This window comes from Campylobacter sp. BCW_6463, from assembly GCF_001762785.1.
Lineage (GTDB): Bacteria > Campylobacterota > Campylobacteria > Campylobacterales > Campylobacteraceae > Campylobacter_D > Campylobacter_D jejuni.
Genome location: NZ_MJXL01000056.1, coordinates 57,672 through 109,321 on the forward strand (window position 1 = coordinate 57,672; position 51,650 = coordinate 109,321).

Genomic DNA, 51,650 nt, shown 5'->3' on the forward strand with positions numbered 1-51,650 from the left:
AAGGAAATTTGGATATTTTTATCTTAGACTCTGCTAGCTCTGCAGTTTTAATGGAAAATGTACAATTTAGAGATGGAAGTTATCACTTGCCTTTAAGTGTAGCTCAAACAGGCACTTTAGTAGATACTCTAAGGGCTGAAGTTGCCGCGGTAGCAAATGGTCGTATCAAGCCTTTTATACTTTGCGTTGAACCGCAACTTAGAAAATTCATTGCTGATATTTGTTATAATTTTAGCATTAATATAGTAGTGTTAAGTTTTGCAGAAATTGCAGAAAATACAAATTTTAATACCGAGGGTATTATTAGGATAGAACTTTAAGGAATATAATGAAAATTTATCATCTTTCGCACACAGATCTTGATGGTTATGCTTGTCAATTTGTAGTAAATTTTTATTTTAAAAATGTGAAATTTTATAATTCTAATTATGGTAAAGAAATTAATGAAAATTTTAACTCTATTATAGGCGATATAGAAAAAGATGAAAATTTCGGAAAAGCTATTATTCTAATAACAGATTTAAATTTAAATTTAAATCAATGCGAAGAATTTGAAAAAATTTGTAAAGAGAAAAATATTAAAATTTTTCTTCTTGATCATCATCAGAGTGGTGAAGAATGCGCTCAAAAATATTCTTGGTATTTACTTGATTCTAAAAGATGTGCAACTAAAATCGTTTATGATTTTTTCTCTAAAATCTGCACCCCAGTTTTAAAACTTTCAAAATTTGTTGATGTAGTTAATGCTGTTGATATTTGGCTAAGCGAGGATGAAAATTTTGAACTTGGAAAGGTTTTTTTAGGCTTGATTGCCAATGCAAAAGAAATAAATCGCGTAATGTTTAAAGAATCGCAAATTGATTATATGTTTTTCTTGCTTGATAAGGCTTGGAAATTTATAGGAAAAGAAAATGCGAATATTTTACTCGATAATGCTACTCATTTTATAAAAAAGGATTATTTTGCCAGAAAAAATGATGATACTCTTTCTAATTTAATTTCTTATTTTGTAGTTGAAAAACTAAGTGAGCTAAAAGAAAATTTCAGTATAGAATATGAAGGCCATAAAGGCATCTTAACTTCAAATATAGGCAATACTTCTGTTATTGGAAATGATTTTTTAGTAAAAAATCCTGATTATGACTTTTTTATTGATGTTAGTTCTAGAAAAACCTTAAGTTTTCGTGCAAATGGAAAAATAGATGTAAGTTTAATGGCTAAAAATTTAGTAGGTGGTGGTGGACATAAAAATGCTAGTGGTGGACTTTTTGCGACATTTAAAGATGGAGCAAATTATAATCATATTAAGGCTCAAATTATTGATTTAATTAAAAGCAAAGAACTTAAAAAGGAAAACAATGAATCAAAACAATAATAAAACCTTAAAAAATGAACTAGAAGATTTACAATATGAGCTTAGCATAGTTTTAGAAGCTATGCTTTTATACGCTGGAGTTAAAAGAGAAAAATTAGAAAATGCAATAGAAGCTTATATCGATAATATAGATAATGTGCTCGAAAATTCGAACAAAGAAGGGGTTGATGAAATTTTAGAAGTCGTGGAATTTCTAAAAAATAAATACAAAGATTTTTTTCAATGAAAAAGTGTATTTTATTTTTTTTTAGTTTATATTCTTTAAGTTTTGCTAATATTTACGAAAAATTAAATGATTTTGCTTATGAAAAAAAACCGAACAAAGATTTTAAGATTCAAGAAGTTAAATTAGTACAATTTTCACAAGAAAATAAAGATTGCCTTGAGCTTTTAATAGAAGCTGGTCAAGTTAGAATTTTAAATAGCTATAACTCTTGTCAAAAATTATCTAAAGATAAAAGTTTTCAAAAATTTCTTAATGAAGATTTTTTAAAACTTTATAAAAATAATGGATACTTGATTAATGAAAATTTACAAAATTTGAAAAATACCATGCAGGATATTATGATATATTATAAACTCCGATATTCTTTTAGTAAAGATGTAAAAGATATGAGTAAAGATAAGAATTTGGATGTTTTAAATATAGATGAAAAAGATGGCGGTACTTTGCTTTATAAAATCAACAATCAAGCTTGCGTTGGAATAGAACTTACAAGACATGACTCAAGAATGGCTATGAAAATATACGGAATAGAAAATTTGGATAAAGAGTGCAAACTATTTATCCAATCGCCTTCTTTTAAAGATCTTTCTTACACAAAAAAAGATTTTAAGTGGTATTATTTAGAATAAATAAATGCTTTAATTTTTAAATAAAAATTTTTAAAAATCACACTTAAAGTAAAAGTATCTTGCCTTCCAAGATTTTGAAAAACGCAGTTATCTAAGTCTTTTTTTTCTTGAATGCTTAAATTTTTCATTAAACCAACCTTTAAAAATATTGCAAGCTTCAATTTTATCAAAAAAAACTTTATTTTTATTTTAAAGTTTTAATTATAAGGCAAATAAATATTGTTTTAAGAATTTGAAGTTTTTTATTGAAATATTATTAACTTTTATTGACTTTTTTGAAGCAAAGTTATATACTGAATTCGAATTAGACAAATTTAAGGAGGAAAAACGATGAATAAATTTTCTATAGTTTTAACTTTGTTGTTATGTGGAAGTTGTGCTTTAGCCTTAGATCCAAATTTGGAAAAAACTAAGAGTGCAACAGGTATTGATCTACCTACTGCCAAATGGAATTTACCTAAGGCTTTAAATGAAGATGGTACTATAGATGAAACTAAAATGCCAAAAAATTCAGAATATAGCAAAATGGTTATTTTGGGAAATAAAATTCTTAATGAAACAAGTAAATATGTAGGTCCACAGGCCAAAGATCCTAAAAAAAGATTTGCGGGAAATAATCTTTCTTGTTCAAGTTGCCATGCTAATGGTGGAAGTGTACAAAATCAATCAGGTTTTGTAGGAATTTGGGCAAGATTTCCACAATATAATGCCAGAGGAGATAAAGTAATTACCTTAGCAGATAGGATCAATGGCTGTTTTGAACGCTCTATGAATGGCAAAAGAATGCCTAGTGATGCGCCTGAAATGAAAGCCATGCTAACTTATATGCAATGGTTATCTCAAGGAGTTCCAGTAGGAGCTAAGATAGAAGGGCAGGGGCTTAAGAAGATAGATTTCATCTCGAGAGCAGCTGATCCTAAAAAAGGTAAGGCAATTTATATGGATAAATGTGCCGTTTGTCATCAAGAAAATGGATTAGGGCTTAAAAATGAGGATAGTGCAGGGGCGTATTATCTTTATCCACCACTTTGGGGCAATGATAGTTATAATACAGGAGCTGGAATGTATCGTCTTATCAAAGCTGCTTCTTATATTAAAGAAAATATGCCTCAAGGTGCGCCTGACTTAAGTCTTGAAGATGCTTATGATGTAGCAGCTTACATGAATTCACAAGCTCGCCCTATTAAAGCAAATAGAGATAAAGACTTTCCAGATAGAAAGGTTAAACCTTTAGATATGGATGTAGGACCTTATGATGATAGCTTTTCTACAACCCAACATCGCTATGGACCTTATACAAATATGATCAAAAAATAATTTTAAGGCAATTTTTATTGCCTTAAAAAATTTATTATTTCATATTGCTTAATTTTTTAACTAGATCTTCTAAATCTTGCATCGAATTGATTGCACTTGGGTTAATTTGATATTTTCCATTAACAACAAAAGCAGGGGTGCCATAGGTTTTAGCTATATCATTAGCTCTTTGAAACTCGCTTAAAATTTCTTTAGCTTTTGGGGTATTTAAAAAATTTAATACTTCATTTTTATTTACATTCATAGCCTTTAAACCTATGTCGTAAAATTCATCTAAATTCGAAAAATTTCTTTGCTTGTTTAAAAAATAAGAAACAAAATAAACATCAGCAAGTTTATGAGATAAACTATCAGAATAACTCGCGTCTTTACCATTTTGCTCATCTTTGTATTGAGCAAAGGCAAAAAGATCATTCATTTCTTTGGAAAAATCTCCATTCATTAAACTTACAGGATAGAGTTTAAAATGCAAATTTGGAAAAGCTTCTCTTAGTTTTTCAAGGGTTCCAAATTTATGATGATTATAACAATGTATACATTTATAAGAAAATGCTTCTATTACACTATTTTCGGAGTTGGGTAAATTTGGATTAAGAGTAATAAAACTATTATTTGCTAACGCAAAACTTGAGCAAAATACAAGCGCTAAAACAAATTTGCAAAAAAAATTACGCATACTATATCCTTGATTAAATAAAATTTTCAGAGATAATTTTATTTAAAAAAAATAAATAAGCCCAAATTTATTTTTGGGCTTATTGTTTTATTTTTTAGGATTGAATGCTTGATCAACGCTAAAAGGCATTGCTTGATAACCCGTGCCTGAACCGCTAAATTGAATTTGAACCGAAGGCTCCTTAGCACCCCAGTTAAATTCATCAATTTCAGGTTTTGGCTCTCCAAGACTTACACCTTTGCTAAGATCAAAAGCCATTCCAGCTGTTGCGCTATAAACCATAATAGAATCTTTATCTGGTTCATATTGAGTTAGAGAAGTTACAGGAGAAAACCATTCATTTCCACGATTTTTACCATATTCCCAAATTTGTTCCACAGTTTTATTTTGCTGATCGATTTTATAAATTACAGCACGAGAATATTTTTGACTTGCAAACGCAGGTTGTTCAGCTCCTCTTGCATCACCATTATCAAAAACACTTATATAAATATAACGCTTGTTTGATTTACTATCAATTCTCCAGCCTGTATGTTGCGTCCAAGTGAAATCAAATCCACCATTGTCATTTTCATAACCTGGGCATTTGCTATAATCATCATCACAAACAATTTTTTTGCCATTTTTATCTACAGGTTGCAATAAATATTTTTGAAATTCTTTATTCCACCCTTTATGTGCCCCTAAAATCCATTTTATTTTTTTTATCACGACCAATTTTAACAACAGCACTTTGATGGCGACTAGAAATAATAATACTATCATCACTTGGATCATAATCAACGCTATTTACATGAGCCCAATTCCTACCTATACCTGCACCTGCTATATCTCCAAATTTGTCGCTTTCATCCATTTTGGCAAGTTCTTCATCGCTTAAAGTTTTACCCGCTTTGCTTGCATCTATATTTAAACACACTGCACCTTGATCTAAAGCTTTGATAATAGTACTTCTATAAGGATCTAAAATCTCATACAATCTCCAATCATCAACAACATTACCATTCTCATCTACTTCTATAATAGTATCACGCACTGTGCGTACATGCTTACCATCTGGACGCAAAGTATTTGCTGAAGCTACTCTTAATAAATAATGCCCATTTTGCATATTGTCCATAGCATGAGAAAAATCTATATAGGTAGCAGGTAATTTGCGATTGAAAATTTCTCTTCCTAAGATATCGTATTTTACATATCTTTGACCAAATCCCCAAGTTAAAGCTCCATCTTTGTTTTGATGAAAACCCATCATAATTCCACGATTGTAAATATTATCCCAGTTCATTAGTTTATCGTTATCAAAATACCATCTGATTTCACCCTTAGTATCTATGATAAAGACATTTGAATTTTCATCCCATTCCATAGCACCACCTACAGGATTATTCCATACAGATTGTGAGCCTTTGCCAGATTGTTTTCCAGGAGCATTATTTACTAAATATAGCCTATCTGAAAATTTTGGATCCATTTTTAATACTTTCACATTTTCAAAAGGAGTTCCTCTTTGATCAGTACTTCCACTTGGTTCTATGCTAACCCCTGGAGTTGTAATTTTATAAATCTCATCAATGACTTTTTGACTTTTACCATTTGCAGTTTTAGTATAACTTACCTTTACTGTATTTAAATAAGAAGGATAAAGTCCAAAAATAGGAATTCCACCATAAGTCTTAGCCATTTTAGAATTCACATTATAAGAAATAGTTTGACCATTTGGTTTAGGAACAATGGTTACTTTTATATCACTTAAGACATAACCATTATCCATAATAATAGCGGTCAAAGGAGACAATCCATAAGGATTCATTTTAATCGCACCTATTTGTCCTTGAATTTGCCAATCTATTTTCGCTCCACTAGGACCACCCATGGCCATTAAAGCATTAGGTGCAAGTAGGGTAGAACCCGCCAAAAGTGCCATACAAAGAGTTTTGCTAAGTCTCATGATCAATCCTTTAAAATTATTTAAGCCATCCTAAGATAGCTTAATAAAATTTTAATAATACACAACAAAAATAATTTGTTGCGTATTTTAAGAGTATCTTTAAATGACTTGATTTAAATGATTTAAACTAGCTATATTTTGATTTGGATTTTTTGGTTCGCCTATAAATTTAAGCATCAAAACCAAAATAACAATCACCAATGCAAAAATTTTAGCATTAGGTTTATTTTTATCTAAAACATAGACTATAAACATTGCAAAAAGCACAATAAAACAACATAAAAATGCTATAAGACAGCAAATTGCCATATTCATAAACTTTAAACTAGGAATCAAATACCAACCATTGCTATAAAGCCCATTTTCAAAATTAGGTGGAGTTCCTATAAAAAATTTTTGAAAAGCATTAAGATGATTATAAGCATTTTCTGGAACTACAGGGGTATCCATCCCACATTCTCCTGTTGGCAAAAACCAACTAGGAGCCCACTCATGCAAAGGTAAATTAAATGGATAAATAGGAATTTCACGACATCCATCTACACCTGCAAAAGGATTTTCAGAATGAACCACTTCATGAATATGATTTAAAGTTATACAATGCTCCAAGCCAAGCCAAATTCCATAAAAAGCTAAGCCATAAGAAAAAATTTTTATAATATTATTTTTAGGGTTGATTAATGCAATCATACCACCTATAGCCATAACAAGCATATCAAATCTTATATACACACATTGTTCGCAAGGTTCCATAAAAAGATATTCTTGAAATAAAAAATGCGCTATACAAGTAAGCCCTATAGTAACTATAATCAAAATTAACCAAGGTTTGCGCGTATCTTGCCATTTGGAAAGTGAAAAATTTCTGCAATTATCTTTCATTTTTATACAACTCATTTTTGCTTGCTAAGTTCTTTAGTAATTTCAATCAAAGCCTCTGGAGAGTTAATTGCACTTGGAACGATTTGATATTTTCCATTAACAACAAAAGCAGGGGTGCCATAATTTTGCGAAATAGGATTGGCAATTTCATAACTTTTTAAAAGCTCTGCAGCCTCTGGAGTTTTTAAGAAATTTTCAAAATCAGCTTTACTTACATTCATTGCTTTTAAACCGACACTATAAAAAGCTTCAGGATTTTTACCATTTTCCCATCTTTGTTTTTTCTTAAAATATGCATTAAAATAAGCTTCAGCAACTTTATGAGTTAAGCTATTTTTATCCGTAGGATCAGCTTTATTTACACCATCTTTAAATGCCGCAAAAGCAAAAATTTCATTAGCTTGCTTTCCATAATCTCCCATAGAACTTACAGGATAAAATTTATAAGTTAAATTAGGTAATTTTTCTTTAACTTTACCCATGGTATTAAATTTGTGATGATCATAGCAATGAGTACAGCGATAAGAAAAAATTTCAATCAATGAATTATCAGCGTTAGCAATAGGATTTTTAAGAATTACATATTCTTTACCTTCACTTAATGCACTGGCACTTATACCTGCTAAAAAAGCACATACAACAATAGATCTTGCTAATTTTACTGGAAATTTCATTACCTTCTCCTTGAAATTTGGTTTTGATAAAACTTTTTATTAAGTTTTTATGTAATAACCATTATAAAACTATTAAAATAAAAATATTCTTAAAAATTTTATAACTAAGAATATTTACTTTAACTAAAAATCAAGAATAGGGGATTAAAAAATTTAATGCACAAGTTATCATTTTTATGTATATTTTGATAATAATATAAAATCATTTAATTTTTAAATATTCTTTATAGTTTTCAAGAAAAATAAAATATAATTTTAATTTACAAAATAAAATTATCAATTTTTTACATTATATTTTATGGATAAGTTTATTTCACTCAAAAGGTAAAATCATAAAAGTATGTAAAAATAGTAGCTTAATCTATATCAAAGTAGAATAATCTAGGTGTATATAAAAAAGTTTGAAAATTACAGTTTTCAATACAAAATTATAAATTTTACATATTTTTACCTTTTATCATATCTTTTTATGATTGATATAAGATTTATTTAAAAAAATATTTCAATCTTTTTGGCTTGCATATAAAAACAAACTTTTTCCTAAAAAAGCTTTTTTTTACTAAGTTAATACTAAAATACCTTTTCTAGTTAAAAAGCTAAAATTTTAGATTTAGGAAAAGTTTTTATGAAATACCCTTTAGATTGTGAAGAAAATTTTGAAAAATCATTCTTATTTTGGCTAGCAAAATATGTAAAATTTAAACTCAACTCGCTATCTAACAAAGAATTAAAAAATCCACAAGCTTTAGCAGAAGTTAATTTTGCTCTTGCAAAAGGTGTAAAAAACATTGAAGAACTTGACGCTCTAGCAAAAAAAGCAAGAAATGCTGGTTTAAGTGGAATTAATACTTATTTTAATCCTTTAAAAAAAGTATTTGAATATTTAAATTTTTACAAGCTTTACTCTTTAAAACAGATTGATGAAGAACTCATTGTAGAAGTTTTAGCAAGTATAACAGGTGCTTTATCAGATGCAAGTAAAAAAAATTACCGTATTGCTGTGATTAATTTTTTTGATTTTTTAGACAAGCAAAATGAAGAAGATGAAAAAGCGCATATTTTCAATATCAATCTTAAAAACTGGGCAGGTATAGCGGGTTCTAAAGGGGTAAAATTACCTGAATTTATGAGTGAAGAAGAACTTAAAAAATTTCTTGATGCTATTGAAAATGCAGATTTTAAAAACAATACCATACGCAATAAACTTATTATTAAAATCATCATTTTTACAGGCATACGGGTAAGCGAAGCTATCAATATCAAAATGGGTGATATTAGCGAAGAAAACGATCTTTATATCATAAGAATAAGAGCTAAAGGCAATAAATATCGTGTTGTAATGATAAAAAAAGAACTTATTTACGATTTGCTTAAAAATGTAAGTATTAATTATATGAGCAAAGACGCCCTGCTTTTTGTCAATAAAAAAGGCACTCCACTGACCCAATCTTATGTCAGTCGCATAGTAGAACAGCTTTTATTTCGTGCAGGAATTCGCAAACAAAAAAATGGTGCTCACATGTTGCGTCATACTTTTGCCACCCTACTTTATAAAAAGCAAAAAGATTTAATTTTAGTTCAAGAAGCTTTAGGACATGCGAGTTTAAATACTTCAAGAATTTATACTCATTTTGATAATGATAAATTAAAACTTGCCGCACAGGTTGCAAAGGAATTAAGTGACTCTTGAAAACTATGCTGTTTTTGGTGGATATTTTTACTATGATTTAAAACACACTTTAAAAGCCTTTAACCACAAAGAAAGTAAAAAGTGCTTTAAATTTATAGAAAAATATAAAAATGATTTTTATATTTTAATGCTTGCTGATTATGAGCTATATAGATATTTTCAAGATAAAAATTTCACAAGTAAAAAAGCTTATTTGTCTATATTTGCTTTTAAAAAAAGAAAAAAATTTCAAAAAGAAGATATTGATGAAGAAAAATTTATTCCTGAATTTATAAATTTTTTAGATCAAGATAATTACAAAGAAAATTTCATCAAGGTTAAAGAGGCAATCTCCAAAGGAAGAGTTTATCAAATCAACCTCACTCAAAATTTTAAATTTCATAGCAAAATGGATTCTTTTGAACTTTTTAAACTTTTGCTTTCTAGACAAAATACTGAATTTAAAGCTTTTATAAAAGATGAAACAAGAGAAATTTTGTCCTTCTCACCTGAACTTTTCTTCAAGACCAAAAAAAGAAAAATATTTACAAAACCTATGAAAGGCACAATTAAGCGTGATAAAGATCCTATAAAAGATGAAGAAAATAAAACCTTCTTGCAAAATGATACAAAAAATCTAAGTGAAAATGTTATGATTTGCGATCTTTTACGCAACGATCTTTCAAAAATCATCACAAAAAAAAGCTTAAAAACCAAACTTTTTGAAATTCAAAGTCATCCTACTTTACATCAAATGACTTCAAGCGTACAAGGAAAACTTAAAAAAAATATTTCTTTATATCAAATTTTTAAAGCTCTCTTTCCTTGCGGTTCTATTACAGGTGCTCCAAAGCTTGAAAGTATCAAATTTATTAAAGAATTAGAACAAAGAGAGCGTGGTATTTACTGCGGAACCATAGGTTTAATACACAAAAATAAAAATAAATTTAGCGTAGCCATACGCACCTTAGAAAAACAAGATGAAATTTATACTTATAGCACGGGTAGTGGCTTGGTTTGGGACTCAAATTTCAAAGATGAATTTGAAGAATTAAAACTTAAAAGCGCGATCTTAAATCCTTGTGATTTTCATCTTTTTGAAACCATGTATTTTAAAAATTCTCAAATTTTATTTTTAAAAGAACATTTATTAAGGCTTATAAATTCAGCTCTTAAATTTAATTTTAATACTCACAACATCTTTAAAGATTTTTATAATATTTTAAATCAAAAAAATTCTTATAAAGAATATCAAAATTTTACACTTTTTAAACTCGATGAAAAAATTTTCCATAAAAAACACTCTTTATTTTATAATTTTCCCCTACCCTTTAAAAATCCACACAAAGAAGGAATTTTAAAGCTTATTTTATACAAAGACGGAAGATACGAATTTCAACAAAGTGCCTTAAAACAAAATTCAAACGATATTTTGCTTTTAAGTGATGATAAAATTAACTCAAAAAGTGACAATCTCTATCACAAAAGCTCTTTGCGTACTTTTTATAATCAACACTCATACAAATGGCATCAAAACTTGTGTTATGACATAGCTTTTTTTAACGAAAAAGATGAACTTTGCGAAGGTTCAAGAACCAATCTCATCTTAGAAAAAAACTCTCAATTTTATACTCCACAAATTCAAAGCGGTATGTTAAATGGCGTATATAGAAATTTCTTAATCAATCTTGGTTTGATAAAAGAAAAAGCATTATTTAAACAAGATTTATTTGAAGCAGAAAATATTTATTGTATTAATTCCGTGCGTGGTTTAAAAAAGGTAAAATTACAATGAAGAAAATTTTATTTATAGATAATTATGATTCTTTTAGTTATACCATCATCTATCATCTTAAAGAACTTGGTTTTGAATGTAAAGTGATAAAAAATGATACCTTTAAAAAAGCTAAAGAATTAGAAAAATTTGATTTCACTCATCTTATCATCTCTCCTGGCCCTCATTCTCCCAAGGAATCTAAATTAAGCTTAAAAGCAATCAAATATTTTAAAAAAAATAAAAAAATTTTAGGTATATGTTTAGGACATCAGTGTATAGCTGAAGTTTTTGGCGGCAGGGTTTCTAAAATACAAAATCCCATGCATGGTAAAATTTCTAAACTTTATTTTAAAAAAGATCCTATTTTTAAGGGTATTAAAAAAGAAATTGAAATTTGCTTATATCATTCTTTGTATATTAGTTCTATGCCTAAAAAATGCAAAATTTTAGCTCATAATTCAGAAAATATTATTATGGCAATTAAACATAAAAAATATCCTATTTATGGATTGCAATTTCACCCCGAAGCGGTTTTAACTCAAAAAGGTAAAAAAATACTTAAAAACTTTATGAAGCTTTAGTCTTTTTTGCATTTAAAATATAAATATGAAAATCTAAAATAAAATATCCTTAAAATAATTATCATTAATATAAATTTATAAATAAAAAAACCGATAACAATATAAATTAATTTAAAAAGATTTAAGATGAAAATAGATACTTTGACAAAAAATTTTAGCAATTATCAAACACAAATAAACAAAGACAATGATTTGGTAAGTAATGTTCATAGTGACAATGTGGTTAAAATTCAAATTTCAGATGAAGCAAGAAGTTTAAGTCAAACAAATTCAAAAAATGAAAAAGAATATGAAATCAAAGTAAGTCAAGAAAAAATAGAAAACCACAAAGACCAAAATTCCATCCAAAGTAGCAAAGGTGGCGTAAATCCCGCATTAGAGGCTTTAATAGCAAAATTAGCTGAAATTTTAGCTAAAATTGCAGAACTTACTCAAAAAATGACAAACGCTAACGAACAAATGAAAACGACATTTCAAAAACAAATTGATGTGCTAAAATCTCAAGCAGATGTAATTCAAGCTCAAATTCAAGAACTCCAAAGCCAACAAGCTTGATTATATTTTTTCAAAAGTTTAAGAATGCTATAATGATGCATTTTTAAACTTTTTCAAGGAAAAATATGACTTATCTAGAAATCGAAGGCACAAATCATCTAAGCGGAAATGTTACAATAAGCGGAGCAAAAAATGCCGCCCTACCCTTGATCGTTTCAAGCATACTTGCCAAAAACGAAGTAAAAATCAACAATGTTCCTAATGTTGCTGATATAAAAACTCTTATATCTTTACTAGAAAATTTAGGAGCTAAGGTCAATTTTGAAAACAATAGTGCTTTATTAAACACAATCACTCTTAATCAAACTATAGCCAAATATGACATTGTGCGTAAAATGCGTGCTTCCATACTTACTCTAGGGCCTTTACTTGCTCGTTTTGGACATTGTGAAGTATCTTTACCTGGAGGATGCGCTATAGGACAAAGACCTATTGATTTACATCTTTTAGCCTTGGAAAAAATGGGGGCAAATATACAAATCAAACAAGGTTATGTCGTAGCTAGTGGAAATTTAAAAGGCAATGAAATTCTTTTTGATAAAATCACGGTTACAGGTAGCGAAAACATCATCATGGCAGCAGCTTTAGCTAAAGGTAAAACTAAACTCTTAAATGTTGCAAAAGAACCCGAAGTAGTTCAACTTTGCGAAGTTTTAAAAGACGCAGGACTTGAAATCAAAGGCATAGGTGCAGATGAGCTTGAAATTTATGGTAGTGATGGGGAACTTTTAGAATTTAAAGAATTTAGCGTTATACCTGATAGAATTGAAGCAGGAACTTATCTTTGTGCAGGGGCTATTACAAATTCTAAAATTACTTTAGATAAAGTTAACGCCACTCATCTTAGTGCAGTTTTAGCAAAACTTCATCAAATGGGTTTTGAAACTCTGATTGCAGAAGATGGTATCACCCTACTTCCTGCTAAAGAAATTAAACCTGTAGAAATCATGACAAGTGAATATCCAGGCTTTCCAACCGATATGCAAGCGCAGTTTATGGCATTAGCCTTAAAAGCTAATGGAACTAGTATTATCGATGAAAGACTATTTGAAAATCGTTTCATGCATGTAAGTGAACTTTTAAGAATGGGTGCGGATATTAAACTCAATGGTCATATTGCTACTATAGTAGGCGGAAAAGAACTTAACGCTGCTGATGTCATGGCTACAGATTTGCGTGCTTCCTCAGCCCTTATCTTAGCAGCTCTTGCAGCTAAAGGTACAAGCAAAGTCCATAGAATTTACCATCTTGATAGGGGGTATGAAAATTTAGAAGAAAAATTTAAAGGTTTAGGTGTAAAAATCACAAGGCTTGAAGAATGAAAAATATCTTTGAAACCTTAAAAGACTTAGAAAATCAAATTTCATGCTTAGATGAAAGTGAACTTATTAGCCTTGAAAAAGCAAAAGATAGAATTTTAGCTAAAGATTTATATGCTAGAAAAAATCTACCCAGTTTTGACAATGCTGCTCTTGATGGCTATGCTTTTAATTATGCTGATATCAATGAGGCTTTGGAAATTAAAGGAACTATTTTTGCAGGAGATAAAAATTTTTATACAGTTGCTAAAAATGAATGCTATAAAATCATGACAGGGGCTAAAATGCCCAAAAATGCTGATACTATCTTAATGCTAGAAGATGAGTATATAGAAGAAAATAAACTCATCATTAAAAAAGCTCCTAAACAATACAATGCCTATCGTTATAAAGGCGAAGAATTAAAAAAAGGTGAACTTTTACTTCAAAAAGGCACTAAACTTAATGATAAACATATCGCCCTACTTGCTTCTCAAGGGCTTTATAAAATAGAAGTCATAAGAAAAATTCGCATAGGTATTTTTTCAAGTGGAAATGAGCTAAAAGAACCTTGGCAAGAATGTGATGAAGAAAGTATTTATAATGCCAATGCTTTGCCTTTACTAACCATGCTTCAAAATGCTTCTTATTTAGGTATTATCAAAGATAATTTTAAAAGCACTAAAGAGGCTTTAAAAAATACAAATTTTGATCTTTTAATCACTTCAGGAGGTGCAAGCGTTGGCGAGGCTGATTTTATGGAAAAAGCTTTAGATGAATTAGGCTTTACTCCGCTTTTTAAAGGTTTAAAAGCACGCCCTGCAAGGCCTACTAAGCTTTATCAAAAGGGTAAAAATTTCGTATTGATTTTACCAGGAAATCCTATGGCAGCTTATCTTTCTTGTTTTATTTTTACTAAAAAAATCATTGATTTATTAAGTGGAAACCTAGATAATCCTTTAACATTTTACGCCAAAATGGGTATGGATTTAAAGCTTAAAAGTGGAAGAAATAATCTCATCTTAGGAAATTTAGAAAAAGATATTTTTACACCATTTAATGAAAATAAATTTGGATCTGGTATGATACTTCCACTTATTAAAAGTGAGTTTTTACTTATAAGCGAAGAAAATACAAGTGAATTAAAAAAAGGTGATGAAATCACGCTTTTAAAAATATAATGTTTGTGTTTTTCACAAACATTAGCTTAATTTATCCTCATCATCATGATCATGGATATATTGTTCATCATTTTCCAAGGTGTCAACAAAACGCCCTATCCTTTCCCAGCGAACATTTTTATCTTTATCCCAAGAGAAATATACAAACCAAGGTTTACCTACTATCAACTTATAAGGAACAGAACCCCAAAAACGACTATCATAAGAATAATCGCGATTATCACCCATCATGAAATACTCATTTTCAGGTACATCAAAAACATAAGCATTTCCGCCGCTAAAACCTATATGATTTCCAAGTTCTTTAATATAAGTTGGAGACATAGCAAAATCACCTATGCTAAGAAAGCGCAAGATATCACTTTCTATATCTTTTTTTGGATCATAATGAATGCCTTTTTGTTTATAAGGTTCTTTTACATAAATTTGCCCTCCAAGAGTAACAAGATCATTTGGATAATGTTCTTTCATAAAATCATCACCTTCATGCATTCTTACATAAAGTGTTTTATTTGCATAAACTATCCTATCTCCTCCTGTACCTACACAACGCTTTACAAAGTGTTCTTTTTCATTTCTAGGGTTTCTAAAAACAACTATATCTCCTCTTTGTGGCCCTTGTGCTTTTATCAAATGTCCATTTTTATTAAAATCTGGCAAAACAGGAATTTCCAACCAAGGAATATGAGGAGTTGGGATACCATAGCTAAATTTTTTAACAAATAAAAAATCCCCCACTAATAAGGTGTTTTTCATAGAACCAGAAGGAATAACAAAAGCTTGTATAAAGAAAAAAATCACCAAAAGAACAATAACTACAGTTCCAGTCCAAGACTGCGAAAATTTATATAATCTCTTTAAAAATTCCATAGATTTTTCCTAATTAAGTCTATTTTTAGCAGATTTAACTGTATTTTCTAAAAGCATGGCTATAGTCATAGGACCTACTCCACCTGGAACAGGAGTTATATAACTAGATTTTTTAGATACTTCTTCAAAATCTACATCTCCAACTATCTTTCCACTTTCAAGACGATTGATTCCAACATCAATAACAATCACTCCTTCTTTTACCATATCTGATCGAAGTAAATTCACACAACCTGCTGCTACTATAATCAAATCAGCCTGTCTAGTATAAAAGCTCAAATCTTTGGTTTTGATATGACAAACGCTTACTGTAGCTCCAGCATTTAAAAGCATAGTAGCCATAGGACGACCTACTATATTTGAAGCACCTATAATAACAGCGTCTTTTCCTTCTAAATCAATTTCATAAGCCCGTAAAAGCTTCATAACTCCAAGTGGAGTACAAGGCAAAAACCCAGTTTCTAAGCCTAAATTTAAATATCCTACATTAATAGGATGAAAACCATCAACATCTTTACTGCTTATAATGCTTTCAAGTATTAAATCTTTACAAATATGATCAGGCAAAGGAAGCTGAACCAAAATTCCATGAACACTATCATCGTGATTTAAGGTATTAATCAATGCCAAAAGTTCATTTTGCGTAGTATTTTCATTAAGATGATAAACTAAAGATTTAATTCCACATTCTTCGCAGGCTTTAGCCTTAGATTTTACATAAGTTTGACTTGCAGGATTATCTCCAACCAAGATAACAGCTAAACAGCTTTCAATCCCTTTGCTTTTTAAAAATTGATTTTTTTCTTTTAATTCTTCTTTAATTTTTGCGCTCAAAGCTTTACCATCAAGCAAAGTCATTATTTTCCTTCTATAAATTTAATCACTTTTTTAAAGTAAAAATTGTATCATATTAAAACTTCATTAACAAGGTGAAACTTTGAAAATTGTTTTAATGTTTTTTTTATTTAATATTAGTCTTTTTGGTGCTGATTTTATCACTCTTAAAGAATACTCTAAAATGCTTTATGAAAATCCAAGGGGTATTAGTTGTAAAGAATGTCATGGAGCAGATGGAAGCGAACAAATTTTAGGATATTATATGAAAAATGGTATTAAAACAGCTTATAAAGTTCCAAGTATACAAAATCTTAGTTTTGAGAATTTTAAAAATTCTCTTAATCAGAGTAAAGACGCAAAATCAATCATGCCAAATTACTCTTTAACAAATGATGAAATTGTAACTTTATATAATTACATCAAGCAATTTAGCAAGGAAGAAAAATGACAAACAAAAAAGCTTTTAAAGAAGCGTGTAAATTCATCGCAGGTGGTGTAAATTCTCCAGTTCGTGCTTTTGCAAATGTTCAAAGTGAGCCAAAATTTATTTCCCATGGAAAAGGTGCTTATATTTTCGATATAGATGGAAATTCTTATATAGACTATGTTCAAAGCTGGGGGCCTTTACTTTTTGGACATTGCGATAAAGATATACAAAAAGCTTGTCAAAAAGCACTTCATAAAGGTTCAAGTTTTGGAGCTCCGACTTTATTAGAAACTGAACTTGCCAAACTTGTTTTATCTGATTTTCCTCATTTAGAAAAAATCCGCTTTGTAAGTAGTGGAACAGAAGCAACCATGAGTGCTATTCGTCTTGCCCGTGGCTTTACTAAAAAAGATAAAATTTTAAAATTTGAAGGATGTTATCACGGGCATTCTGATTCATTATTGGTGAGTGCAGGAAGTGGTGCTGCTACTTTTAACTCTCCTAGCTCCTTGGGTGTTTTAGAAGATGTAGCTAAACACACTTTAGTAGCAAAATATAATGATATAAATAGCGTTAAAGAGCTTTTTGAAAAAAATAAAGATATTGCATGTGTTATCATTGAGCCTATTGCTGGAAATATGGGGTTAGTTCCAGCTAAACAAGATTTTTTAGAAGAACTTGCTAAGATCTGTAAAAACAATCAAACTCTGCTGATTTTTGATGAAGTAATGAGTGGATATAGAGCATCTTACCTTGGTTCCTATGGAATCAATCATATCCAAGCAGATATAATTACTTTTGGCAAAGTAATAGGAGGCGGTCTACCTGCAGCAGCATTTGCTTCTAGAGCTCAAATTATGGATATTTTAAGTCCTTTGGGTGGAGTCTATCAAGCAGGAACTTTAAGTGGAAATCCTTTGGCAATGGCTGCAGGTATAGCAAGTCTTACAAAAGCCAAAAAGAAAATCAAGCTTTATGACAAGCTTGGAAAATTAGCAAAAAAACTTACCCAAGGAATGAAAAAATTAGCAGATGAAAAAGGACTTCCGCTACAAGTTTGTCATGTAGGTTCTATGTTTGGATACTTTTTCACCAAAAATCCTGTATCAAACTACCAAGATGCATTAAAATCTGATCTAGCATTATTTTCAAAATTTCACAAAAATATGCTTGAAAATGGAGTTTATTTAGCGCCTTCTCAATTTGAAACAGGCTTTATATGTTCAAAAATGGATGATAAAATTATAGATACAACATTAGAGGCTGTTAGGGAAAGCTTTAAAAGAATATGAGCAATATTTTAAAAGAAGAAAAAAATCACTTAGAAAATTCCAACAGCAAAAGACAAAAAATCATTCGCAAAACTCTTGAAGCTGCGGATGGTTTAAGTCTTGGTATCTCTATGGTTATTGCTGTATTTATAGGTGTGGGAATAGGATATTTGCTTAAAAAATTTACTCCTTATCCTTGGCTTTTTTGGCTTGGAGTTTTTTGGGGGATCAGTGCTGCTATACTTAATGTTTATAAAGCTTATAAAGTTCAAGTAAAAAGCTATGAAGAATTTAAAGAAAGAGATGAGTTGATCAAAGAAAAAATTCAAAAAGAAAAGAACAAATAATGGAACATAAAAAAGCTCTATTTTGTATTTTTGCCATTATTCATTTATTTTTTTGGATCATATTTTTATCGTTAAATCATTTTAAATTAGACACATTTTTAAGCTATGAAATAGCTTTTTTTAGTGTTTTATTGATTATTTTTGCTTCTTATTTAAATTATAAAAAAGTCATTATAAAAAAATCAAAAAATTATGAAAAAGATTTTAATTTCATTTCATCGCTTTTTATCAAAAAAAAACAAAATTTATCAAAAATTATTCATTTTAAAGTTCTAAAAGACGATTTAAAGCCAAATATTAAAGAGAAAATCCATTTTTTTACTATGTTTTTTACTCTCTTTAAATTGATGGCTTATGTAATATTGGTTGCTGGATTTTTATTTTTACATCGCCAAGATAAATTAGATATCTTTGCTTATATTTGTGGAATTTCATCCTTGCTAGTTTGTGTGTTTATTTTTATTTTATATATAAAAAAGTATGAGTCCAAAAAAAATTATTAAATCAATGACAGCACTTTTTGCTGGTATGGCATTTTTATTTGCAGGTAATGCCTTGATAGTAAGCTCTATAGGTGTTATATTAAAAGAAAACGGAGAAAGTTCTTTAGCTGTTGGAGTAGTAAGTTCTTGTTTTTTTATAGGCGCTCTTGTTGGAACCATCAGTGCTCATAAAATTATTTCTCGTATAGGTCATATACGCTCTTTTGGGCTATTTGGGGCTATTTTTGGAATTTCAGCTATGCTTCATACAGTAAGCGAAAATCTTATTTTTTGGGCTGTTTTAAGATTTTTCATAGGAATTTGCTACTATGGTCTTTTAATGGTCATAGAATCATGGCTTAATGAAAAAAGCAAAAATGCCATTCGATCTAGAATTTTAGGTTTTTATGAAATTGTTTTTTATCTTGCATTTGGTATTGGAGTTTTAATCATAGCGTTAAATTTAAGCAAACATAGTGTATTTATCCTCAGTGCAACTTTAATTTTACTTTCATCTTTACCTTTAAATCTAATTAAAATCAAAGAACCTGTTTTGCCCGCATCAAGTCCTATTTCTATACCTAAAATTTTTGATATAGCTCCTTTAGCTATCGTCACAAGCTTTATAGCCGGAATGCTTATAAATGGCTTTTTTTCTATGGCATCTTTATTTATACTTTTGCAAGGTTTTGATACAAAAGCGGTTTCTTATTTTATATTTTGTGGGGTTTTAGGTGGTTTTATTGCACAAACCATCATAGGAACTATTTCAGATAAACTTGGTCGCAAATTTGCCATTATCACTTGCGCAAGCATAGGATTTATCACTATGCTTATATTTATCTTTTTTAAACTTCATTTGTATATGCAATATTTTTTAGGAATTACTCTTGGTATAGGAATATTTTGTTTATATGCTTTAGCACTTGCTAGAGCAAATGATGTTTTAGTAAGCAAAAATAAAGGCGTAGAGTTAGGTCGTGGAGTTCTTTTTTGCTATTCTTTGGGCTCTTTGTTTGGCCCTTTAATTTTAGGTTTTTTAATGCAATACTTTGAAATCAAAGGTTTTATATGGTTTTATATAGTTTCTTTAGCATTTTTAATTCTTTTTGCTATCAATAAACCAAATATTTTAAATAAAAAATTTAAGAAAAAGCCTGGAAATATGGTGATATTTGATGATTAATACTCAACTAGCAAGTCAAATTGCCAATACGCAAAAAAATGATTTAAAAGTAGATAACTCTACTTCAAAAGATAAAACAAATTTAAAGGACAATCCAAAAGAAGCACTTGCGCAAGCTTTAAAGCAAAATTTAGGTTTAAGCAAGGACGCTAGCAGTGAAGAAATACTAGCAAAATTTGTTCAAAATGAAACAGGCACCAAATTAAAAGAACTTGTTAATAAACTTTTAGATCAAATCAATGCTCAAAAAAACCCCGATTCCCCTGTGCTTAAACAAGGAAAAAATTTAAATTTAGCTCCTAATTTTGCTAATGAATTAAAAACTTTAAGCACAGAACTTGCAAAAAGCGATACTTTTACACAAGTTTTAGACAGATTAAATCAAATTTTAAAACCTGCCAGTGAAATAAAAAACAACAACTTAGCTCCTTTGTTTAAAAATTCAGGCGTATTTTTAGAAGCTAAATTAAAAGATGCCCTAAACGAAGAATTGCTGCCCAAAAGTTTTCACTCTCTTTTAAGTACAATCAAAGGTCTTAGTAGTGAAAAACTAAGTATTCAGATAGCCCAACTTGCAAATGCAAATTTAAACCCAAAAGAAACTTTAAAAGAATTAAAAAATATTATTAATTCTAGCAAAAATGAAAATAAGCAAATTTTAAATCAAAGTTCTTTTAAAGCACTTTTAAATTTAAGTTCTAAATTGGAAAATTTTAAAAATTATATAAGTAAAAATCCCAGTCATGCTCAAGAAAAAATCACCCCTATGGCTAATAAAATTTTAAAAGAATTAAATTCCATCAAAAATGATTTTTTCAAAGCTCTTAATAAGCCAGAAAATTTAATGATAAAAGATCCAAACATCCTTAAGCAAACTGCTACCGCCTTTGAAAAACTTGAAAATACTTTAAAAAATATACTAGGCAATCAAGCTTCTAAAATACAAGATAAAGAAAATATTTTAGAAAATCTTTTAAGTAACAAAGAAAATATCAAAGAAGAAAAACTTAATCATAACACAAAAAACCAAGATGAAGAAAAACATATAAAAGCATCAAAAGAAGAAAATCTCACAGATGATACCAAGCAAGATTCAAAATTAGATTCTGATATAAAAACCCACGAAGAAGATACCCAAGATACAAAAAATGATATTCAAAACAATGAAACAGAAAATAATCCAGACAATGATATAAAAAATTCTACTCCAAACCAAGAAAAAATTAAAGATGAAAAACAAGAAAAATCAAAAGAAAATATCAAAGAAAATCCAAAATTTTATGAAACAAAAACAGAAAACAAAACTTCAATCAATACAAATAATCCTAACACAAACAATATGCAAAATTTAAATAATTCTCAAAATATTCAATCTAACAATAACCAAACTATGCAAAATATTTTTAAAAATCAGGAATTTATAAAACAAAATATTGTAAAAAATTTAGCATTTAATGTAGAAAATTTAGATCTAGAACAAGTGCAAGATTTAAGTAAAAATTTAAGCAATCTTTCTCGTAGACTTAATGAAAGCTTAAAAGAACTTGAACCCTATACTCAAAATGCCAAGCTTAATCAAGCAGAACTTAAAAATCTCGAACACAAACTCAATCTTTCTATCAAAGATCTAGCGCAAATTAAACCAAAAACAGAACAAGATATAGCTGAATCTTTACATCATGATGTAAAATCAACACTTTTGCAAATTTCAAATTTAGCTAAAAATGAAGGCAATGAAGCTGTATACAATCAAGCTAATCGTCTTTTAGCGCAAATTGAAATCAATCAGCTTATGTCTTTAGCTAATGATTCTATCAATACTTATCTGCCTTTTTCTTGGGATGATTTAAATGATTCTAAAATTATGTTTAGACGCGGAAAAAAGGACAAATTTTTTGCTCAGATTAAACTCGAATTTGCAAAACTTGGGGATTTGGAAATTCTTATTTCTTTAAATAATGAAAAATATATAGATATTAATATTATGGCAGAAAATATTGAATTTAGAAAAACCATCTATGAAAATGCCCATGAGCTTAAAAGAAATATCAATAAAGCAGGACTTTTAAGTGCAAATTTCTTTGTAGGTGATATCATAAGAAGTAAATTTGATACTAGAAATATGAAAAATTTAGATCTTGAAATGGGTATGGATAAAAAAGTATGAGCAAAATCAAAAGATCGATTAAAAAAGCTGTAGCTCTAGGCTATCAAAAAGAAAAAAACTCTGCACCAAAAGTGCTTGCAAGTGGCAAAGGCGAAAGTGCTGCTAAAATTATTTCTTTAGCCAAGGAACACGGAGTTCCTATTAAAGAAGATGAAGATTTAATAGAAATTTTAAGCAAGCTTGACTTAGGTGATGAAATTCCACCTAATATGTATAAAGCTGTAGCTGAAGTTTTTGCCTTTATCTATCAAATGGCAAATAAAACTCCTAAAAACTAATCCGCTATTTTTTCTCCAAATTTAATACCCTGCCCTACTTTTAAATTAAAAGTTAAAAGTCCTTTTTGAGAGATTAAAACTATAGTAGAACCTAGCTCAAAATTTCCTAGTTCTCCGCCTTTTTTGAAATTTAAATTTTCATATTTTCTAGTAAAATTATGAGAAATTTTAGCATTGGTTTGTATGCTTGCATCAAAATTAAAACGCATTTTTCCTACATTTTGCGCTCCTACAAAAACAAGCCAAAAAATACCTTTTTCATTTTGACATTTTAAACTCACTCTTTCATTTTTTACATATAAATTACTAATGCGTTCTAAATGTTTTTCATTTACGCTATAAAGCACTCCACTTGTGTAAGTTGCACTTAAAATTTGCATATCACAAGGGCTGTGATAACGATGATAATCTTTTGGAGAAAGATAAATATTGACATAATCAAGCCCATTTTTAAGTTCATCTTTTTCAAAGCTATCTTTTAAAAGCTCCTCAACGCTATAAGCATGTCCTTTTATAGAAAAAGCAAAATGTTCTTCATTTGCTAAAAAAGTACTTCCACACTCTAAAATTTTACCATCACTTGGACTGATAAAACCTTCTTCAAGTTTCCTTGGAATTTGCAAAGTTCTTGTAAAAAGAGCATTTAAACTCTCGTATTCACAAGGATCTTTAAATTCACTCATATCGATATTAAAATACTTAACATAATTTTCATTAATAACTTTTTGTATCATTTTGGGAAATTTAATCCCCGCTACAAAACCAAAAAGCCTCGAACTTTCTTTTGAAAAACTCATTTTTTTCCTTTTAAATTTAAAATCACTATTTCACTCGGAGCAAAAACTCTAAGACTTGGCCCCCAAAATCCTGCTCCACTACTCACATAAAGCTTAGTTTTTTCTCCTAAATCATAAAGCCCATGAACAAAACCTTGCTGAAGTTTAACTAAAAACATAAAAGGGAAAATTTGCCCTCCATGCGTATGCCCACTTAAAACAAGGTCAAAATCACTTAAATCATAAAGCAAAGCTGTTTTGGGTTGATGTGTGAGTAAAATACTAGCTTTACTTGTATTTAAATCCACTTTTATTCTTGCTAAATCAGGAGCATATAAACCCTTATCAAGTCCGGCTAAATCTCCAAGTCCAGCAATATTTATAAAACCTAAATCTAAATTTTGATTGACTAAAATTTTCATATTAGTATGTTTTCTAAGTAAATCCAAAACTTTATTGATACCATGATAATACTCATGATTTCCCAAGGCATAAAAAGTTCCATAAGTGGAATTAAAATCATTAAGTTTTGAGATGTAATTTTTTAAATCTTTAGGATTAGTATCAATCAGATCTCCTACTATTACAACCATATCAGGACTTTGCAAATTCACTTTAGTGATGAGCTTATCTAAAAAATTTTCATGCAAATTTTTACCCAAATGTATATCAGTAAGCATGACAATTTTTAAATCTTGTTTAAGATTTGGTATTTCAACATCAACACTCTTTACTTCAGGTGTTTTTAGAGCATTATTTATACTTATATAAATTAAAAACACACTTAAAACTATAAGAGAAAGCTCAAAAATCAAACGCAAAATAAGATTATATTTTTTATCTCTTTTACCCATAAGAGCTAAAATCAATTTAATAAAATCCCAAGCTAAAGTCATAAAAAACAAACAATAAGTCGGCGCATAAAGCATGGCTAAAATTTCATACCAAGTATCACTTAAATATTCATCTCTACGAAATATTAAAAACACAGCTTGGGCTAAAAAAAGCACAATAAAAATAAAAGCAAAAATTTTATAAAAATACTTGAAAAGAGTAATTTTCTTGATTAATCTTTTATAAATATAAACATTTGCTAAGCCAAAAATCAATAATACAATGAAAGAAAAAATTAAAAATATCATAAAAGTATTATAACCAAGTAAAATTAAATATCCGTATAAATTTTTCTGTTATAATAAACTTTTAAATAATTTTAAAGGCTATAAAATGTACCGTTTTGCACCTTCTCCCACAGGTGATATGCACATAGGAAATTTACGCGCAGCAATTTTTAACTATATCTGTGCAAGACAAAAAAATATGGATTTTATCTTACGTATTGAAGATACTGATAAGGCTAGAAATATAGCAGGAAAAGAAGAAGAAATCAAAGAAATTTTAAATCTTTTTGGTATTTCATGGCAGCATTACTATATACAAAGTGAAAATTTAAAATTCCATCGCCAAATGGCTTTAAAACTTGTAAGTGAAAAAAAAGCTTTTGCTTGTTTTTGTACTGAAGAAGAACTTGAAGCAAAAAAAGAGCTAGCTAAAAAACAAGGTAAAGCTTATCGCTACGATGGCACTTGTGAAAAACTAGCCGATATCAATGTTTTAGAATGTGAAAAACCCTTTGTTATCCGTCTTAAAAAACCTACTCACACTATGAAATTTACAGATTTTATCAAAGGTGAATTAAGTTTTAAACCTGAAAACATAGACTCTTTTGTGATTATGAGAACGGATAAAACTCCAACTTATAATTTTGCTTGTGCGGTTGATGATATGCTTGAAAATGTTACTTGTATTATACGCGGAGAAGATCATGTTTCAAACACTCCAAAACAAGAACATATCCGCGCAAGTTTAGACTATAATAAAGCCATAACTTATGCGCACTTGCCTATCATTTTAAACGAAGAAGGTGTTAAAATGAGCAAAAGAGAAGCACATTCTTCTGTAAAATGGCTACTTGAAAGTGGAATTTTACCTAGTGCAATCGCAAATTATCTGATCATGCTAGGCAATAAAACTCCTTGTGAAATTTTTACCTTAGAAGAAGCTATAAAATGGTTTGATATTTCTAAAGTTTCAAAAGCTCCCGCAAGATTTGATCTTAAAAAACTCTTACAAATCAATCGTGAACATATCAAAATGATCAAAGATGATGAGCTTAATAAAATTTTAGATTTAAACAAAGATCTTGCACAACTTACTAAATTTTACACTCAAGAAGCAAGCACCATAAAAGAACTTAAAGAAAAAATGCGAGCTATTTTTAGCACAAAAGACTTTGGCGAGTTTGAAGTAGAATGTAAAATTTTAAAAGAACTCTTAAAAGATATTGAACTTTTTGAAAACTATGAAGATTTTAAAAATGAACTTTTAAGCAAAAGCGACTTAAAAGGTAAAAAATTTTTCATGCCTTTAAGGATAATTTTAACAGGAAATATTCACGGACCTGAGCTTAGCGATCTTTATCCTTATATTAAAAATTTTATTCACGAATTAGCAAGGATTTAACTATGGTTATAGACTCTTTTATTATTTCTATTTTTCAAGTACTACAAATTGTCATTAACATTTATACTTGGATTATTATCATCACAGCACTTTTAAGCTGGGTAAACCCTGATCCTTATAATCCCATAGTGCAAATTTTATATAAATTAAGTTATCCTGCTTACGCCTTAGTTAGAAAAATTCCAACACGCATTGGTAATATTGATCTTGCACCTTTGATTATAGTCTTAGCATTGCAGTTTCTTGGTATTTTTCTTGGGAATATCTTAAGGAGTATATTGTGATAAAAAAAATACTCATTTTTTTATTTATTTTTTCAAGTTTAAATGCTACACAATATAGCATAGAAAAACTCAAAAAAGAAGAAAATTCACTTGCTAAGGATTATTATATTTATAGGCTTTTAGAAAAAAATAAAATCAGTAAAAAAGATGCACAGGATTTAAATTCTCATATTTTTCGCTATATAGGAAAAATTAAATCCGAACTTGAAAAAATCATTCCTTTAAAGCCTTATATCAACCCAAAATATGCTAAATGCTATACCTATACAGCAAATACTATCTTAGATGCAAATTTAACTTGTCAAAGTGTGCGCTTAAATTCATTAGTTTTTATAGCAAGTTTAAATTCCAAAGACCGAACTACTTTAGCTCAAACCTTTAAAAATCAAAGACCTGATTTGACAAATTTATTGCTAGCTTTTAATACTTCTGATCCTATGAGCTATATAGCACAAAAAGAAGATATTAATGGTTTTTTTAAACTTTATAATTATTCTAAAAAATACGACTTAGATTTAAATACAAGTTTAGTCAATAAACTACCAAACCACATTGGTTTTAAAGATTTTGCACAAAATATTATTATTAAAAAAGAAAATCCAAAATTTAGACATTCTATGCTAGAAATAAATCCTGAAAATGTAAGTGAAGATTCTGCTTTCTATTTAGGAGTCAATGCCTTAACTTATGATAAAACAGAGCTTGCTTATGACTTTTTTAAAAAGGCGGCTCAAAGTTTTAAATCGCAAAGCAATAAAGACAATGCTATATTTTGGATATGGTTGATTAAAAACAATGAAGAAGATTTAAAAACTTTATCGCAAAGTTCTTCTTTAAATATTTATAGTCTTTACGCAAAAGAACTTACTAACACACCTTTTCCAAAGATAGAAAGCCTTAATCCAAGCAAGAAAAAAAATAATTTTAATATGCAAGATCCTTTTGCTTGGCAAAAAATAAACAAACAAATTCGCGATGCTAATGCAAGTCAACTAGATGTCTTGGCAAAAGAATTTGACACACAAGAAACCTTGCCTATTTATGCTTACATATTAGAACGCAAAAATAATTTTAAAAAACATTATTTTATAATGCCTTATTATGACAATATAAAAGACTATAATAAAACAAGACAAGCTTTAATTTTGGCTATTGCCAGACAAGAAAGTCGTTTTATTCCAACTGCTATTTCAGTTTCTTATGCTTTAGGCATGATGCAATTTATGCCATTTTTAGCCAATCACATAGGGGAAAAAGAATTAAAAATTCCAAATTTCGATCAAGATTTTATGTTTAAACCTGAAATAGCATATTACTTTGGAAACTATCATCTAAATTACCTTGAATCACGTTTAAAATCTCCACTTTTTGTCGCTTATGCTTATAATGGTGGTATAGGATTTACTAACCGTATGCTTGCAAGAAATGATATGTTTAAGACGGGCAAATTTGAGCCTTTCTTGTCTATGGAGCTAGTTCCTTATCAAGAAAGCCGAATTTACGGAAAAAAAGTTCTAGCTAATTATATTGTGTATCGACATCTTCTGAACGATAGTATAAAGATTTCGGATATTTTTGAAAATTTAATTCAAAACAAGGCAAATGATCTAAACAAATCTTAGCTACAAGCCTAGTCTCTTCCTTGACACTAGGAAGAGATACTTTAAAATAATCAGTATAGTTATTTTGTATTATATATTTTAAATACTCATCATCCAGTTTTTCAATATTGGCTTTTTTATTATTGATAAAAACTTCTAAATTTTGAATTTTTAATGTATTTGGAGTAAAAGACAAGGCCAATACATCATCTTTACTTATCTTGTCTAGAATTGGGTTTAAATAAGACATGGTTATAATGGCATTAATCTTATCTTGTGTGATTTTGTATTTTTGAGTAAACATTAAAGTTTGAGATTTTAAATTTGTATCCACAATCGCCTGATCTTTTAAAGAACAAGCTCCAAGCAAAAAAGTACCTAAAATTACACTATAAATTTTCATTCTTTTTCCATATTTTTTAGTATTATTGTAGCCTTTTAACCCTATTTTTTGGTTTAAAAAGATATAATTTTACAAAAAAAATTAAGAGTATATTTTATGAAACAACTTATCATAGCTTTTAGCGGGCCTTCAAATTCAGGAAAAACTACACTCATCACCAAAATAGCTGATAATTTTTTGCAACAAAATTTAAAAGTTTTAATCATTAAACATGATCCTGCCGATAAATCTCAATTTGATTTTAACGGTAAAGATAGTTTTAAATTTTTTCAAAGCGGAGCTGAAGTCATGGTTTTAAGCCCTACAAGAACAACTTTTTTTTCTCATGAAAATAGAGATATTTTAAAAGCTTTAAAATTAAGCCCTGATTTTGACATTTGTTTGGTTGAAGGATTGAAAACTCTTGATTTACCACGCATTAGCGTATTTTGCAAAGAAATTGATGAAAGTTATTTTACTTTTTCAAACGCCATTGCAAGCTATGAAAAAATTTCTCACCCTTATCTTACTTGGCTTGATTTAAACGATATACAAGCTATTTGTCAATATATACTTAAAAATGCTAAAAATTTACAAGGAGAATTATAAAATGCAAGAAGTGATTTCTTATATACAAAAAGCTGTTTTAGAAATTTCTAACGCTTTAAAATTTCCCGATACAAGCTACAGTCAAAATCAAAATTTTACAGGCGATACCCAACTCAAATTTGATGTTTTAAGCGATGAAATCATCACAAAAACCCTAAGTCAATGTTCAAGCATTAAAGCCATCATAAGTGAAGAAAAAGACGAAATTTTAACGCTTAATAAAAAAGCAAATTTTATCGTAGCTTATGATCCTTTAGATGGTTCTAGCTTAATGGATGTTAATTTTGCTATAGGTTCTATTTTTGCCATCTATGAAGAAAAAGCAAATGCCAAAAATTTAAGAGCTGCACTTTATAGTATGTATGGAGCGCGCTTAGAACTTGTGATTTGCAAAGATCAACCAAAACTTTATCGCCTAAATGCAAATAATGAATTTATTTTTATAAAAGATCTTAAAATGAATGAAAAAGGCAAAATTAATGCTACAGGCGGAACGCAAAAATTTTGGGAAGAAAAACACGCTAAATTTGTCAAAAGTCTTTTTGATGAAGGATATCGCTTAAGATATTCTGGGGCTATGGTAAGCGATATCAATCAAATTTTATTAAAAGGGGGTGGGATTTTTAGTTATCCTGCAACACAAGATGCGCCTAATGGCAAACTTCGTGCTTTTTTTGAAGTCTTTCCTTTAGCCTTTATTATAGAAAAAGCAGGCGGAAAAACCACAAATGGAAAAAATCACTCCTTACTTGAACTTGAATTTGATAAAATCCATGCTACAACTCCTTGTTTTTTTGGCTCAGAATATGAAATTTCAAAACTTTTAAAGGCTTACAATGAGTGAGATTAGAGATGAATTTGAACTTGATATGGATAAAAAGAAAGAAATTTTACTTTCATGTCAAAACTCAAAAAACCTAAACTCTTGTTATAATTGCAATGAAATTTTTAACTGCCAAACTAGAAAAAATTATGTTGATGCAGTCTATAATAGTATGTCTAAGGGTAAAACCGAAGGCGGATTTGACTTTTAAAGGAAAAAAATGCGTTATATTACAACACCAATTTATTATGTAAATGATGTACCTCATTTAGGTCATGCTTATACTACCATCATAGCCGATACTTTAGCAAGATTTTATCGTTTGCAAGGACATGAAACAAGATTTCTAACAGGAACAGATGAGCATGGACAAAAAATCGAAGAAGCTGCCAAACTAAGAAATTCCACTCCTCAAGAATATGCTGATAAAATCAGTTTTGAATTTAAAAAATTATGGGATGAATTTGAAATCACCTATGATATTTACGCAAGAACAACTGATACAAGACATATTGAATTTGTTAAAGCTATGTTTTTAAAAATGTGGCAAAAAGGTGATATTTATAAAGATGAATACGAAGGACACTATTGTATTTCTTGTGAAAGCTTTTTTACTCAAAGTCAGCTTATCAATGATTGTTCTTGTCCGGATTGTGGCAAACAAACTAGAATTTTAAAAGAGGAAAGCTATTTTTTCAAACTTTCAAAATATCAAGATAAAATTTTACAATGGTATGAAGAAAAAGATCCCATCCTACCAAAAAACAAAAAAAACGAACTTATAAATTTTGTCCAAAGCGGCCTTAAAGATCTTTCTATTACAAGAACAAGTTTTGATTGGGGGATTAAACTGCCTCAAGAAATTAATGATGATAAACATATTATTTATGTATGGCTTGATGCACTTTTTATCTATATAAGTTCGCTTGATTTTCAAAGCAAGGGAGAAAATGCTAAATTTTGGCCTGCGCATGTGCATTTAGTAGGAAAAGATATCTTGCGTTTTCATGCCATTTATTGGCCAGCTTTTTTAATGAGCGTGGATTTGCCTTTGCCAAAATTTATAGGTGCACATGGCTGGTGGACTAAAGAAGGTGAAAAAATGAGCAAATCTAAAGGCAATGTTGTAAAACCTAAAGAAATAGTTGATGCTTATGGAAGCGAAGCTTTTAGGTATTTCTTGCTTAGAGAAGTACCTTTTGGTAATGATGGGGATTTTAGCGAAAATATGCTGATAAATCGTATCAATGCTGAACTAAGCAATGAATTTGGAAATTTACTTAATCGCATTATAGGTATGAGTACAAAATATTCTCAAGGAAATATTTCAAAAGAAAGTGTTTTAAAATTTTACAATGCTGAATTAAATCAAGTAAAAGAACACTTAAATTTAGCGGTAGAATTTTTAGAAAACTTACAGTGTAATCGTTATTTAGAAGAACTTTTTAAAGCCTTAAGTGTGGCAAATTTAGCCATTAGCAAATACGAACCTTGGAATTTAATCAAAGAAAACAAACACGAACAAGCTAATGCTTTAGTAGCACTTTGTGCAAATATTTTAGCTAAAACAAGTCTTTTGCTAAGCCCTGCTCTACCAAAATCTTGTCAAAAAGTAGCTTTGGCTTTAAATTTTGAAATTTCGTCTGCAAATTACGCAAAAATGATACTTGATAATAAACTTTTAGATTTTAAAGCAAATCCTTGTGAAGCTTTATTTCCAAAAGTAGAAAAAGCTCTTTTAAAACAAGAAATTAAAGAAGAACCTAAAAAAGAAGAAAGTCCTAAAATAAAAATCGATGATTTTGCAAAAATTGAAATCAAAGTTGCTAAGGTACTTGATTGTCAAAATATAGAAGGGAGTGAAAAACTTTTAAAATTTCAACTCGAACTTGACAATAAAGAGATCCGTCAAGTACTCTCAGGCATAGCAAAATACTATAAAGCCAGTGATTTAATCGGTAAACAAGTATGTGTTATAAGTAATCTTAAAAAAGCTAAAATTTTTGGACATGAAAGCGATGGTATGATACTTTCTGCAAAAAGCGGAGATAAACTTGTTTTAATCACCCCTGAACAACTTGTGCAAAACGGTTCTTTAGTAGGCTAAAATATGCAAATTAGCAATTTAGGTGAACTTTTAAACGCGACACTCGTTCATGAAGGTAGCGTTTTAAGCGTGGAAGGTTTTGCCATAAATTTAAACGAACTTAAAGCAGGCTTTGCCTTCTTTAATAACGATAAAAAAGAAATTACCCAAGCTGTAAAAAAAGGCGCTTATGCTATAATTACAGAAAATGACATTACTATTGAAGATAAAGACATTTTTTACTTTAGAGTAGAAAATCTAGAACAAGCTCTTGTAAGATTTTTACGCTTTTTTTGTGAAGATAAAGAATGTGAATTTTTACTTTTTAAATCTTACGAACTAAGTCTTTGCAAGGCTTTTTATTTTAACATTTTAAAAGGAAATATTTTTGCTGATTTTGAAAAACTAATCAAAGCAAAAAAGGGTGAAATTTTTTGCTACTGTGAAGAAAATTACTTAAATAAACTTTGTGCCTATTCTCATAGTCTAAAAGATGCTAATTTTACTTTATTATCGCGATCTAGCTTTTTTTTTACAACTTTGATTTGTGAAAATTTATATTTTAAAAATCTTAATTTACCTTTTTTTTACGCAAATAGTTTTGCAAAAATTATTTCTTTTTTAAAAGAAAAAAATCAAAAAATAATATTTGACTTTAATAAGATTGATGATTTTAAAATTTATTTTATTGATGATAAATTTGAAATCACTCCTTTTGGTTCAAGCTCTCAAGCGTTTATTGTAAGCAACAACCAAAATACCTTTGAATTCTGGAAAGAAAAATTTAAAAACATAAAAGACTTTAAAATTGCTTCTAAAAATTCTTTATTTTGTGATTTTTCCTATAATCAGCTTTCAGATTTAAGAAAATTAAAAAATTTTAAATATTGTTTAATTCTTGAAAATTATGATATTTTTGAACAAGAATTTGAAAACAAAGAAAATCAAACCCCAAGCTTATTTTAAATTCACTCCTTCATTTTCAAGCAAAAATCTTTTTATTTCAAGCCCTCCATTATATCCTCCTATGCCATTGCTTGCAATAACTCTATGACAAGGTATAAAAATAGGAATTTGATTTTTAGAATTTGCATTTCCGACAGCTCTAAAAGCTTTTGGATGATTAATTTTTTCTGCTATATCTTTATAAGTAGCTATTTTACCATAAGGAATTTTCATTAAAGCCTTATAAACCTTTGATTCAAAATCTGTACCTTGTATCAAAACAGGAATGCTAAATTTTCTAAGCTTATGAGTAAAATATAAATCAAGTTCATATTTTGCTAAGTCAAGCAAACTACAATTTTTTTCTGATCTTTTATTATCACAAAAATCGACTCTAGTTAAAAATTTTCCATCACTATGTAAAGATAGGTAACATAAAGGCATTTTATAATAAACTTTAAACATTTTTTATCCTTCAAAGAGCTACAATTATAATAAAAAATATTTAAGGAGTAGAAAATGTCTTTTATGCAAGAATACAATAAACTTGTTGAAGAAAGAGCCGCTTTGGGTATACCACCCCTTCCTTTAAATGCAAATCAAACTAAAGAACTTTGTAAACTACTTGAAAATGAAAATAATGAAGAGCTTGCAAATCTTTTAGAAAATAGAGTAAATCCTGGTGTTGATGATGCAGCTTTAGTAAAATGTGAATTTTTAGATTCTATACTTAAAGGCAAAATCAGCGCTCCAAATATAGACAAAAAAAGAGCCTTAAGAATGCTTGGAACTATGCTAGGCGGATATAATGTTAAAGTTTTAATTGATGCCTTAAAAGATGAAAACATAGCCAAAGATTCTGCAGAAGTGTTGAAAAATATTATTTTTGTTCATGATAATTTTCATACCATAGCTGAACTTAGCAAAAACAATCCACACGCTAAGGAAGTTTTACAAAGCTGGGCAAATGCGGACTGGTTTAACAAAAAAGAAAAATTACCTCAAGTGATTAAATGTATAGTTTTCAAAGTAGCAGGTGAAACAAATACCGACGATCTAAGCCCTGCAGGAGATGCTTTTACAAGAAGCGATATTCCTTTGCATGCAAATGCCATGCTAAAGGTAAGACAAGCAGGATCCTTAGAAAAAATCAAAGAGCTTAAAAAAAGCGGTCGCGAAGTAGTTTATGTAGGTGATGTTGTAGGAACAGGTTCAAGTAGAAAATCAGCAATAAATTCTATACAATGGCATTTAGGAAAAGAAATAGAAGGTGTGCCAAACAAGCATAGCGGTGGTATAGTAATGGGTTCAACTATAGCACCGATTTTCTTTAACACTGCTCAAGATAGCGGGGCTTTACCTATTATCTGTGATGTAACAAACTTAGAAATGGGCGATGAGTTTGAAATTCATCCTTATGAGGGAAAAATCATAAAAAATGGCTCTACAATTGCAGAATTTACACTCAGTCCAAACACTCTCTTAGATGAAGTTAGAGCAGGAGGAAGAATCCCACTTATCATAGGTCGCGGGCTTTGTACTAAGGCTAGAGAATTTTTAGGAATGGAAAGTGAAAATATCTTTACCAAACCTGAACAACCTAAATCTTCAAGCGGTGGTTATACCTTGGCTCAAAAAATGCTAGGTCGTGCCTGTGGAGTTGAAGGCGTGCGTCCAGGTATGTATATAGAACCTATAACTTTAACTGTAGGCTCTCAAGATACCACAGGTCCTATGACTAGAGATGAAATTAAAGAACTTGCAAGCCTAGGTTTTAATGCAGACTTTGTGATGCAAAGCTTTTGCCATACAGCTGCTTATCCAAAAGTAAGCGATTCAAATTTACATAAAACCTTGCCCAATTTCATGACAAGTCGTGGTGGGGTAAGTTTAAAACCAGGTGATGGGGTTATTCACTCTTGGCTTAATCGTTTTGTATTGCCAGATACCGTAGGAACGGGTGGGGATTCTCACACACGCTTTCCTATAGGAATTTCTTTCCCTGCGGGAAGTGGACTTGTGGCTTTTGCTGCAGTTACTGGTTCTATGCCTTTAAATGTCCCTGAAAGTGTTTTAGTGCGTTTTAGCGGGGAATTACAAGCTGGAGTTACCTTAAGAGATTTGGTTAATGCTATACCTTATTACGCAATCAAACAAGGACAACTTACCGTTGAAAAGAAAAATAAGAAAAATATTTTTGCAGGAAAAATTTTAGAAATAGAAGGCTTGCCAAACTTAAAAGTCGAACAAGCTTTTGAACTTAGTGATGCAAGTGCTGAAAGATCTGCAGCTGCTTGTAGTGTGGATTTAAGCATAGAAAGTGTAAGCGAATATATCAAATCCAATATTTCTTTAATTGAAGCTATGATAGAAGCAGGATATGAGAATAAAGCTACCCTTGCTAGAAGGGCTGAAAAAATGAGAGAATGGCTTAAAAACCCTACTCTTTTAAGAGCAGATAAAGATGCAAAATACGCTTATATTATAGATATTAACCTTAATGACATTAAAGAGCCAATCCTAGCTTGTCCAAATGACCCTGATGATGTAGCAACCTTAAGTGAAATTTTAGCCGATGATAAGCGTCCAAAAAATATAGATGAAGTTTTTGTAGGTTCTTGTATGACAAATATAGGACATTATAGAGCTTTGGGAGAAATTTTAAAAGATAAAGGCATACTTAAAACCAGACTTTGGGTAGTGCCTCCAACAAAAATGGATAAAGCACAACTTACCAATGAAGGTTATTACAGCATCTTTGGTGCAGCAGGTGCTAGAATAGAAGTTCCTGGTTGTTCTTTATGTATGGGTAATCAAGCTAGAGTAAATGATGGAGCTGTAGTTTTCTCAACTTCTACAAGAAATTTTGACAACCGTATGGGAATGGGTGCTAAAGTATATTTAGGCAGTGCAGAACTTGCGGCAGTTTGTGCGATTTTGGGTAAAATTCCAAGCAAGGAAGAATACTTACAAATTGTCAGCGAAAAACTAAGTGATGAGCATAAGGCAAATATCTATAGATATTTAAATTTTAATGAGATTGAAAATTTCAAACTTGAAAATTAATTCAAATTTAATACTTATTTGGATTAAATAACAAAATTAAAATTTTCAAAGGAAAAATATTGAAGTTATTATTCACTTCCTTTTGTTGTTTTGCAAGTTTAATGGCTAGCGATGCCATTAACTGCGACAACATTAAAAATAATAAAACATTGCTAAATAAAAGTTCAAATTTAGATTATTTAAATATAGCTTCAAGCTGTAAAGAATCTTTAAAAAATCAAGATTTTACAAAAAAACTCTATGCGATTTCCAATGAAATTCGCGGAAGCAATAGCTCTTGTAATGGTGTGGCTTATTTGCCCAAATTACAACAATTTGATTTTTTATTATTAAAAATAGCTATCGATCCCATCGCTTATCAAAAAACTTTAGATACACCCGAAAATTTAGAAAAAAAATATGATATTTTAAAATCTTATTTTAGATATTGGGCATATCAAAGTATAGGAAATTTTAGACTTTACAAAGCTTTTTGGAAAGAATATAACAATGCTATAGAACCTTTAGAAAAGTATTTTGAAAGTAATTTTAATTTTGACAAAGGTAGTAATATTTACTATACTAGCAATGCTTTAAACGAATTTTTAAATTGGGCTGTTGGTGAAACAAAAATTTACAAAGACATTAGTCCTTTAGCAAAAATCATGTCAAATAAAAATTATTCGGTATCTTATATACAAGATTTTATTTTTTCAAATAATCCAAGCCAAGATGATCTTACGATAGCCTTGCAAGCAGCGCTTCTAAATCAAAGAGAAAAAGAAATTTTAGAACTTTTGATTCGTTTTGGTGCTAGGATTGACGAAGGTTATGAAAGTGCTATTTTTTACGCATTGGAAAATTATGAAAATACAAATTTTTTAATCCAAAATGGAGCGAATGTTAATCAAGCCAATGCCTTTGGTAAAACCCCACTTTTTTATGCCATAGAGTTTAATCGCCTTGATATCATAAAACTACTTCTTGATAATGGAGCAAATTTTAATCAAAAATATATTAATAACAATGAAAAATTAGCATTAAGTGCGAACATAGGTTCAAATACGCCTTATTTTATTACATTTTGTGCTCTAGAGCACACTTCAAAAAATGTTTTAATGCATGCTGCAGCCTATGGAAATGTTGAAATTTTAAAACTTCTTATTTCAAAAGGAGCAAATTTTAATGCTGTTGATGATCTTGGTTTTAATGCGCTTGACTTTGCGCTAGCAGCAGGTAAAAAAGAAAATGCTGATTATCTAAAAAGCTTGGGTTTAAAAGCAAACGAAAATCTATTTTACGGAGGTAGTTTAGAATGAAAACCGCATTTATTACAGGAGCTAGTTCAGGTTTTGGTAGAGCTTGCGTTGAAGCTTTTATACAAAAAGGCTACAAAGTAATCGCCCTTGCTAGACGCAAAGAGCGTCTAGAAGAGTTAAAAAATGCTCACAAAGATAAGATTTATACGCTTTGCATAGATGTAAGAAATCAAAAAGAAATCTTTGAGGCTATTGAAAATTTACCCAAAGAATTTCAAGAAATTGATGTGCTTTTTAATAATGCAGGTTTAGCTTTAGGGGTAGATGAATTTGATAAATTAAACCTTGAAGATATTAACACTATGGTAGATACAAACATCAAAGGATTTTTATATGTTGCAAAAGCTGTTATTCCTATACTTCGTAAACAAAAAAATGCTTATATTTTTAACTTAGGTTCGGTTGCAGGACGCAATCCTTATTTTGGAGGCAATGTGTATTGTGGAACCAAAGCCTTTGTAGGACAATTTTCATTGGCCTTAAGAAATGATCTTAGAGGAAGCAATATCAAAGTAACAAACATTGCTCCAGGACTTTGCAAAACTGAATTTAGTGAAGTGCGTTTTAAAGGAGATATCCAAAAAGCTGATGCAGTGTATGAAAATACGCAATTTATCAGTGCTAATGATATTGCCAAAGTGGTAATGTCTATTATTAACCTACCAAGCCATATTAATGTTAATGAAATCGAGCTTATGCCGGTAACACAAACTTGGAATGGATTTTATATAGAAAGAGATGAATGAATAAATTTTTAGTTTTATTGTTTTTACCTTTAGTTGCATTTGCAAACTCCTCAGAAGCAGCTGCAAATGCTAATTTATTTGGAGTTTTTACGCTTATACCACCTTTAGTTGCTATTGCTTTAGCCTTTATCACAAAAGATGTTATTTTGTCACTCTTTGCTGGAGTTTTAAGTGGAACTTTTCTACTTAGCCTTTCTGCAAATATTTTCAAAGCACAACATTTAGCTTTTGTAAATTTTTATAATACTGCAGTAGAATCTTTTTCAAAGATTATTTCTTATATCTTAGGTTCAACTTCTGATCCAGTAAATGCGGGAATCATTTTACAAATTCTTTGTATAGGTGGTCTTGTGGCGCTTATCACAAAAATGGGTGGTGCAAAAGCTGTAGCATTAAAATTTGCCAAAAGAGCCAAATCAGCTGTATCAGCTCAAGTTAATACTTGGTTTTTAGGGCTTTTAATATTTTTTGATGATTATGCTAATTTACTGATCGTAGGTCCAATTATGCGTCCTTTGGCGGATAAATTTAAAATTTCTCGTGAAAAATTTGCCTTTATTATCGACTCTACCGCAGCTCCTGTGGCAGGAATAGCTGTAATTTCCACTTGGATAGGCTTAGAAGTTTCCTTAATTAAAACCGCTTATGAACACATAGGCATTAGCGATATTAGTGCTTTTGGAATTTTTGTCGAAACCATACCTTATCGTTTTTATAATATCTTCATGCTTTTTTTTGTAGTCATGACTGCAATCATGGGACGTGAGTTTGGCTCTATGTACAAGGCTGAAGTGCGTGCAAGAACCACAGGACAAATTGCACCTCTACCTAAATCAGGCACGCTAGATACTGCTGAATTAGAAGATCAGTTTTTAGCGCCAAAAGAAGGTATTAAAATTCGTGCTTTTGATGCTATTGTTCCTATTTTTACTTTAATCATTTTAGCTATATTAGGATTTTATTTTAATGGACTTAGCACTTTAGAAGGCGAAGAACTTGCAAAAGCAAGTGCCAATCCTTTGTCTTTTGAAACTTTTAGGGCTGCTTTTGGAAATGCTGATTCTTCTGTGGTGTTATTCCAAGCTGCTTTGTTTGCTGCTATTGCAGCGATTTTTATCGGGGTGCGTCGTAAAATTTTCAATCTTAAAGAAGCGGTAGAAACTTGGATATATGGCTGGAAAACCATGATTTTTACCATAGTATTGCTTTTATTTGCTTGGTCGCTTTCAAGTATAGTAAAAGATCTAGGAACTTCTTTATTTATCACCAGTCTACTTGCAGATAAATTGCCTGAGTTTATTTTACCTGCTACTATTTTTGCTTTTGCTTCAGCCATTTCTTTTGCCATAGGAACAAGCTATGGAACTATGGGGATTTTAATGCCTTTGGCTGTGCCTTTAGCTCATGAAATCGCCAAAATCAATGGTATGGATGCAAATGCTATGCATCATTATATGGTCATTAATATAAGCTGCGTTTTAACAGGTGCGATTTTTGGAAACCATTGCTCACCAATTTCAGATAATGTAATCCTTTCATCTATGAGTGCAAAATGCGATCATATGGAGCATGTAAGAACACAAATTCCTTATGCTCTATTTATCTGTGGTATTTCTTTAATCGCTGGATATATTCCTGTATCTTTAGGACTTAGCGTTTGGTTTGTCTTGCCTTTAAATTTTATACTTATTGCGCTTTTACTAAGACTCATCGGAAAGAAAGTTCCATGAGTCTTGAAAATTTTGGAAATTTTCTTACTTTAGATGAAAAACACTCTTTCATAAAAAAATATTTTAAAGAATTTTATACAAAGGAATTTAAACTTTTTGCCTCAAAAGATAAACATTATCGTACAAGAGTTGAACTTTCATTTTATCATGAAAATGATACTCTTTTTTATGCAATGTTTGATCCAAAAAGCAAAAAAAAGTACATTATAGAATATTTAGATTTTGCTGATGAAAAAATTTGCGCTTTTATGCCAAAACTTCTAGAATGCTTGCGTCAAGATAGCAAATTAAAAGAAAAACTTTTTGGCGTGGAGTTTTTAACCACAAAGCAAGAACTTAGCATAACTTTACTTTATCATAAAAATATAGAAGATATAAAGTCAAATTTAGAAAATTTAAGCAATATTCTTCATATCAACCTTATAGCAAGAAGTAAAGGCAAAAAACTTATTTTTAAAACAGAAAATCTAAGACAAACTTTAAATATTCAAGATAGAAAAATATTTTATGAATTTAACAACGATTGTTTTATTCAGCCTAATACTGCTATAAATGAAAAAATGATTACTTGGGTATGTGAAATTTTAAGCACTCAAAAAAGAATGGATTTACTTGAGCTTTACTGTGGATATGGAAATTTTACTTTAGCTTTAGCACCATTCTTTTTTAAAATTTTAGCCACTGAAATTTCAAAAAGCAATATTAATTTTGCTTTAAAAAATTGCGAGCTTAACAATACAACAAATATCCACTTTGCAAGACTTTCAAGCGAAGAATTAAGTCTTGCTATCAAAAAAGAAAGAGAATTTTTTCGTTTAAAAGATATTCGATTAGATGATTTTAATTTCTCTCATGTTTTAGTTGATCCACCCCGTGCAGGACTTGATAAAAGCGTAATTGACTTAATAAAAAAATATGAAAATATTATTTATATTTCTTGCAATCCTATCACTTTAAAAGAAAATTTAAAAGAATTAAGTCTAACACATAGAGTGGAAGAGTTTGCTCTTTTTGATCAATTTGCCAATACTCCACATCTTGAATGTGGAGTATTTCTTAGCAAGGTATAAAAAAATAATTCATTAATTTAGCCAGTATTACTATCGCGATACAAAGCACAAATACAAAAGGATGGATAAAAGCACCAAGCGGGTTTTTCTTCTTTAATATAAAATGACAAAATAAAGAAAAAACAACTAAAGATAAAATTCCAAAAGCCAAAATAATTTTTATAGCAAAAAGTAAATTTAAAGGTTTAAAATGAAAACCTGCCAAAGCACCTCCGCTTAAAAAAAGCAAAAGAACCACAAAAGGCATTATTTTAACCCCAGTAGCACTAAAAAGACTTTTGTCAAAATTAGGATTTTTCTTTTTAACTACGCCCAAAACAAATACATCAACAAACAAATAACCTATAAACAAAATAGCACAAAGAAGATGGATTGTTAAAGTATATGGATAAAATTCTTCCATTTTTCCCTCCTTATTAAACTTCGGAATTTGCTATATTATAACACTTTTTTCATTTTTTGAATTCACTTTAGTTAATTTTTTAATCATTTAAGATAAAATACCAAAACAAAGGTTAATAATGAATGAAAAAGAAACTATCTCTTATATTATAAATACAAGTAAAAATATTGCCATATTTGCTTTAAGTCCAGATAAGACAAAAGCTTCTTATAGGGTAGCAGAATTTTTACAAAGAAAAAATTATAAAATTTTTCCTATTTATCCTAAAGAAGAGTTTATTTTAAATGAAAAAGTTTATAGAAATTTAGATCAAATAGAAGAAAAAATCGATACACTTATACTTTTTAGAAAAGGCGAAGCGGCACTAGAAATTCTTCCTAAGCTTGTTGAAAAAAATATTAAAAACCTATGGCTTCAACTTGGTATTAGTAATGAAACAGCCAAAGAAGAATGTAAAAAATTAGATATAAATTTTATACAAAATCGTTGCATTATGCTAGAATATCCGTATTTTAAAACAAAGGAAAAATAGTGTTAGAGCTTAATAAAATTTACAAAGCAAAACAACAAATTTCAGGGTTTGTAAACAAAACTCCTTTCATATACTCTTCTTTTTTAAGTGATATTTGTCAAAGTGAGATTTATCTTAAAAATGAAAATTTACAAATTACAGGTGCTTATAAAATTCGTGGAGCTTATAATAAAATAGCCAATCTTAGCGCTGAACAAAAACAACATGGAGTCATTGCCGCAAGTGCGGGAAACCATGCTCAAGGCGTGGCCATTAGTGCAAAAAAATTTGGCATTAAAGCGGTTATTGTAATGCCAGAATCCACTCCGCTCTTAAAAGTTTCTGCTACAAAAGCCTTAGGAGCAGAGGTGATACTCAAAGGGGATAATTTTGATGAATCCTATACTTTTGCAACCTCTTATGCTAAAGAAAATAATCTTAGTTTTATCCATCCTTTTGAAGATGAATTTGTAATGGCAGGACAAGGAACTTTGATGCTTGAAATGCTTGATGAAATAAGTGATCTTGATATGATTATCGCACCTGTTGGAGGTGGAGGACTTATAAGTGGTATCGCAAGTGCAGCTAAACAAATCAATCCAAACATTAAAATCATCGGCGTTGGAGCCAAAGGAGCTCCTGCAATGTATGAAAGTTTTCATGCTAAAAAAATCAAAAATGCAAAAAGCGTACGCACTATAGCCGATGGTATTGCTGTGCGTGATGCAAATCCTATTAATTTTAATATTATTTTAGAATGCGTAGATGATTTTATCCAAGTTGATGATGAAGAAATCGCTAATGCGGTATTGTTTTTACTTGAAAAACATAAAATCATAGTTGAAGGCGCAGGAGCTGCGAGTGTAGCCACCCTACTTCATCAAAAAATAAATACACAAAATCATAAAAAAATTGGCGTAGTTTTAAGCGGAGGCAATATCGATGCACAAATGCTAAATATCATCATAGAAAAAGGTTTATTTAAATCTTACAGAAAAATGCAAATTCATGTTACTTTAGTAGATAAACCTGGGGCATTATTACACCTTACAGACAGCTTAAAAATAGCCAATGCAAATATAGTAAAAATCGACTATGATAGATTTTCCACCAAGCTTGATTATGGCGATGCGATGATTTCAATTACCCTAGAAACCAAAGGCAAAGAACATCAAGAAGAAATAAGAAAAATTTTAACCCAAAAGGCGTTTAATTTCTATGAAAGTTTTTAATAACATATACGGCTTAAATAAAGCCCATTTGGCGGTGCTAAAAAGTGATTGTATTGCTTTTTAGCCTCAATCTGTTCTTTGAGTTCTTTTTCACTCATTTTTCCTTCTAAAACCTTTAAAACGCTTGCTACGCTTAATCTAATTTGCCCTCTTAAAAAACCATTAGCTTTAAAATGAAAAATGCTAAAATCTTTATAAGCATAAGCTCTAGCAATAAAAATTTCTCTTAAAGTCGTTTTATTATCCCCTCCACTTTTACAAAAAAACTTTAAATCCTTTTTTCCTACAAAAAAACCCAAAAGCTCATTAGCTTTACCTAGGTCAAATTTAGGATAAAAATGTACATAAGAAGCCATAAAAGGACTATAAGAAGAGTGAGAAAATATATAGCGGTATTCTCTACTTTTTACATCAAATCTTACCTCAAAATCATCTTTTACTTTTTCAATTTTTTTGATATGGATAAAAGGATGGGAAAATTTATTAAGTTGTTTTTGAAGATATTCTAAATTTACAAAATGATCTCCACATTCTACACTAGCTACAGCATAGCTTGCATGTACTCCTTTATCCGTACGAGAAGCCATCAAAAGAGGTGAAAAAATACCCAAATGCGATAAGACCCCACTTAAAGCATCTTGAACACCTTTTTTATGAGGCTGAGTAGCAGAACCTAAAAAAGCAGAGCCATCATAAGAAAATATAATTTTTATTTTCATCAATAACGACTCAAAATCATTTTCTTAAAACAATAAGCCGAAACAAATAAACTTAAAGAAAAAATTCCAAGGCAAGCCAAAATTGGAGGTTGAGAAAAAGAACTTAAAAGTCCAAAATATATAGCAATCACTCCAAACATACCTAAATACACATAGCCTTTTTCATAACGATAAGTAACCAAACCAAAACAAAGTGCAAAAAGCGTACTAGCAAGTGGAAACAAGGCTATAGTTGTATAAATCACAAATTCTCTTGCTCTTTGTGGATTTTCGTTTAAATCATTCCAGTATTCATAAAATTTCTTTGTTTGAAGATTGTCTGTATTAAACTGAGTATTTACTACTAAAGTGTCAAATTCTCCACTAAAAATACTTTGACCTTGCTCAAAATTATACATTTTGCCTTGATTTAAGCTAAAAGCAAAGCTATCGTCTTTTCTTTGCACATGCGCTTCTTTGGCTATGATAAGCTGTTCTTTATCATCAGCTTTATGTTTAGGGCGATACATAATTATGTTTTCATACTTATCACTATCTTGTTTTTCTATAAAAATCATCCAGTCTAAAAATTTTTGTCCAAATTCTCCTGTTTTGTAGTTAAATTTCACTTGAGTGCTTTTATAGTTTACAAAGTTATCCTGAAGCTCAAATACTATAGGTATCATTACCAAAGCCACAACAAGCATAAAAGCACTAATCAAGCTTGCAATTTTAAGGAAAAATTTTGCCAAAATCATTGGTGAAAATCCCAAAGTAAAAAGTACTATGCTTTCATTTTCCTTAGAAAGTCTAAACAAAGCCAAAGTTAAAGAAATGAAAAAAGATATAGGCAAGGTAAAAATTAAAATTCTAGGCAACATAAATCCATAAAGCTTTAAAAGATCCAAAAAACTAATCTCTATGCTTGAAGTAAGTTTTGCAAGTTGAATAAAAAACACCATAGATACAATAGCAAAAAGTACGAAAAATATAGACAAATTCGTACTTAAAAATTGATTTAAAACATATCTTAAACTAAGCTTCATTAGAATAATCCTAAGTTTTTATAAAATAAAACTGCCACAAAAGCGATATTTAAAAAGGGTATCATAGCAAGTTCTCGCTCTTTTATTGCTTTAATTTTAAAAAAAATAAAAAAAGGCAAAGTTAAAATAGAAGCTATAAATAATACTAAAAATCCATACTCAAAACCTAAAATTCCACCTATACAAGACATAATGATAATATCAGCATCACCCAAATTTTCTAAAATTTCATCTTTTTTTTGGAAATTCATTAGAAAAAAAACTAAACTTTTTAATAAAAAAACAAATCCTCCAAAACTAAAAGCATTTAGTAAAAAACCTCTGCTAAACTCTTTAAAAATCAAAAAATGTAAAATTTCACTTTCCCTAAAGGCGTAAAAAAAAGCAAATAAAAAAGCACTCCAAAGTAAGATTTGTGGTACGGCTTTGAGTTTAATATCAATTAAAGAAAGCAAGAAAAGATTAAATAAAAATAGAGATAAAAATAAAAAATCATAAAAATTTTGACTTAAAAAATAAACCAAAATAAGCAAAATTATGCCTAAAATTTCATTGATTAATAAAGAAATAGGCAAATGACATTTGCAAGTTTGACATTTTGCCTTTAAAAAAATATAAGAAAAAATAGGAATAATTTCATAGTATTTTAATTTTGCATCACAAGAAAAACAAAAAGAGCGCGAGATAAAAAAAGGCTTTTTTTCAATTATCCTACTTGCCAAACTTGTGCAAAAAGAACCCAAACAAGCCCCTAGAATTATTATGAAAAGTATCATTTTCCAAAAGTTCTTTCTCTATTTCTAAATTCTTTAATAATCCTTTTAAATTCTCTCTTGGTAAGAGATGGAAATAAAGTTTCACTAAAATAAATTTCAGCATATGAACACTGCCAAAGTAAGAAATTTGAAAGTCTTTTAGCATTTCCAACGCGAAGCATCAAATCCACATCTAAAGGTAAATCTAAATTTTGCGTTAAATTTTCTTCATTTAGCTCAAGTTTTTTTTCGATCACACGCTTAGCAGCTCTTATAATTTCATCTCTTGCACCATAACTTATAGCCAAATTAACACAAAGTGCGTCACAATGCTTTGTTTTTTCTTCAACTAAGGTAATTTTTTCTCTTACTTTATCTTCCAAACGCGATAAATCACCTATAGCTCTTAAACGCACATTATTTTTTTCAAATTTTTCTAAAGCTTCATCCAAACAACGATCTAAAAGTTCAAAAATAAAATCAATTTCATCTTTAGGGCGCTTCCAATTTTCCGTACTAAAAGCAAAAAGGCTTAAATTTGAAATATTTTCTTCCATGCAAACTTCCATCAATTTTTGCATAGTTTTGACTCCTTGGGAATATCCAAGTTTTGCCAAAAAACCCTTAGCCCTAGCCCAGCGCCTATTACCATCCATAACAACAGCAAGGTGTTTTAATTCATTCATTTTTCATCCTTTAAAATCAAAAAGCCTTTTGAAAACAAACAAAGGTTCAATCTTGTTTTCTTGCGATACATTAAAATCTAAATGTTCGTTTAAAAATTTTTGTACCTTGGCAAAAGGTGTAAAAACGCTAACACCTTGTAAATCTATTAAAATTTTCAAAGCTCCAAAAACACTAAAATATAAGTAAATTTCTAAATATTTTGCTCTTTTACGCATTTGAAACAAGCAAGATTTATTTTCAAAGATAAAAGGAATATGATAAATATTTTCAAAACTTGCAAAAAGCATTTCTTTTAATATCTGATAACGCTCTATATCTTTACAATCTAAAAGATTTTGTATGATGAATTTTTTATAAGAAATTTTATCCTCTAAAATAGCGATTATTAAAGCCAATCCCTCTTCAAAAGGTTTGAAATTAGGACGCTTTGAAAGATGTTTAAATTGTATAACTCCACCATTTTGCATATAAAGTTCGGCTAAATATTCAGCGCCAATTTCAAGCTCTATCATGCTTTTGGTTTGAATCTTTTTGTGATTTAACAAAAGCGTATAGTGTCCATAGCCTGATTTAGCCAAAACTTTCATTTGTATAGGCAAGGTAGAATTAATCATACTCATAATTTTTCACACCATTTTACTAATTCAAATGCCAATTTTTCTTTGCTTTGCAAGGTGCTTTTATTTTCATTGTTGAAAGTGATAAAATAAAGTTCATTTTGATAGCTTCCAAAATAATTTTTTTGACCAATGATATTAAGGCAAACCATATCAAGTTGCTTATCTTTTAAAGATTTTTTCGCATTTTCTAAGGCATTTTGAGAATCAAATTCCATCTTAAAACCTATCTTTTTGCCTTGAAATTTGCAAGTTTTAAGCAAATCTTCATTTAAAGATAGATGCAAGTTTAAACCCTGTAAATGCTCATTTTTTTTAATTTTTCCTTTTACACTTTGAGGGATAAAATCACTCACTGCAGCCGTCATAATCAAAAAGTCATGACTTAAATTTTTATCCAAAAGCTCTTTTAGTTCCTTAGAACTTTCAAATTTGCAAAGCTCATAAGGCGTATCAAATTCCACAGAGCTTAAAAGTTTTACCCTAGCTCCTAAAAAATAAAAAGCATCAGCTATGGCTTTTGCCATTTTTCCACTTGAAAAATTACTCACACAACGCACATCATCGATCTTTTCTTTTGTGCCACCACCTGTGATAACTACACTTTTATCACACCAAAACTTTTCTTTTAAAAGCTCTCTTTTGGTGATATTAAAAATATCCTTAACTTCAGCTAAGGCTCCTACGCCTTCATCTTTACAAGCTAAAACTTTACAAATAGGCTCTATAATCGAAGCTTTATTTTCTTTAAGTATCTTTAAAGAATTTTGCGTGCTAAAATGATGAAACATATTTGTATTTGCCGCAGGAGCTATGATAAGAGGTTTATTTGCTGCGATTAAGGTTTGGATAAAAAGATTATCCGCTATACCAAAAGCAAGTTTATTGATAGAATTAACACTTGCAGGGGCAAACAAAACAAGGTCTACATCCTTGCTAAAAACTATGTGATTGTTTGAGTTTTGCCAACTTTCATTTTCCTCGCATAAAATCTCATCAGCCAAGGCTTCAAAACTCATTTTGCTAGCAAATTTTAACAAACCATTAGAAAGCAAAACTTTTACCCTAAAGCCTTCTTTTTTAAACAAAGAAATAAGCTCGTAAGATTTATAAAAAGCTATACTGCCACTAATAGCCAAAAGTATGGTTTTCATTTTTGAAATTTTTTGTAATAATAATCTTTTATCATCTTATGCTCTGCTCTATTGATAAACAAAGCACCTTTTTCTACATTGATACCTACCGTGCTTCCTGCTGCTATGATCACTTCATCTTCGATTTTTACAGGCGCGATAAATTGCGTATCAGAACCTACAAAAACATTTTTTCCTATGATGGTTTTATGCTTTTTTACCCCATCATAATTGCATGTAATAGTCCCACAGCCTATATTAGTTCCACTATCTATCTCACAATCTCCTAAATAGCTCAAATGTCCTGCTTTTACGGTATTTAACTTTGCATTTTTACATTCTACAAAATTTCCTATATGAGTGTTTTTTAACTCACAATTTGGACGCAAATGTGCCAAAGGCCCTACATCGCTATTTTCTACGATGGAATTTTCTATCACACTTGAGCTTTTAATGATAGAGTTTATAATCTTACTTTTACCCTCTATCCTTACATTTTCATATACTTCGCATTCACCTACAAATTCAACATCTGCACCTATAAAAGTGCTTTGCGGTAAATGAAAAATCACACCCTGTTGCATCCAGTATTTTTTAATTTTTTCTTGCATGAAATTTTCAGCTATACTGAGTTCAAATTTATCATTAATCCCCATAAATTCATCTTCATCTACAAAAACCGCTTTAATCATCACATCTTTTTCTTTTGCTAGTTTTACAATGTCGGTTAAATAATACTCTTTTGCCGCATTATTGTTATCAATCAAAGGTAAAAGCTCTTTTAAAAGTCTCGATTCAATCACATAAACCCCAGCATTGCAAGTATTTATCTCTTTTTCTTGTGTATTTGCATCTTTAAATTCAACAATTTTTTCAACGCTATCGTTTTTTATCACCACCCTACCATAACTTTTAGGATCTCTTGCTTTAAAAACTGCTAGATTTAATTTTGCATTATTACCTAACAAAGCTTCCAAACTTGTTTGCTCAACTAAAGGCATATCGCCACAAAGAATCAACACTCTTTCATTTTTAGGCTCAAACCCCCTTAAAGCTCCTGCAGTTCCTGGATAATTTTGCAAGTCTTGCTCTAAAATTTGTGTTTTTGGAAAATGTTCTAAAATTTCTTTTTCAACGCGTTCTTTTTGATGCGATAAAACTACACTTACATCATCACTTAAAGCAAAAGCCTTTTTTAAAATGTGTAAAATCACACTTTTTTGACAAAGCTCTTGCAAAACCTTTGGCTTTTGTGATTTCATTCTAGTGCCCAATCCTGCCGCTAAAATCAAAATAGAAGTTTTCATTTTTTACCTTTGTTATTAAGAAGTCTAAAAGACTATTTTAGCAGTTTAAAGTTAAAATCCTAATACCCTTAAACTAGTTTTTAGTCATCAAAAGATAAAATTTAAATTTCTTTAATAAAAAACAAAAAAGGTTTTTAAATTTTGAAAAAAATATTATTATTTTTACTTTTAAGCATGAGCTTATTTGCTGCTGAAGCAACTATCCCTACAGTAAATTTAAGCTTAAGTGCACCCAATACGCCTAATCAGCTTGTTACTACTTTAAATATAGTGATTGTTTTAACCATACTTGCGCTCGCTCCAAGTATAGTTTTTGTTATGACTTCTTTCTTGCGTCTTATTGTGGTATTTTCATTTTTGCGACAAGCTATGGGGACGCAAAGTATGCCACCTAACACTATTTTAGTAACCTTGGCTTTAATTTTAACTTTTTTTATCATGGAACCTGTAGCTACAAAATCCTATAATGAAGGTATAAAACCTTATTTAGCAGAAAAAATAGGCTATGAAGAGGCTTTTATAAAAGGAGCAAAGCCTTTTAAAGATTTTATGCTTAAAAATACTCGCGAAAAAGATTTAGCCCTTTTTTATCGCATACGCAATCTACCCAATCCCAAAACCATAGATGATGTTCCCCTTACGGTTTTAGTTCCTGCTTTTATGATTTCAGAGCTTAAAACCGCTTTTGAAATAGGATTTTTAATCTACCTACCCTTTTTAGTCATAGATATGGTTGTAAGCTCAGTTTTAATGGCTATGGGTATGATGATGCTACCTCCTACTATGATCTCTTTACCTTTTAAACTCTTGATTTTTGTATTAGTGGATGGATGGAATTTGCTAGTGCAAAGGCTTGTGGAAAGCTTTGTAACCTAAGAAGGAAAATCCTTCTTAGAAAAAGAATTCTAAATTATTCTTTTTAAAAGTATCTTTAACATCTTTAAGATATTTTTCTCCTAAAGAATCAAAAAGCCCATCTTTTTTGCTTTCTGCAATAAATTCATCAAGCTCTTTTTTAAGTTCTGCATTACCTTTTTGCACTGCTATACCCCAAAACTCAGGATTTTCTTGAAAAGGTGCCAAAATGGCTCTAGTTGTATCTTGATGTTTTTGCCAAGTGCGATAAATCGTAAGTTGATCATAAAAAAATCCATCAGCCTTGCCTTGAATCACTTCCAAAATAGCAGCATTTTCTTTATCAAATAAATTAATAGTTGCATTTTTTAAATTTTTAACCGCATATAAATGCCCTGTAGAACCACGCTTTAAAGCCAAAACTTTGCCCTTTTTATCTAAATCTTTGATATTTGTAATATCAGAGTTCAAAGGAGTTAAAATAGCCAAATTTGCCTTAGCATAAGGAATGCTAAAATCCACCACTTTCTTTCTCTCATCGGTAATTGTCATAGAAGACATTATAAGATCTATCTTGGCTGTTTTTAAAGCAGGTATTAAACCATCCCAAGCGATATTTTTTACTACAAGTTTATAGCCGTTTTTCTTTGCAAAAGCTTCTAAAAAATCCACGCTAATTCCACTTGCTTTGCCTGTTTTATCGCTCATTTCAAAAGGCGGATATCCAAGCTCCATTCCTACAACCAAATCTTTTGCACTCAAATTTAAAGCAAAAAAAGAGATAAAAATCAAAATAATTTTTTTCATAATTTCCTTTCAAATTTTTTGTAAAAAATTATACTAATTTTATCTTATTTTGTTATTAGCAATTTGTTTTAAACTTAAAAAATTAAAACCTTTAAACCCTAGTCTGCCCTATAAGATTATTTAATCTATCCATTATAGAATTAACATAAGAGTCTATACTTTGGTTACTTGCTTTCCAGCCATTAGCTTTTGCTTGATTAAACTGATTATCAAACCAAGCTCCACCATAACCTATGCTTGTATTTTGCCAAGCAACTCCTTTTTCCATTGCATATATATCTGCATCAAGCCAGCCATCTTGTGCATAACCTTTTAATAAACCGCAAAATCCACTTTGCCTGTCATGATGTCATTTAAAGCAATGCTATCACCATTAAAACTTTCTTTAGCCATAGCCCTATTGTAAGCTTCTACTTTTGGGTTAAGTGTAGTTTCTGAACTCTCAACGGGTTGTCCGCTACCATATGATTTTAAAAAACTCATAAACAAAGCTTCTTTAGAATAACTTCCATCTTCATTTTTTGGATAAACTGACATATCAGGATTAAATTGCCAATCTTCACCTTTAGAAACATTTTTGATTTCTTCCAAAGATAAACCAAAACTATGTCCATTTATGCCATCTATTAAAGATCCTGATTGTATATATAAACTTTCAGCTTCTTTCATTTGTTCAGGGGTTTGATAAATATTTGTAATAGAAGAATTTGAAAAATCTCTTAGGTGAGTGATATTCATTCTATTGCTTGGATCATTAAAATCCACCATTTATAGCATAACCCTTAGGCATAGAATTTATATCTGCTTCAGTGAAACTTGTTTTATTGGTATCATTAAAAGTATGATTAACAATTTGATTAAATTGATTATAATATTGTTTTATGGTATCAGCCATATCGATATTGGTAAAATAGCGAGAAATTCCTAGCTGTTCTCTTATATCTTGATATTGTGCTTCATTAAAGTTATATATCTCATCCAAAGTAGATTTATGTATCTTAAAA

53 protein-coding genes and 2 pseudogenes (1 of these 55 only partly in view) are annotated in these 51,650 nt (G+C 29.7%); 34 read left to right on the forward strand and 21 right to left on the reverse strand.

All coding sequences use genetic code 11. The annotated features are described in order from the left end of the window. The 4 genes in view from flhA to AJ884_RS06500 are tightly spaced (at most 8 nt apart) and all read left to right on the forward strand, a layout consistent with a single transcriptional unit that may run on beyond the window. Positions 1-320, forward strand: the 3' end of a protein-coding gene (gene flhA, locus AJ884_RS06485) for a flagellar biosynthesis protein FlhA (RefSeq protein ID WP_002890378.1). The gene continues 1,855 nt to the left of window position 1, outside the view; only the last 320 of its 2,175 coding nucleotides appear in the window; the start codon falls outside the window, past its left edge; it ends in the stop codon at positions 318-320. Between the two features lie 8 nt (positions 321-328). Beyond that, entirely contained in the window at positions 329-1,375 is a 1,047-nt protein-coding gene (locus AJ884_RS06490) for a DHH family phosphoesterase (protein ID WP_002861508.1), read from the forward strand. Then, positions 1,359-1,601 carry a hypothetical protein gene (locus AJ884_RS06495; RefSeq protein WP_002852415.1) on the forward strand — a complete coding sequence of 81 codons (243 nt, stop codon included), beginning with the start codon at positions 1,359-1,361 and terminating at the stop codon, positions 1,599-1,601. Before AJ884_RS06490 ends, AJ884_RS06495 begins: the two co-directional genes overlap by 17 nt. Then, positions 1,598-2,230 carry a hypothetical protein gene (locus AJ884_RS06500; RefSeq protein ID WP_002861507.1) on the forward strand — a complete coding sequence of 211 codons (633 nt, stop codon included), beginning with the start codon at positions 1,598-1,600 and terminating at the stop codon, positions 2,228-2,230. Before AJ884_RS06495 ends, AJ884_RS06500 begins: the two co-directional genes overlap by 4 nt. Here the strand turns inward: AJ884_RS06500 and AJ884_RS09975 are convergent. Beyond that, entirely contained in the window at positions 2,218-2,358 is a 141-nt protein-coding gene (locus tag AJ884_RS09975) for a hypothetical protein (RefSeq protein WP_053872213.1), read from the reverse strand. The two genes, AJ884_RS06500 and AJ884_RS09975, sit on opposite strands and share 13 nt — an antisense overlap. Positions 2,359-2,560: 202 nt before the next feature. Here AJ884_RS09975 and AJ884_RS06510 point away from each other — a divergent pair, with 202 nt between their 5' ends. Then, the gene (locus tag AJ884_RS06510) at positions 2,561-3,547 is read left to right on the forward strand and encodes a c-type cytochrome (RefSeq protein ID WP_044779283.1); all 987 of its coding nucleotides are present in this window, start codon (positions 2,561-2,563) and stop codon (positions 3,545-3,547) included. A 34-nt stretch (positions 3,548-3,581) separates the two neighbouring features. Here the strand turns inward: AJ884_RS06510 and AJ884_RS06515 are convergent, their stop codons facing one another. From AJ884_RS06515 to AJ884_RS06530, 4 genes and pseudogenes are all read right to left on the reverse strand, one after another. Beyond that, entirely contained in the window at positions 3,582-4,223 is a 642-nt protein-coding gene (locus AJ884_RS06515) for a thiol:disulfide interchange protein DsbA/DsbL (protein ID WP_044779244.1), read from the reverse strand. 87 nt (positions 4,224-4,310) lie between these two features. Further along, positions 4,311-6,174 (reverse strand): annotated as a pseudogene (locus tag AJ884_RS06520) (aryl-sulfate sulfotransferase). Between the two features lie 99 nt (positions 6,175-6,273). Then, positions 6,274-7,071, reverse strand: a complete 798-nt coding sequence (dsbI, locus tag AJ884_RS06525; protein ID WP_070233345.1) for a protein-disulfide oxidoreductase DsbI — start codon at positions 7,069-7,071, stop codon at positions 6,274-6,276. Further along, entirely contained in the window at positions 7,068-7,730 is a 663-nt protein-coding gene (locus AJ884_RS06530; protein ID WP_052780819.1) for a thiol:disulfide interchange protein DsbA/DsbL, read from the reverse strand. The genes dsbI and AJ884_RS06530 overlap by 4 nt, the downstream gene beginning before the upstream one ends. A gap of 625 nt (positions 7,731-8,355) precedes the next feature. Here AJ884_RS06530 and AJ884_RS06535 point away from each other — a divergent pair. From AJ884_RS06535 to AJ884_RS06560, 6 genes are all read left to right on the forward strand, one after another. Further along, positions 8,356-9,420 carry a tyrosine-type recombinase/integrase gene (locus AJ884_RS06535; protein ID WP_002861500.1) on the forward strand — a complete coding sequence of 355 codons (1,065 nt, stop codon included), beginning with the start codon at positions 8,356-8,358 and terminating at the stop codon, positions 9,418-9,420. Then, positions 9,410-11,194: a bifunctional chorismate-binding protein/class IV aminotransferase gene (locus AJ884_RS06540; protein WP_044794263.1), complete on the forward strand. Its 1,785-nt coding sequence runs from the start codon at positions 9,410-9,412 to the stop codon at positions 11,192-11,194. Before AJ884_RS06535 ends, AJ884_RS06540 begins: the two co-directional genes overlap by 11 nt. Continuing rightward, positions 11,191-11,757: an anthranilate synthase component II gene (locus tag AJ884_RS06545; protein WP_070286511.1), complete on the forward strand. Its 567-nt coding sequence runs from the start codon at positions 11,191-11,193 to the stop codon at positions 11,755-11,757. The genes AJ884_RS06540 and AJ884_RS06545 overlap by 4 nt, the downstream gene beginning before the upstream one ends. Before the next feature lie 126 nt (positions 11,758-11,883). Continuing rightward, complete coding sequence (gene fspA2 / locus AJ884_RS06550; protein ID WP_070233343.1) at positions 11,884-12,312, forward strand: flagellum-secreted nonflagellar protein FspA2; 429 nt, start codon at positions 11,884-11,886, stop codon at positions 12,310-12,312. A gap of 65 nt (positions 12,313-12,377) precedes the next feature. Beyond that, positions 12,378-13,634 (forward strand): UDP-N-acetylglucosamine 1-carboxyvinyltransferase, encoded by a 1,257-nt coding sequence (gene murA / locus AJ884_RS06555; RefSeq protein WP_070233342.1) that lies wholly within the window; start codon positions 12,378-12,380, stop codon positions 13,632-13,634. After that, complete coding sequence (locus AJ884_RS06560) at positions 13,631-14,791, forward strand: molybdopterin molybdotransferase MoeA (protein WP_070233341.1); 1,161 nt, start codon at positions 13,631-13,633, stop codon at positions 14,789-14,791. Before murA ends, AJ884_RS06560 begins: the two co-directional genes overlap by 4 nt. 21 nt (positions 14,792-14,812) lie before the next feature. On the opposite strand, the gene lepB is transcribed toward AJ884_RS06560, so the two are convergent. Then, entirely contained in the window at positions 14,813-15,661 is an 849-nt protein-coding gene (gene lepB / locus AJ884_RS06565; protein WP_070233340.1) for a signal peptidase I, read from the reverse strand. 9 nt (positions 15,662-15,670) lie between these two features. Beyond that, positions 15,671-16,519, reverse strand: coding sequence for a bifunctional methylenetetrahydrofolate dehydrogenase/methenyltetrahydrofolate cyclohydrolase FolD (gene folD / locus AJ884_RS06570; protein ID WP_052950044.1), 849 nt, complete (start codon positions 16,517-16,519; stop codon positions 15,671-15,673). 79 nt (positions 16,520-16,598) lie between these two features. Between folD and AJ884_RS06575 the strand changes: the two genes are divergently transcribed. The 7 genes from AJ884_RS06575 to AJ884_RS06605 are packed head-to-tail and all read left to right on the forward strand — an operon-like array spanning position 16,599 to position 22,656. Continuing rightward, positions 16,599-16,946: a c-type cytochrome gene (locus tag AJ884_RS06575; RefSeq protein ID WP_070210085.1), complete on the forward strand. Its 348-nt coding sequence runs from the start codon at positions 16,599-16,601 to the stop codon at positions 16,944-16,946. Next, the gene (gene hemL / locus AJ884_RS06580) at positions 16,943-18,217 is read left to right on the forward strand and encodes a glutamate-1-semialdehyde 2,1-aminomutase (RefSeq protein ID WP_070233339.1); all 1,275 of its coding nucleotides are present in this window, start codon (positions 16,943-16,945) and stop codon (positions 18,215-18,217) included. The genes AJ884_RS06575 and hemL overlap by 4 nt, the downstream gene beginning before the upstream one ends. Continuing rightward, on the forward strand, positions 18,214-18,543 hold the full coding sequence (locus AJ884_RS06585; protein ID WP_044780763.1) for an AtpZ/AtpI family protein: 330 nt from the start codon (positions 18,214-18,216) through the stop codon (positions 18,541-18,543). Before hemL ends, AJ884_RS06585 begins: the two co-directional genes overlap by 4 nt. Continuing rightward, a complete protein-coding gene (locus AJ884_RS06590) occupies positions 18,543-19,046 on the forward strand; it encodes a hypothetical protein (protein WP_070233338.1) in 504 nt (167 codons plus the stop codon). The genes AJ884_RS06585 and AJ884_RS06590 overlap by 1 nt, the downstream gene beginning before the upstream one ends. Beyond that, positions 19,024-20,211 carry an MFS transporter gene (locus AJ884_RS06595; RefSeq protein ID WP_070233337.1) on the forward strand — a complete coding sequence of 396 codons (1,188 nt, stop codon included), beginning with the start codon at positions 19,024-19,026 and terminating at the stop codon, positions 20,209-20,211. The genes AJ884_RS06590 and AJ884_RS06595 overlap by 23 nt, the downstream gene beginning before the upstream one ends. Next, positions 20,204-22,378: a flagellar hook-length control protein FliK gene (locus AJ884_RS06600; RefSeq protein ID WP_070278579.1), complete on the forward strand. Its 2,175-nt coding sequence runs from the start codon at positions 20,204-20,206 to the stop codon at positions 22,376-22,378. Before AJ884_RS06595 ends, AJ884_RS06600 begins: the two co-directional genes overlap by 8 nt. Then, positions 22,375-22,656 (forward strand): FlhB-like flagellar biosynthesis protein, encoded by a 282-nt coding sequence (locus AJ884_RS06605; protein WP_002852641.1) that lies wholly within the window; start codon positions 22,375-22,377, stop codon positions 22,654-22,656. Before AJ884_RS06600 ends, AJ884_RS06605 begins: the two co-directional genes overlap by 4 nt. On the opposite strand, the gene AJ884_RS06610 is transcribed toward AJ884_RS06605, so the two are convergent. Next, positions 22,653-23,453: a phosphatidylserine decarboxylase gene (locus tag AJ884_RS06610; protein ID WP_070286512.1), complete on the reverse strand. Its 801-nt coding sequence runs from the start codon at positions 23,451-23,453 to the stop codon at positions 22,653-22,655. The two genes, AJ884_RS06605 and AJ884_RS06610, sit on opposite strands and share 4 nt — an antisense overlap. Further along, the gene (locus AJ884_RS06615; protein WP_070233334.1) at positions 23,450-24,574 is read right to left on the reverse strand and encodes a metallophosphoesterase; all 1,125 of its coding nucleotides are present in this window, start codon (positions 24,572-24,574) and stop codon (positions 23,450-23,452) included. Before AJ884_RS06615 ends, AJ884_RS06610 begins: the two co-directional genes overlap by 4 nt. Positions 24,575-24,659: 85 nt before the next feature. Between AJ884_RS06615 and gltX the strand changes: the two genes are divergently transcribed. From gltX to AJ884_RS06630, 3 genes are read left to right on the forward strand one after another with little or no spacing between them, the layout of a single operon-like run. Beyond that, positions 24,660-25,955, forward strand: coding sequence for a glutamate--tRNA ligase (gene gltX / locus AJ884_RS06620; protein WP_070286513.1), 1,296 nt, complete (start codon positions 24,660-24,662; stop codon positions 25,953-25,955). A gap of 2 nt (positions 25,956-25,957) precedes the next feature. After that, entirely contained in the window at positions 25,958-26,239 is a 282-nt protein-coding gene (locus AJ884_RS06625; RefSeq protein WP_002852501.1) for a YggT family protein, read from the forward strand. Next, positions 26,236-27,861: a lytic transglycosylase domain-containing protein gene (locus AJ884_RS06630; RefSeq protein WP_079860123.1), complete on the forward strand. Its 1,626-nt coding sequence runs from the start codon at positions 26,236-26,238 to the stop codon at positions 27,859-27,861. The genes AJ884_RS06625 and AJ884_RS06630 overlap by 4 nt, the downstream gene beginning before the upstream one ends. On the opposite strand, the gene AJ884_RS06635 is transcribed toward AJ884_RS06630, so the two are convergent. Then, positions 27,758-28,243: a hypothetical protein gene (locus tag AJ884_RS06635; RefSeq protein WP_070276264.1), complete on the reverse strand. Its 486-nt coding sequence runs from the start codon at positions 28,241-28,243 to the stop codon at positions 27,758-27,760. The two genes, AJ884_RS06630 and AJ884_RS06635, sit on opposite strands and share 104 nt — an antisense overlap. Positions 28,244-28,339: 96 nt before the next feature. Here AJ884_RS06635 and mobB point away from each other — a divergent pair, with 96 nt between their 5' ends. Genes mobB through AJ884_RS06660 form a run of 5 tightly spaced genes read left to right on the forward strand, consistent with a single transcriptional unit; the run spans position 28,340 to position 32,706 of the window. Continuing rightward, entirely contained in the window at positions 28,340-28,831 is a 492-nt protein-coding gene (gene mobB / locus AJ884_RS06640; protein WP_070233331.1) for a molybdopterin-guanine dinucleotide biosynthesis protein B, read from the forward strand. A 1-nt stretch (position 28,832) separates the two neighbouring features. Next, entirely contained in the window at positions 28,833-29,675 is an 843-nt protein-coding gene (locus AJ884_RS06645) for a class 1 fructose-bisphosphatase (protein ID WP_002861480.1), read from the forward strand. Then, positions 29,668-29,865, forward strand: coding sequence for a hypothetical protein (locus AJ884_RS06650; protein ID WP_070248169.1), 198 nt, complete (start codon positions 29,668-29,670; stop codon positions 29,863-29,865). Before AJ884_RS06645 ends, AJ884_RS06650 begins: the two co-directional genes overlap by 8 nt. A 9-nt stretch (positions 29,866-29,874) precedes the next feature. Then, positions 29,875-31,761, forward strand: a complete 1,887-nt coding sequence (gene metG / locus AJ884_RS06655) for a methionine--tRNA ligase (RefSeq protein WP_070233330.1) — start codon at positions 29,875-29,877, stop codon at positions 31,759-31,761. Between the two features lie 3 nt (positions 31,762-31,764). Next, on the forward strand, positions 31,765-32,706 hold the full coding sequence (locus AJ884_RS06660; RefSeq protein ID WP_002861477.1) for a hypothetical protein: 942 nt from the start codon (positions 31,765-31,767) through the stop codon (positions 32,704-32,706). On the opposite strand, the gene AJ884_RS06665 is transcribed toward AJ884_RS06660, so the two are convergent. Continuing rightward, positions 32,698-33,150 carry a methylated-DNA--[protein]-cysteine S-methyltransferase gene (locus AJ884_RS06665; protein WP_002856786.1) on the reverse strand — a complete coding sequence of 151 codons (453 nt, stop codon included), beginning with the start codon at positions 33,148-33,150 and terminating at the stop codon, positions 32,698-32,700. The two genes, AJ884_RS06660 and AJ884_RS06665, sit on opposite strands and share 9 nt — an antisense overlap. A 54-nt stretch (positions 33,151-33,204) precedes the next feature. On the opposite strand from AJ884_RS06665, the gene AJ884_RS06670 reads away from it, so the two are divergent. From AJ884_RS06670 to trmA, 5 genes are read left to right on the forward strand one after another with little or no spacing between them, the layout of a single operon-like run. After that, positions 33,205-35,751, forward strand: coding sequence for a bifunctional aconitate hydratase 2/2-methylisocitrate dehydratase (locus AJ884_RS06670; protein WP_070278581.1), 2,547 nt, complete (start codon positions 33,205-33,207; stop codon positions 35,749-35,751). A gap of 59 nt (positions 35,752-35,810) precedes the next feature. Then, positions 35,811-37,049 carry an ankyrin repeat domain-containing protein gene (locus AJ884_RS06675; RefSeq protein ID WP_032603315.1) on the forward strand — a complete coding sequence of 413 codons (1,239 nt, stop codon included), beginning with the start codon at positions 35,811-35,813 and terminating at the stop codon, positions 37,047-37,049. After that, positions 37,046-37,795 (forward strand): SDR family NAD(P)-dependent oxidoreductase, encoded by a 750-nt coding sequence (locus AJ884_RS06680; protein WP_002861474.1) that lies wholly within the window; start codon positions 37,046-37,048, stop codon positions 37,793-37,795. Before AJ884_RS06675 ends, AJ884_RS06680 begins: the two co-directional genes overlap by 4 nt. Continuing rightward, positions 37,792-39,525: a Na+/H+ antiporter NhaC family protein gene (locus tag AJ884_RS06685; protein ID WP_002861473.1), complete on the forward strand. Its 1,734-nt coding sequence runs from the start codon at positions 37,792-37,794 to the stop codon at positions 39,523-39,525. The genes AJ884_RS06680 and AJ884_RS06685 overlap by 4 nt, the downstream gene beginning before the upstream one ends. Then, positions 39,522-40,595, forward strand: a complete 1,074-nt coding sequence (gene trmA, locus AJ884_RS06690) for a tRNA (uridine(54)-C5)-methyltransferase TrmA (protein ID WP_002861472.1) — start codon at positions 39,522-39,524, stop codon at positions 40,593-40,595. The genes AJ884_RS06685 and trmA overlap by 4 nt, the downstream gene beginning before the upstream one ends. Here the strand turns inward: trmA and AJ884_RS06695 are convergent. Beyond that, positions 40,582-40,998 carry a membrane protein gene (locus AJ884_RS06695; RefSeq protein ID WP_002861471.1) on the reverse strand — a complete coding sequence of 139 codons (417 nt, stop codon included), beginning with the start codon at positions 40,996-40,998 and terminating at the stop codon, positions 40,582-40,584. The two genes, trmA and AJ884_RS06695, sit on opposite strands and share 14 nt — an antisense overlap. Positions 40,999-41,116: 118 nt before the next feature. On the opposite strand from AJ884_RS06695, the gene AJ884_RS06700 reads away from it, so the two are divergent. Both AJ884_RS06700 and ilvA read left to right on the forward strand, forming a co-directional pair. Next, positions 41,117-41,530, forward strand: coding sequence for a CoA-binding protein (locus tag AJ884_RS06700; protein ID WP_002861470.1), 414 nt, complete (start codon positions 41,117-41,119; stop codon positions 41,528-41,530). Beyond that, positions 41,530-42,741 (forward strand): threonine ammonia-lyase, encoded by a 1,212-nt coding sequence (gene ilvA / locus AJ884_RS06705; RefSeq protein WP_002861469.1) that lies wholly within the window; start codon positions 41,530-41,532, stop codon positions 42,739-42,741. The genes AJ884_RS06700 and ilvA overlap by 1 nt, the downstream gene beginning before the upstream one ends. Here ilvA and truA read toward each other — a convergent pair. Genes truA through glmU form a run of 7 tightly spaced genes read right to left on the reverse strand, consistent with a single transcriptional unit; the run spans position 42,738 to position 48,984 of the window. Beyond that, the gene (gene truA, locus AJ884_RS06710) at positions 42,738-43,463 is read right to left on the reverse strand and encodes a tRNA pseudouridine(38-40) synthase TruA (RefSeq protein ID WP_079264422.1); all 726 of its coding nucleotides are present in this window, start codon (positions 43,461-43,463) and stop codon (positions 42,738-42,740) included. The two genes, ilvA and truA, sit on opposite strands and share 4 nt — an antisense overlap. Beyond that, a complete protein-coding gene (locus tag AJ884_RS06715; protein ID WP_002856798.1) occupies positions 43,460-44,485 on the reverse strand; it encodes an LptF/LptG family permease in 1,026 nt (341 codons plus the stop codon). Before AJ884_RS06715 ends, truA begins: the two co-directional genes overlap by 4 nt. Then, positions 44,485-45,261 (reverse strand): A24 family peptidase, encoded by a 777-nt coding sequence (locus tag AJ884_RS06720; protein ID WP_070278583.1) that lies wholly within the window; start codon positions 45,259-45,261, stop codon positions 44,485-44,487. The genes AJ884_RS06715 and AJ884_RS06720 overlap by 1 nt, the downstream gene beginning before the upstream one ends. Beyond that, the gene (gene uppS / locus AJ884_RS06725; RefSeq protein WP_002852565.1) at positions 45,258-45,926 is read right to left on the reverse strand and encodes a polyprenyl diphosphate synthase; all 669 of its coding nucleotides are present in this window, start codon (positions 45,924-45,926) and stop codon (positions 45,258-45,260) included. The genes AJ884_RS06720 and uppS overlap by 4 nt, the downstream gene beginning before the upstream one ends. 3 nt (positions 45,927-45,929) lie before the next feature. Further along, a complete protein-coding gene (locus AJ884_RS06730; RefSeq protein WP_070278584.1) occupies positions 45,930-46,547 on the reverse strand; it encodes a hypothetical protein in 618 nt (205 codons plus the stop codon). Then, on the reverse strand, positions 46,544-47,698 hold the full coding sequence (gene coaBC / locus AJ884_RS06735; protein ID WP_070278586.1) for a bifunctional phosphopantothenoylcysteine decarboxylase/phosphopantothenate--cysteine ligase CoaBC: 1,155 nt from the start codon (positions 47,696-47,698) through the stop codon (positions 46,544-46,546). Before coaBC ends, AJ884_RS06730 begins: the two co-directional genes overlap by 4 nt. Further along, positions 47,695-48,984: a bifunctional UDP-N-acetylglucosamine diphosphorylase/glucosamine-1-phosphate N-acetyltransferase GlmU gene (gene glmU / locus AJ884_RS06740; RefSeq protein WP_070278588.1), complete on the reverse strand. Its 1,290-nt coding sequence runs from the start codon at positions 48,982-48,984 to the stop codon at positions 47,695-47,697. Before glmU ends, coaBC begins: the two co-directional genes overlap by 4 nt. 141 nt (positions 48,985-49,125) lie before the next feature. Here glmU and fliP point away from each other — a divergent pair, with 141 nt between their 5' ends. Then, the gene (gene fliP, locus AJ884_RS06745) at positions 49,126-49,860 is read left to right on the forward strand and encodes a flagellar type III secretion system pore protein FliP (RefSeq protein ID WP_002852529.1); all 735 of its coding nucleotides are present in this window, start codon (positions 49,126-49,128) and stop codon (positions 49,858-49,860) included. A 15-nt stretch (positions 49,861-49,875) separates the two neighbouring features. Here fliP and AJ884_RS06750 read toward each other — a convergent pair whose 3' ends face one another. Both AJ884_RS06750 and AJ884_RS09665 read right to left on the reverse strand, forming a co-directional pair. Continuing rightward, entirely contained in the window at positions 49,876-50,646 is a 771-nt protein-coding gene (locus tag AJ884_RS06750) for a transporter substrate-binding domain-containing protein (protein WP_002859503.1), read from the reverse strand. 91 nt (positions 50,647-50,737) lie between these two features. Further along, positions 50,738-51,650: pseudogene (locus tag AJ884_RS09665) on the reverse strand (Cj0814 family flagellar-dependent secreted protein); the annotation flags it as partial.

Excerpts from the sequence above, each read along its gene's own strand:
- AJ884_RS06490 (WP_002861508.1), top strand. The coding sequence starts at position 329 with ATGAAAATTTATCATCTTTCGCACACAGATCTTGATGGTTATGCTTGT.
- AJ884_RS06495 (WP_002852415.1), top strand. The coding sequence starts at position 1,359 with ATGAATCAAAACAATAATAAAACCTTAAAAAATGAACTAGAAGATTTA.
- AJ884_RS06500 (WP_002861507.1), top strand. The coding sequence starts at position 1,598 with ATGAAAAAGTGTATTTTATTTTTTTTTAGTTTATATTCTTTAAGTTTT.
- AJ884_RS09975 (WP_053872213.1), bottom strand. The coding sequence starts at position 2,358 with ATGAAAAATTTAAGCATTCAAGAAAAAAAAGACTTAGATAACTGCGTT.
- AJ884_RS06510 (WP_044779283.1), top strand. The coding sequence starts at position 2,561 with ATGAATAAATTTTCTATAGTTTTAACTTTGTTGTTATGTGGAAGTTGT.
- AJ884_RS06515 (WP_044779244.1), bottom strand. The coding sequence starts at position 4,223 with ATGCGTAATTTTTTTTGCAAATTTGTTTTAGCGCTTGTATTTTGCTCA.
- dsbI (WP_070233345.1), bottom strand. The coding sequence starts at position 7,071 with ATGAGTTGTATAAAAATGAAAGATAATTGCAGAAATTTTTCACTTTCC.
- AJ884_RS06530 (WP_052780819.1), bottom strand. The coding sequence starts at position 7,730 with ATGAAATTTCCAGTAAAATTAGCAAGATCTATTGTTGTATGTGCTTTT.
- AJ884_RS06535 (WP_002861500.1), top strand. The coding sequence starts at position 8,356 with ATGAAATACCCTTTAGATTGTGAAGAAAATTTTGAAAAATCATTCTTA.
- AJ884_RS06545 (WP_070286511.1), top strand. The coding sequence starts at position 11,191 with ATGAAGAAAATTTTATTTATAGATAATTATGATTCTTTTAGTTATACC.
- fspA2 (WP_070233343.1), top strand. The coding sequence starts at position 11,884 with ATGAAAATAGATACTTTGACAAAAAATTTTAGCAATTATCAAACACAA.
- murA (WP_070233342.1), top strand. The coding sequence starts at position 12,378 with ATGACTTATCTAGAAATCGAAGGCACAAATCATCTAAGCGGAAATGTT.
- AJ884_RS06560 (WP_070233341.1), top strand. The coding sequence starts at position 13,631 with ATGAAAAATATCTTTGAAACCTTAAAAGACTTAGAAAATCAAATTTCA.
- lepB (WP_070233340.1), bottom strand. The coding sequence starts at position 15,661 with ATGGAATTTTTAAAGAGATTATATAAATTTTCGCAGTCTTGGACTGGA.
- folD (WP_052950044.1), bottom strand. The coding sequence starts at position 16,519 with ATGACTTTGCTTGATGGTAAAGCTTTGAGCGCAAAAATTAAAGAAGAA.
- hemL (WP_070233339.1), top strand. The coding sequence starts at position 16,943 with ATGACAAACAAAAAAGCTTTTAAAGAAGCGTGTAAATTCATCGCAGGT.
- AJ884_RS06585 (WP_044780763.1), top strand. The coding sequence starts at position 18,214 with ATGAGCAATATTTTAAAAGAAGAAAAAAATCACTTAGAAAATTCCAAC.
- AJ884_RS06590 (WP_070233338.1), top strand. The coding sequence starts at position 18,543 with ATGGAACATAAAAAAGCTCTATTTTGTATTTTTGCCATTATTCATTTA.
- AJ884_RS06595 (WP_070233337.1), top strand. The coding sequence starts at position 19,024 with ATGAGTCCAAAAAAAATTATTAAATCAATGACAGCACTTTTTGCTGGT.
- AJ884_RS06600 (WP_070278579.1), top strand. The coding sequence starts at position 20,204 with ATGATTAATACTCAACTAGCAAGTCAAATTGCCAATACGCAAAAAAAT.
- AJ884_RS06605 (WP_002852641.1), top strand. The coding sequence starts at position 22,375 with ATGAGCAAAATCAAAAGATCGATTAAAAAAGCTGTAGCTCTAGGCTAT.
- AJ884_RS06610 (WP_070286512.1), bottom strand. The coding sequence starts at position 23,453 with ATGAGTTTTTCAAAAGAAAGTTCGAGGCTTTTTGGTTTTGTAGCGGGG.
- AJ884_RS06615 (WP_070233334.1), bottom strand. The coding sequence starts at position 24,574 with ATGATATTTTTAATTTTTTCTTTCATTGTATTATTGATTTTTGGCTTA.
- gltX (WP_070286513.1), top strand. The coding sequence starts at position 24,660 with ATGTACCGTTTTGCACCTTCTCCCACAGGTGATATGCACATAGGAAAT.
- AJ884_RS06625 (WP_002852501.1), top strand. The coding sequence starts at position 25,958 with ATGGTTATAGACTCTTTTATTATTTCTATTTTTCAAGTACTACAAATT.
- AJ884_RS06635 (WP_070276264.1), bottom strand. The coding sequence starts at position 28,243 with ATGAAAATTTATAGTGTAATTTTAGGTACTTTTTTGCTTGGAGCTTGT.
- mobB (WP_070233331.1), top strand. The coding sequence starts at position 28,340 with ATGAAACAACTTATCATAGCTTTTAGCGGGCCTTCAAATTCAGGAAAA.
- AJ884_RS06645 (WP_002861480.1), top strand. The coding sequence starts at position 28,833 with ATGCAAGAAGTGATTTCTTATATACAAAAAGCTGTTTTAGAAATTTCT.
- AJ884_RS06650 (WP_070248169.1), top strand. The coding sequence starts at position 29,668 with ATGAGTGAGATTAGAGATGAATTTGAACTTGATATGGATAAAAAGAAA.
- metG (WP_070233330.1), top strand. The coding sequence starts at position 29,875 with ATGCGTTATATTACAACACCAATTTATTATGTAAATGATGTACCTCAT.
- AJ884_RS06660 (WP_002861477.1), top strand. The coding sequence starts at position 31,765 with ATGCAAATTAGCAATTTAGGTGAACTTTTAAACGCGACACTCGTTCAT.
- AJ884_RS06665 (WP_002856786.1), bottom strand. The coding sequence starts at position 33,150 with ATGTTTAAAGTTTATTATAAAATGCCTTTATGTTACCTATCTTTACAT.
- AJ884_RS06670 (WP_070278581.1), top strand. The coding sequence starts at position 33,205 with ATGTCTTTTATGCAAGAATACAATAAACTTGTTGAAGAAAGAGCCGCT.
- AJ884_RS06680 (WP_002861474.1), top strand. The coding sequence starts at position 37,046 with ATGAAAACCGCATTTATTACAGGAGCTAGTTCAGGTTTTGGTAGAGCT.
- AJ884_RS06685 (WP_002861473.1), top strand. The coding sequence starts at position 37,792 with ATGAATAAATTTTTAGTTTTATTGTTTTTACCTTTAGTTGCATTTGCA.
- trmA (WP_002861472.1), top strand. The coding sequence starts at position 39,522 with ATGAGTCTTGAAAATTTTGGAAATTTTCTTACTTTAGATGAAAAACAC.
- AJ884_RS06695 (WP_002861471.1), bottom strand. The coding sequence starts at position 40,998 with ATGGAAGAATTTTATCCATATACTTTAACAATCCATCTTCTTTGTGCT.
- AJ884_RS06700 (WP_002861470.1), top strand. The coding sequence starts at position 41,117 with ATGAATGAAAAAGAAACTATCTCTTATATTATAAATACAAGTAAAAAT.
- AJ884_RS06715 (WP_002856798.1), bottom strand. The coding sequence starts at position 44,485 with ATGAAGCTTAGTTTAAGATATGTTTTAAATCAATTTTTAAGTACGAAT.
- AJ884_RS06720 (WP_070278583.1), bottom strand. The coding sequence starts at position 45,261 with ATGATACTTTTCATAATAATTCTAGGGGCTTGTTTGGGTTCTTTTTGC.
- uppS (WP_002852565.1), bottom strand. The coding sequence starts at position 45,926 with ATGAATGAATTAAAACACCTTGCTGTTGTTATGGATGGTAATAGGCGC.
- AJ884_RS06730 (WP_070278584.1), bottom strand. The coding sequence starts at position 46,547 with ATGAGTATGATTAATTCTACCTTGCCTATACAAATGAAAGTTTTGGCT.
- coaBC (WP_070278586.1), bottom strand. The coding sequence starts at position 47,698 with ATGAAAACCATACTTTTGGCTATTAGTGGCAGTATAGCTTTTTATAAA.
- glmU (WP_070278588.1), bottom strand. The coding sequence starts at position 48,984 with ATGAAAACTTCTATTTTGATTTTAGCGGCAGGATTGGGCACTAGAATG.
- AJ884_RS06750 (WP_002859503.1), bottom strand. The coding sequence starts at position 50,646 with ATGAAAAAAATTATTTTGATTTTTATCTCTTTTTTTGCTTTAAATTTG.